The 57,671-nt window shown below is 71.3% G+C and carries 48 protein-coding genes and 2 tRNA genes (1 of these 50 running past the window's edge); 27 read left to right on the forward strand and 23 right to left on the reverse strand.

Translation table 11 applies throughout. From position 1 onward, the window contains the following. Positions 1–37: 37 nt before the first annotated feature. Positions 38–328: a 30S ribosomal protein S6 gene (gene rpsF / locus NMK34_RS30580; RefSeq protein ID WP_013289357.1), complete on the reverse strand. Its 291-nt coding sequence runs from the start codon at positions 326–328 to the stop codon at positions 38–40. A gap of 632 nt (positions 329–960) precedes the next feature. Here rpsF and NMK34_RS30585 point away from each other — a divergent pair. Both NMK34_RS30585 and NMK34_RS30590 read left to right on the forward strand, forming a co-directional pair. After that, the gene (locus NMK34_RS30585; protein WP_262012929.1) at positions 961–1,743 is read left to right on the forward strand and encodes a deoxyribonuclease IV; all 783 of its coding nucleotides are present in this window, start codon (positions 961–963) and stop codon (positions 1,741–1,743) included. Then, positions 1,740–3,764, forward strand: a complete 2,025-nt coding sequence (locus tag NMK34_RS30590) for a hypothetical protein (protein ID WP_318336203.1) — start codon at positions 1,740–1,742, stop codon at positions 3,762–3,764. Before NMK34_RS30585 ends, NMK34_RS30590 begins: the two co-directional genes overlap by 4 nt. Before the next feature lie 21 nt (positions 3,765–3,785). On the opposite strand, the gene NMK34_RS30595 is transcribed toward NMK34_RS30590, so the two are convergent. From NMK34_RS30595 to NMK34_RS30605, 3 genes are all read right to left on the reverse strand, one after another. Next, positions 3,786–5,342 carry a glycosyltransferase family 87 protein gene (locus tag NMK34_RS30595; RefSeq protein WP_318336204.1) on the reverse strand — a complete coding sequence of 519 codons (1,557 nt, stop codon included), beginning with the start codon at positions 5,340–5,342 and terminating at the stop codon, positions 3,786–3,788. Positions 5,343–5,462: 120 nt separating this feature from the next. Then, the gene (locus NMK34_RS30600) at positions 5,463–8,288 is read right to left on the reverse strand and encodes a transglycosylase domain-containing protein (RefSeq protein WP_318336205.1); all 2,826 of its coding nucleotides are present in this window, start codon (positions 8,286–8,288) and stop codon (positions 5,463–5,465) included. A 194-nt stretch (positions 8,289–8,482) separates the two neighbouring features. After that, positions 8,483–8,929 carry a DUF5318 domain-containing protein gene (locus NMK34_RS30605; RefSeq protein WP_013289362.1) on the reverse strand — a complete coding sequence of 149 codons (447 nt, stop codon included), beginning with the start codon at positions 8,927–8,929 and terminating at the stop codon, positions 8,483–8,485. Positions 8,930–9,104: 175 nt separating this feature from the next. Between NMK34_RS30605 and NMK34_RS30610 the strand changes: the two genes are divergently transcribed. Further along, positions 9,105–9,743 carry a PadR family transcriptional regulator gene (locus NMK34_RS30610; RefSeq protein ID WP_120572535.1) on the forward strand — a complete coding sequence of 213 codons (639 nt, stop codon included), beginning with the start codon at positions 9,105–9,107 and terminating at the stop codon, positions 9,741–9,743. Between the two features lie 23 nt (positions 9,744–9,766). Continuing rightward, positions 9,767–10,846 carry an inositol-3-phosphate synthase gene (locus NMK34_RS30615; protein WP_013289364.1) on the forward strand — a complete coding sequence of 360 codons (1,080 nt, stop codon included), beginning with the start codon at positions 9,767–9,769 and terminating at the stop codon, positions 10,844–10,846. A gap of 65 nt (positions 10,847–10,911) precedes the next feature. On the opposite strand, the gene NMK34_RS30620 is transcribed toward NMK34_RS30615, so the two are convergent. Further along, positions 10,912–11,391, reverse strand: coding sequence for a methylated-DNA--[protein]-cysteine S-methyltransferase (locus NMK34_RS30620; RefSeq protein WP_047892731.1), 480 nt, complete (start codon positions 11,389–11,391; stop codon positions 10,912–10,914). Positions 11,392–11,470: 79 nt separating this feature from the next. On the opposite strand from NMK34_RS30620, the gene NMK34_RS30625 reads away from it, so the two are divergent. Together NMK34_RS30625 and NMK34_RS30630 are read left to right on the forward strand one after the other, a co-directional pair. Further along, positions 11,471–12,013 (forward strand): hypothetical protein, encoded by a 543-nt coding sequence (locus tag NMK34_RS30625; protein WP_120572533.1) that lies wholly within the window; start codon positions 11,471–11,473, stop codon positions 12,011–12,013. 25 nt (positions 12,014–12,038) lie between these two features. Next, on the forward strand, positions 12,039–13,547 hold the full coding sequence (locus NMK34_RS30630) for a flotillin family protein (protein WP_318336206.1): 1,509 nt from the start codon (positions 12,039–12,041) through the stop codon (positions 13,545–13,547). A 57-nt stretch (positions 13,548–13,604) separates the two neighbouring features. Here NMK34_RS30630 and NMK34_RS30635 read toward each other — a convergent pair whose 3' ends face one another. After that, a complete protein-coding gene (locus NMK34_RS30635) occupies positions 13,605–15,641 on the reverse strand; it encodes a S8 family serine peptidase (RefSeq protein ID WP_318336207.1) in 2,037 nt (678 codons plus the stop codon). A 178-nt stretch (positions 15,642–15,819) separates the two neighbouring features. Then, positions 15,820–17,280, reverse strand: a complete 1,461-nt coding sequence (locus tag NMK34_RS30640; RefSeq protein WP_318336208.1) for a CCA tRNA nucleotidyltransferase — start codon at positions 17,278–17,280, stop codon at positions 15,820–15,822. Between the two features lie 132 nt (positions 17,281–17,412). Here NMK34_RS30640 and murJ point away from each other — a divergent pair, with 132 nt between their 5' ends. From murJ to NMK34_RS30675, 7 genes are all read left to right on the forward strand, one after another. Next, entirely contained in the window at positions 17,413–19,161 is a 1,749-nt protein-coding gene (gene murJ / locus NMK34_RS30645) for a murein biosynthesis integral membrane protein MurJ (protein WP_318336209.1), read from the forward strand. A gap of 409 nt (positions 19,162–19,570) precedes the next feature. Further along, positions 19,571–21,181 (forward strand): protein kinase family protein, encoded by a 1,611-nt coding sequence (locus NMK34_RS30650; protein WP_318336210.1) that lies wholly within the window; start codon positions 19,571–19,573, stop codon positions 21,179–21,181. 43 nt (positions 21,182–21,224) lie between these two features. After that, positions 21,225–21,929 carry an RNA polymerase sigma factor SigM gene (gene sigM / locus NMK34_RS30655; protein WP_318336211.1) on the forward strand — a complete coding sequence of 235 codons (705 nt, stop codon included), beginning with the start codon at positions 21,225–21,227 and terminating at the stop codon, positions 21,927–21,929. Next, entirely contained in the window at positions 21,926–22,873 is a 948-nt protein-coding gene (locus NMK34_RS30660; protein WP_318336212.1) for a hypothetical protein, read from the forward strand. Before sigM ends, NMK34_RS30660 begins: the two co-directional genes overlap by 4 nt. A 177-nt stretch (positions 22,874–23,050) precedes the next feature. Beyond that, positions 23,051–24,004, forward strand: a complete 954-nt coding sequence (gene trxB / locus NMK34_RS30665; RefSeq protein ID WP_318336213.1) for a thioredoxin-disulfide reductase — start codon at positions 23,051–23,053, stop codon at positions 24,002–24,004. 38 nt (positions 24,005–24,042) lie between these two features. Continuing rightward, complete coding sequence (gene trxA / locus NMK34_RS30670; protein WP_318336214.1) at positions 24,043–24,366, forward strand: thioredoxin; 324 nt, start codon at positions 24,043–24,045, stop codon at positions 24,364–24,366. Positions 24,367–24,528: 162 nt separating this feature from the next. Further along, on the forward strand, positions 24,529–25,689 hold the full coding sequence (locus NMK34_RS30675) for an N-acetylmuramoyl-L-alanine amidase (RefSeq protein WP_318336215.1): 1,161 nt from the start codon (positions 24,529–24,531) through the stop codon (positions 25,687–25,689). Between the two features lie 8 nt (positions 25,690–25,697). Here the strand turns inward: NMK34_RS30675 and NMK34_RS30680 are convergent, their stop codons facing one another. After that, positions 25,698–26,363: a hypothetical protein gene (locus tag NMK34_RS30680; protein WP_013289377.1), complete on the reverse strand. Its 666-nt coding sequence runs from the start codon at positions 26,361–26,363 to the stop codon at positions 25,698–25,700. Positions 26,364–26,645: 282 nt separating this feature from the next. Here NMK34_RS30680 and NMK34_RS30685 point away from each other — a divergent pair, with 282 nt between their 5' ends. Together NMK34_RS30685 and NMK34_RS30690 are read left to right on the forward strand one after the other, a co-directional pair. Then, entirely contained in the window at positions 26,646–27,959 is a 1,314-nt protein-coding gene (locus NMK34_RS30685) for a PLP-dependent aminotransferase family protein (protein ID WP_318336216.1), read from the forward strand. A 7-nt stretch (positions 27,960–27,966) separates the two neighbouring features. Then, entirely contained in the window at positions 27,967–28,959 is a 993-nt protein-coding gene (locus NMK34_RS30690; RefSeq protein WP_318336217.1) for a D-alanine--D-alanine ligase, read from the forward strand. A gap of 2 nt (positions 28,960–28,961) precedes the next feature. Here the strand turns inward: NMK34_RS30690 and NMK34_RS30695 are convergent, their stop codons facing one another. The 9 genes from NMK34_RS30695 to rpmH form a co-directional block, all read right to left on the reverse strand. After that, positions 28,962–29,828 carry a hypothetical protein gene (locus tag NMK34_RS30695; protein WP_318336218.1) on the reverse strand — a complete coding sequence of 289 codons (867 nt, stop codon included), beginning with the start codon at positions 29,826–29,828 and terminating at the stop codon, positions 28,962–28,964. 1,527 nt (positions 29,829–31,355) lie between these two features. Then, the gene (locus NMK34_RS30700; RefSeq protein WP_318336219.1) at positions 31,356–32,396 is read right to left on the reverse strand and encodes a ParB/RepB/Spo0J family partition protein; all 1,041 of its coding nucleotides are present in this window, start codon (positions 32,394–32,396) and stop codon (positions 31,356–31,358) included. 27 nt (positions 32,397–32,423) lie between these two features. Then, on the reverse strand, positions 32,424–33,761 hold the full coding sequence (locus tag NMK34_RS30705) for a ParA family protein (protein ID WP_318336220.1): 1,338 nt from the start codon (positions 33,759–33,761) through the stop codon (positions 32,424–32,426). A gap of 245 nt (positions 33,762–34,006) precedes the next feature. Beyond that, complete coding sequence (rsmG, locus tag NMK34_RS30710; RefSeq protein ID WP_318336468.1) at positions 34,007–34,759, reverse strand: 16S rRNA (guanine(527)-N(7))-methyltransferase RsmG; 753 nt, start codon at positions 34,757–34,759, stop codon at positions 34,007–34,009. Positions 34,760–35,100: 341 nt separating this feature from the next. Continuing rightward, complete coding sequence (locus NMK34_RS30715) at positions 35,101–35,688, reverse strand: protein jag (protein WP_318336221.1); 588 nt, start codon at positions 35,686–35,688, stop codon at positions 35,101–35,103. A gap of 211 nt (positions 35,689–35,899) precedes the next feature. Next, complete coding sequence (yidC, locus tag NMK34_RS30720; protein WP_318336222.1) at positions 35,900–36,901, reverse strand: membrane protein insertase YidC; 1,002 nt, start codon at positions 36,899–36,901, stop codon at positions 35,900–35,902. Next, a complete protein-coding gene (yidD, locus tag NMK34_RS30725) occupies positions 36,902–37,141 on the reverse strand; it encodes a membrane protein insertion efficiency factor YidD (protein ID WP_013477538.1) in 240 nt (79 codons plus the stop codon). Between the two features lie 44 nt (positions 37,142–37,185). Next, entirely contained in the window at positions 37,186–37,599 is a 414-nt protein-coding gene (rnpA, locus tag NMK34_RS30730; protein ID WP_194800283.1) for a ribonuclease P protein component, read from the reverse strand. Positions 37,600–37,633: 34 nt separating this feature from the next. Then, on the reverse strand, positions 37,634–37,771 hold the full coding sequence (gene rpmH / locus NMK34_RS30735; RefSeq protein WP_018788530.1) for a 50S ribosomal protein L34: 138 nt from the start codon (positions 37,769–37,771) through the stop codon (positions 37,634–37,636). A gap of 576 nt (positions 37,772–38,347) precedes the next feature. On the opposite strand from rpmH, the gene dnaA reads away from it, so the two are divergent. Continuing rightward, positions 38,348–40,183 (forward strand): chromosomal replication initiator protein DnaA, encoded by a 1,836-nt coding sequence (dnaA, locus tag NMK34_RS30740; protein WP_318336223.1) that lies wholly within the window; start codon positions 38,348–38,350, stop codon positions 40,181–40,183. A 226-nt stretch (positions 40,184–40,409) separates the two neighbouring features. Here the strand turns inward: dnaA and NMK34_RS30745 are convergent, their stop codons facing one another. Continuing rightward, positions 40,410–41,654, reverse strand: a complete 1,245-nt coding sequence (locus NMK34_RS30745) for an IS256 family transposase (protein ID WP_318336224.1) — start codon at positions 41,652–41,654, stop codon at positions 40,410–40,412. 936 nt (positions 41,655–42,590) lie between these two features. Here NMK34_RS30745 and dnaN point away from each other — a divergent pair. Genes dnaN through NMK34_RS30765 form a run of 4 tightly spaced genes read left to right on the forward strand, consistent with a single transcriptional unit; the run spans position 42,591 to position 46,381 of the window. Next, positions 42,591–43,724: a DNA polymerase III subunit beta gene (dnaN, locus tag NMK34_RS30750; RefSeq protein WP_013283212.1), complete on the forward strand. Its 1,134-nt coding sequence runs from the start codon at positions 42,591–42,593 to the stop codon at positions 43,722–43,724. Between the two features lie 39 nt (positions 43,725–43,763). Continuing rightward, positions 43,764–44,636, forward strand: coding sequence for a phosphogluconate dehydrogenase (NAD(+)-dependent, decarboxylating) (gnd, locus tag NMK34_RS30755; protein ID WP_318336225.1), 873 nt, complete (start codon positions 43,764–43,766; stop codon positions 44,634–44,636). 16 nt (positions 44,637–44,652) lie between these two features. Further along, complete coding sequence (gene recF, locus NMK34_RS30760; protein ID WP_013473313.1) at positions 44,653–45,783, forward strand: DNA replication/repair protein RecF; 1,131 nt, start codon at positions 44,653–44,655, stop codon at positions 45,781–45,783. After that, the gene (locus tag NMK34_RS30765) at positions 45,776–46,381 is read left to right on the forward strand and encodes a DUF721 domain-containing protein (RefSeq protein ID WP_412098937.1); all 606 of its coding nucleotides are present in this window, start codon (positions 45,776–45,778) and stop codon (positions 46,379–46,381) included. The genes recF and NMK34_RS30765 overlap by 8 nt, the downstream gene beginning before the upstream one ends. Here NMK34_RS30765 and NMK34_RS30770 read toward each other — a convergent pair. Then, positions 46,372–46,611 (reverse strand): hypothetical protein, encoded by a 240-nt coding sequence (locus NMK34_RS30770; RefSeq protein ID WP_013283216.1) that lies wholly within the window; start codon positions 46,609–46,611, stop codon positions 46,372–46,374. The genes NMK34_RS30765 and NMK34_RS30770 overlap by 10 nt on opposite strands. 84 nt (positions 46,612–46,695) lie before the next feature. On the opposite strand from NMK34_RS30770, the gene NMK34_RS30775 reads away from it, so the two are divergent. Then, the gene (locus tag NMK34_RS30775) at positions 46,696–47,184 is read left to right on the forward strand and encodes a MarR family winged helix-turn-helix transcriptional regulator (protein WP_262012903.1); all 489 of its coding nucleotides are present in this window, start codon (positions 46,696–46,698) and stop codon (positions 47,182–47,184) included. Here NMK34_RS30775 and NMK34_RS30780 read toward each other — a convergent pair. Then, positions 47,169–47,723 carry a hypothetical protein gene (locus tag NMK34_RS30780; protein WP_120572509.1) on the reverse strand — a complete coding sequence of 185 codons (555 nt, stop codon included), beginning with the start codon at positions 47,721–47,723 and terminating at the stop codon, positions 47,169–47,171. The two genes, NMK34_RS30775 and NMK34_RS30780, sit on opposite strands and share 16 nt — an antisense overlap. A 548-nt stretch (positions 47,724–48,271) precedes the next feature. On the opposite strand from NMK34_RS30780, the gene gyrB reads away from it, so the two are divergent. From gyrB to NMK34_RS30810, 6 genes are all read left to right on the forward strand, one after another. Then, positions 48,272–50,218: a DNA topoisomerase (ATP-hydrolyzing) subunit B gene (gyrB, locus tag NMK34_RS30785; protein WP_135242602.1), complete on the forward strand. Its 1,947-nt coding sequence runs from the start codon at positions 48,272–48,274 to the stop codon at positions 50,216–50,218. A 131-nt stretch (positions 50,219–50,349) separates the two neighbouring features. Then, a complete protein-coding gene (gene gyrA, locus NMK34_RS30790; RefSeq protein WP_318336226.1) occupies positions 50,350–54,129 on the forward strand; it encodes an intein-containing DNA gyrase subunit A in 3,780 nt (1,259 codons plus the stop codon). Positions 54,130–54,132: 3 nt separating this feature from the next. Further along, a complete protein-coding gene (locus NMK34_RS30795; protein WP_318336227.1) occupies positions 54,133–55,059 on the forward strand; it encodes a DUF3566 domain-containing protein in 927 nt (308 codons plus the stop codon). 143 nt (positions 55,060–55,202) lie between these two features. Next, a tRNA-Ile gene (locus tag NMK34_RS30800) sits at positions 55,203–55,276 on the forward strand. A gap of 43 nt (positions 55,277–55,319) precedes the next feature. Beyond that, on the forward strand, positions 55,320–55,448 hold the full coding sequence (locus NMK34_RS30805) for a DLW-39 family protein (RefSeq protein ID WP_013283222.1): 129 nt from the start codon (positions 55,320–55,322) through the stop codon (positions 55,446–55,448). A gap of 10 nt (positions 55,449–55,458) precedes the next feature. Further along, a tRNA-Ala gene (locus tag NMK34_RS30810) sits at positions 55,459–55,534 on the forward strand. A 55-nt stretch (positions 55,535–55,589) separates the two neighbouring features. Here NMK34_RS30810 and NMK34_RS30815 read toward each other — a convergent pair. The 3 genes in view from NMK34_RS30815 to NMK34_RS30825 are tightly spaced (at most 35 nt apart) and all read right to left on the reverse strand, a layout consistent with a single transcriptional unit that may run on beyond the window. Next, a complete protein-coding gene (locus NMK34_RS30815; protein WP_318336228.1) occupies positions 55,590–56,702 on the reverse strand; it encodes a tyrosine-type recombinase/integrase in 1,113 nt (370 codons plus the stop codon). 35 nt (positions 56,703–56,737) lie between these two features. After that, on the reverse strand, positions 56,738–56,935 hold the full coding sequence (locus NMK34_RS30820) for a helix-turn-helix domain-containing protein (RefSeq protein ID WP_216931321.1): 198 nt from the start codon (positions 56,933–56,935) through the stop codon (positions 56,738–56,740). Then, positions 56,935–57,671, reverse strand: partial view of a replication initiator gene (locus NMK34_RS30825; RefSeq protein WP_318336229.1) — the 3' end only. The gene runs 1,021 nt beyond the window's last position; 737 of the gene's 1,758 nt are visible here — the last part of the coding sequence; its start codon lies beyond the right edge, outside the window; it ends in the stop codon at positions 56,935–56,937. The genes NMK34_RS30820 and NMK34_RS30825 overlap by 1 nt, the downstream gene beginning before the upstream one ends.

Consider the following 57,671-nt stretch of genomic DNA (forward strand, 5'->3'; position numbering starts at 1 on the left):
ATGAGGCTTGTGATCCGGACGTGCCGGGTCTGGATGCTCAGCGCATCTCCGGGCGGATGACCTTGGTGCGCAGCACCGACTCGTTGAGTCGGAGCTGACGGTCCAGCTCGCCAACGGCCTCCGGCGTCGCCTGGAGGTCGATGACGGCGTAGATGCCCTCGGCCTTCTTGTTGATCTCGTACGCGAGGCGCCGACGGCCCCACACGTCGGTCTTCTCCACCGAGCCACCCGCGGTCCGGATCACGTTCAGGTACGTGTCGAGCGACGGGGCGACGGTGCGCTCCTCGAGGCTGGGGTCGAGGATCACCATGACTTCGTAATGACGCAAGACGTTCTCACCTCCTGTGGGCTAAGCGGCCACGGTCCTTCCGTGGCAGGAGGTCGTGCGTCGTTGCCCGCGCCGATGCCGGGGGAACCCGGCCGGACACACGGACAACCGGACCAGGATAGCCGGTCCGGACGATCATGGCCGGGCCGGTGGTCCCGGTGCCGGGTGCGGCGACAGGGGCCCACCCCCGGCGAACCGGCGGGTGGACCCCTGTCCACGGGACCGCGGGGCGTCCCGTCCGCATTCCTTGGGTGGGACCTGGGGAGGAACGACCACACCGATGAGGTTGGATCGAAGACGCCCCGCGGAGCTTTATCGTGTTGTCACCTGCTATGACCATACAATGGCTCTCGTCACCGCTTGGGGTAAATGGAGGAATTGCTCCTACTGCCGACCACCCGTACCGGGATGACGAGCGGATCCCGCCCCGTCGTGCCGGGCCGCACGGCGGGGCGTCCCGTTGCCGGGGGTCCACCCTCGCCCGTCCGTGCTGTGGACCACGTGCGGGCGGAGCGTCGACCATCGATCCCACCTCGGACAACGACCGCCGGGCCGGGTGGTGACGCGTCCGACCCGCCGGGCGCCTCCCGCGAGCGCGCCGACCGTCGCAGGCGCGACGTAGGCTGCCCTGCATGCGAATCGGAGCCCACGTCGACCCGACCGACCCGCTGGCCGAGGCGGCCGCCCGGCAGGCCGAGGCGGTCCAGTTCTTCCTGGCCGACCCGCAGGGCTGGAAGGCCCCGAAGCCGCGCGAGGACGCCGAACGCCTGCGCTCCGCCGACGTCGACCTCTACGTGCACGCGCCGTACGTGATCAACGTGGCCACGCTCAACAACCGGATCCGCATCCCCAGCCGCAAACTGCTGCTCGCCCACGCGACCGCCGCGGCGGACGTCGGGGCCAAGGGCCTGATCGTGCACGGCGGCCACGTCAACGCGGGCCACGACGTCGCCGTCGGCTTCGACAACTGGCGCAAGACCTTCGCGTACGCGGCGGACTCCGGCGGCTTCCCGCTGCCGGTGCTGATCGAGAACACCGCCGGCGGTGACAACGCCTGTGCCCGGCACCTCGACTCGCTGGCCCGGCTCTGGGACGCGCTCGGCGACCACGAGGTCGGTTTCTGCCTGGACACCTGCCACGCGTACGCGGGCGGCGAGGAACTGCTGGGCCTGGTCGACCGGGTGAAGGCGATCACGGGCCGGATCGACCTGATCCACGCGAACAACTCCAAGGGCGCGTTCAACTCCGGCCAGGACCGGCACGACAACCTCACCGGCGGCACCATCGACCCGGAACTGCTGGTGGCGCTGATCCGCGCGGCCGGCGCGCCGGTGATCGTGGAGACCCCCGGCGGCGTCGAGGGCCAGGCCGCCGACATCGCGTTCCTGCGCGGGCAGCTGGGCGCGGCGGCGTGACGACCGAGCAGTCCGGCAAGGCAGGCGGCGGCGCCGAGGCGGCGGACGCCGGACCCGGCGACGGCACCGCGGACGAGGCCACCGGCGGGGAGGCCACCGGCGGGGAGAAGACCGAGGCCCGGGACCAGGGCGACGCCGACACGGGCGACGCCGAGGACGGCAAGGACGGCGACGCCGCCGCCGGAGATGCCGCCGCCGCCGAGAAGGCCGAGAGCGGGGACAAGGGCACCACGGGTACGGCCGGCGACAAGCCCGCCGATCCCTGGTCCGCGTTCGGACCCGCGCCGGAGCCGGTGCTCGGCCGGCCCCGCCGGGCGATCCGCGCGGTCGGCCGGTTCCTGGTGCACGAGTGGACGCTCGCCGCCGTCGCCGCGCTGGCGCTGGCCGCGGCGATGACCTGGCCCACGTTGCGCTATCCGCGGCACACGCTGCCGCAGGACTACTGGGATCCGAGCCTGCAGGCGTGGCAGATGGCGTGGTCCGGGCACATCCTGCGCACCGACCCGGCGATGCTGTGGCACGCGAACACGTTCTATCCGGAGAACTGGAGCTTCGCGTTCTCCGACACGCTCCTCGGGTACGCCCCGGCCGGCCTGATCGGGGTCGGCCCGGAGCACGCCGTGCTGCGCTACAACATCATGTTCGTGCTGGCGCACGCGCTCGCCGCGTTCGGCGCGTACGTGCTGGCCCGGCAGCTCGGCGCGGGCCGCATCGGCGGCGCGGTGGCCGGGGCGAGCTTCGCCTACGCGCCGTGGCTGCTGGCCCAGGCGGGGCACCTGCACATCCTCTCCAACGGCGGCATCCCGCTGGCGCTGGCCATGCTGGCCCGGGGGCACGGCTGGTCGCTGCGGTACGGCTACCGGCCGCGTCGCCGGCACGCGGGCTGGGCGTTCGCCGGGTGGCTGGTGGCCGCGTGGCAGCTCAGCCTGGGGTTCGGCATCGGGCTGCCGTTCGCGTACATGCTGGCCGGGACCGTTCTGGTGGCGGTGGTGCTGTGGTTCGTGCGGCGGCGCCGGGTGCGGCGTCCGTTCGGCCGGCGGCTGTTCCTGGCCGACGTGTTCGGCGGGCTGGTCTTCGCCGCGGTGGGCGCGGCGCTGGCGGTGCCGTACTTCAAGGTCGCCGAGCTGCACCCGAACGCGGAGCGGACGCTCGGTGACATCGCGCTCTACTCGCCGCCGGCGAGCGGGTTCTTCACCGCGCCGGCCGAGTCGCGGGTCTGGGGCGGGCTGCACGAGGGCGCCCGGGCCGTGCTGCCCTGGCATCCGGAGATGACGCTGCTGCCGGGTTTCGTGCTCTACGCGCTCGCCGCCGGTGGCCTGTTCTTCTCGGTCTGGCGGGTCCGGCACCGGATCTTCCTGCTGGCCGGCGTGCTCGTGACGATGGCGCTGGCGATGGGCACCCGGTTCTTCGGCGGCCGGTTCACCTACGTGCCGTTGTTCGACTACCTGCCGGGCTGGAGCGGGCTGCGCACGCCGGGCCGGATGATGCTCTGGGCCACGCTGCTGCTGGGTCTGCTCGCGGCAGGCGCGGTCACCGCGTTCTGCATGCGGGTACGCGAACTGGCCGCCGAGCGGGTGCCGCCGTGGCCGGGTCCGTGGCTGCGCCTGGCCACGCTGCTGCCGTTGGCGCTGGTGATCGTGGAGGGGCTGAACGCGACGCCGCAGCCGGTGGTGCCGCGGCAGCCGGCGGCGATGCGGACCGTCGACGGCCCGATGCTGGTGCTGCCGAGCAGCCAGAACCTGGACCAGCCGGTGATGCTCTGGTCCACCGACCGGTTCCAGCCGATGGTCAACGGCGGCAGCGGTTTCACGCCGCGCTCGCAGGCTCAGATCCGCGAGGCGACTGTCAGCTTCCCGGACTACGCGAGCGTCGACTATCTGCGGCAGATCGGCGTGAAGAACGTGGTGGTGTTGCGCGACGAGCTGGCGGGCACCCCGTGGGAGGGGATGCTCGACCGGCCGGTCGACACGCCGGGCGTGACCCGGGAGCAGGTCGGCGAGGCGGTCGTGTTCCGGCTGTAGACCGGAACACGACCGTCTCGGTCACACCGGAACGGGTTCGGCGGGCCGTTCGACTGCGCGCGCCCGCCAGCGCTGATGCCAGGGCGCATCAAGCGCGCCGTCGAGCACCCCGCCGTCCGGGTCGTCGGCGTAGGTGTGCCGGACCACGTCCAGTTCGGGCCGCATGATGTCCCGGATCACGAACCCGCAGAGCACCGCGACGGTGATCAGGCGCAGGCTCGACGCGAGCACGAAGACGCCCTCGGGGAAGACCGGCCGGGACATGGCAGTCCCGAGCAGTTCGCCGTAGAACGCGGCGAAGTAACCGACCTCGGCGACCTGCCAGGCCAGGAACGCGCCCCAGCGCGGCCGGGCGAGCACCGCGAGCGGCAGCAGCCAGAGCACGAACTGCTGGGACCAGACCTTGCTGAAGATGAGGAACGCGGCGACCACCAGGAAGGCGAGCTGGGCCAGCCGGGGGCGGCGCGGCGCGAGCAGCGCCAGCCCGGCGACGCCGAGGCAGGCCAGGCCGAACAGCAGGTACGACAGCCAGTTGAGGGTGGGGATGTTCGCGTTGAGCCACTCGAAGGGCCCGAGCTGTCCGGGTGAGGACGGGCTGATCCGGCCGTCCAGGTAGCGGCCGATGTACCAGAGCGTGCCCCAGTCGATGGGGCGTGTGGTGTTCAGGTCGAAGAAGCGTTCCCAGTTCTCCCGGTACGGGATCGCCACCGGCAGGTTCACCGCCACGAGCGTCACCAGCGCGGTCGCCGTGGCGACGAGCCCGGCCGGCATCTTTCCGGCGCGCAGCGCGAGGACCAGGATCGGCCCGAGCAGGAACAGCGGCCACATCTTGGCCGCACCGCCCAGGCCGATGAGGACGCCGGCCACTCCGGGCAGCAGCAGCGCGTACCGGCCGGGCCGGGCGCGAGCCCAGGCCAGCAGACCGAACGCGGCCAGGCCGATGGCGAGCAGATCCCAGTTGACGGTGGCGGTGAGCACCAGCGCCGGGGACAGCGCGAACAACGCGGCGTCCCAGGGTCGTCGTCGGCGCAGGCTGAGGATCACGGCGACGGTGGCGACCGCGAGCGCGCCGAGCACCAGCGCGTTCAGGTTGTAGAACCACTGGCCCTGGTTGATGGCGGGGTTGTCGGCGCCGAGGGCGTGCACCGGCAGGCCGAGCGCGCCCATGAAGTAGCCGGTCAGCACCGGGTACTCCACCGGGTGGTCGGCGTAGGGGACCTTGCCCTCGTTGAGCCCTTCGGCGTAGTAGAGCGCCAGCACGTCGGTGTAGCACATCCGGGTGTACTGGACGTTGTTCTGCCAGGCGCCGTCCTGGCAGGGCGACTTCTGCACCCAGTGCAGGGCCAGCGTCAGGCACACCAGGGCCAGCACGATCCGGCCGGCGGTCCAGAACCGGCTCTCCCGGCCGGCGGGCCGGTCGAGGGCGGCGGCGTGGTCGCCTAGCGGCCCGCCGATCAGACCGGAGGCGCCGCGGACGAACCAGTCCGAGCGGGAGGGATGGTCCACCGTCTCGGCGGGTCGTGGCGCCGCCTCGGACGCGCCGGGCTCATCGATGCCTGCGGGCGACTGGGTGCTCATGGAGAGGCATCCTGCCGTACACCGGGGGTCGCCGTCCCGTCGCGCGCGGAGAAATTCCGGTACGCGAAACGCGGCGGCGGCCGGACCTCGGGTCCGGCCGCCGCCGTCGGGTGGTACGCGTCAGTTCTGTCGTGTCGGTGGTGTGCTCGGTAGCAGCCCACCGCCGCCACCGCCCCCACCGGGACGTCCGCCGCCGCCGGGGAGTCCGCCCCCGCCGGGGTTGTTGCCGCCCTGGTCACCACCGCCGGGGTTGCCGCCGCCGGGGGTGCCTCCGGGGCAGAACAGGCCGAGCGGGTCGCAGTTCGGGCCGCCCGGCTGGCCGGGCTCGTTCGCCGGCGGCGGCGCCTCGCCGTTGCCGGTGTCGTCCTTGCCGATGTTCGCCGCGGGCGGGAACTCTTCCTTGTCCTTGCCCTTGAGCGCGTCGTTCATGAAGCGCTGGAAGATGTCACCCGGCATCCGGGCGCCACTGATGTCCCGGCCGTCCTTGTACTTGATCGCCTTGCGGTCCTTGACGTTTCCGACCCAGACGGCGGTGGCGAGCTGTGGCGTGTAGCCGATCATCCAGGCGTCACCGTTGGCGGTCGTCTTGTCGTTGAGTTCCCAGGTGCCGGTCTTCTCGGCGACCTGACGGCCGTCCTCGAGCTTCTTGTTGATCTGGCCCGGGTACTGCTTCAGCACGGAGGTGACGTCGGCGACGATGTCCTTGTCGATCCGCGGCTTGGGGGCGAGTTTCTCGCCCCCGAGCATGTCCCACGTGCCGGTGTCCGGGTTCTGCTTCTCCACCTTGCGGATGAAGTGCGCCTTGTTGTAGACGCCCTGGTTGGCGAAGGTGGCCACGCCGTTGGCGTGGTCGAGCACCGTGATCGGGTACTGGCCGTAGCCGAGGACGTGGAAGAACGGCGACGGCGCCAGGTCCTTCGGATCGGCCTTGGTCAGGTCGTGCGCCTTGGCGGGGTTGGTGTCGGTCTGCCACATGGTGGTGACGCCAGCCTGCTTGGCCATGTCGAGCACCTTGTCCGGCCCGATCTGTTCGGTGATGTAGTAGAACGGCACGTTCAGCGACTTCAGCGTCGACTGTTCGAGCGTGCAGGAGTCACCGCACTTGACCGTGTCCGCGCCGGCGTTGCTGACCTTGAACTTGGTGCCCTTCGGCGTGAACGCCGTGCCCTTCCACCGGGACTTGAGCGAGATGCCTTCCTTGAGCGCCGCGGCGAGCGTGTAGATCTTGAAGCTCGAACCCGGCGAGTGACCGCCGCTCACCACGCCGTTGTCGACGTTCTTCCCGGCGTAGTCGGTGCCGGTGCCGTTGTCGCCGCCGTAGTAGGCGAGCACCCGGCCGGTCTTCGGGTCGATGGCCACCACGGCGGCCATCAGGTTCGACGGCTGGCCGGCGAGCTCGGAGCCCTTCTTGGCTCGCTGGGCCGCGGCGAGCGCCGCCTCCTGCATCTTCCGGTTGATCGTGGTGGTGATCTTGTAACCACCCCGGCTCAGCGCCTTGGAGCACAGCGGCGTCTTCTCGGTCGCCTCGGCCTCGTTGTCGGTGCAGAGCTTCATCTCGCGCAGTTCCTGCGAGACGTAGTTGACGATGTTGCCGTACGGGGTGTCGATGCCGAAGCCGCCGCCGCTGTTCTTCGACGGCTTCGCGATGTTCTTCGGGTACTCGGTGGGGTGCACCGGCATGTTGGGCGCATCGAGCCACTTCTCCGTGATCATGCCGTTGATCACGTAGTTCCACCGGTCCAGCGCGGCCTGCGGGTTGATCGCCGGGTCGTAGCCCTGGTGGGTGGCGCTCGGCTCCGGCTGCTTGATCAGCGCGGCGAGCACAGCGGCCTCGGCTACGGTCAGGCTCTTGACGTCCTTGCCGAAGTAGGTCCGCGCCGCCGCCTGGATGCCGTACGCGCCCCGGCCGAAGTAGATGACGTTCAGGTAGTGCTGCATGATCACGCGCTTGTCGTACTTGTCGTTCAGCTTGGAGGCGAGGATCGCCTCCTTCACCTTGCGGCCGTACGTGTCCTGGTTCAGGTTCTCGAACGCGTTGCGCGCGTACTGCTGGGTGATGGTCGAGGCGCCCTGCTTGTCGCCGCCGGTGAGGTTGTTCCACGCGGCCCGGGCGATGCCCTTGTAGTCCACGCCGGAGTGCTTGTAGAAGTTCCGGTCCTCCGCCGCGGCGACCGCGTGCTGGACGTGCTCCGGGATCTGGTCGATGGTGACGAGCTGCCGGTTCTGGTCGCCGATCCGGGCGATCGCGGTGCCAGTCGAGTCGTAGATGGTGGTGGACAGCGGCGGGATGGTGTCCTCCGGGAGCACCACCTTGGTGGAGTACCAGGTGAAGCTCACCACGCCGATGCCGGCGAGCATGATGAACACGGCGAAGCCGGCGATCAGGATGTTGATCCGGCGGCGCTTCTTCGCGCGCGCCGGGTCCTCACCGCGGCCACGCCGGCCGGGACCGAGCGGACCGCCGGGGCCACCGGGGCCGCCGCCCGCGGCGCCTGGTACCCGGGCGCGGCCACCGACTGCTGCCGCGCCGACGCTCGCGCGTCCGCCCACGCTCGCACGCCCGCCGACGCTCGCCGCGCCCACGCTCGCCGCGCCCACCGAGGCCCGCCCGGCCGGAGCGGCCGGGGAGACCGGCACCGACGCCCGGCCGGCGCCAGCGCGCCCGGAGGCGCCGGGTGCCGGCGAGACGGGCACCGAGGCGCGTCCGCCCGTACCGGCCCGGCCGACCGAGGCCGAGCCGGACGCTCCGCGCGGCACCGGAGCGGCGCCACCGACCGAGGCCCGGCCACCCGCGCCGTACGGTGTCGCGGATGCGCGCGCCGAGGCGCCGCCGTCCGGCGCGCCGGACCAACCGTTCCCGCCCCGGCTCCCTCCGGAACCGGGGTCGCCGTTCGGGCCCGGGATCTGGGCCCGCCCACGCGAAGAACTGGGATCGCCGTAGTTCATTCCTCACACCCTGCCGGTCGCGGTGGGGCGCGGGGGCGCCGCCACCGGGTTGCCGTGAGCTGGAACACGGGACGTTACCCGCCGGCGGTACCGGCGCGCGCCCGTCAAATCCGACCTATTCGGACCAATTACGCTTAAAGGCTGTCGACCCTGCCACCCGGGGAATGGGCCGGCAGCGATCGGGACAGCCGCGTTCACCGTTGCGCCTCTCGCCTTCGCCGAGGGGTGGAGCCGTTGGCCGCGACCGACTCGTCCGCGTCCTCCGCCTCGCCCGCGAGACCGTCCCGGCCGAGCAGGAACTGCTCGACGAGATGGTTCCAGTCGCAGCCGGGGCAGACCTCCACCACGAACACCTGGAACTCACGCAGCGTCATGGCCAGGACGGGCAACTCGGCCCGGGTACGCGCCTGGCCGGCCGACTGCTTGAGTTCGTCCCCGTAAATGTAGTGGACGTGGATCAGGTTCTCGCTGCGGCAGATCGGGCAGCGGTGGTCCGTCGGCTCGCCGTGGAAACGAGCAGCGTTCTTCAGGTACGGCGAGGCGTCGCAGACGTCGTACGTGCCGATCCGCCCGGCGAGCAGTTCACGCAGCACAGCCCGCTTCTGAAGCGAGTAGTCGACGACCTGGCGCTGCGTACGCATGCGGGAAAGGGTACGCGCTCCGGCGAACCCAGGCGACCACGGTCACGATCCGTGATGATCGCGTCGCGTAAGCAGGGGTTTGCCCCACCCTCCCCTCTCCGCTAACGTGCGATGTATCGGTCCGATACATCGCGGTGGTTAGCACTCCGCGCAGGGGGAAAAGAAGGGATGGCCCGTGCTCGAGCTCGCCATCCTCGGCCTCCTGCAGGAGGCGCCGATGCACGGCTACGAGCTGCGCAAGGAGCTGACCGCCAAGCTCGGCGCCATCCGGGCGGCGATCAGCTACGGCTCTCTCTACCCGACCCTGCGCCGGCTGCAGGCGGCGGGATGGATCGCCGAAGCCGCCGAGACACCCGCGACCGCCGAGGAGGTTCCCGCGCTGACCAGCCGACGCGGTCGGGTGGTCTACACCATTACCGCGGAGGGCAAGGAACGCTTCGCCCAGCTCATAGCGCAGGCTGGACCCGAGACGTACGACGACACGGGCTTCGGCGTGCACTTCGCGTTCTTCGCCCGGACCGACCAGGCCACCCGGCTCCGGATCCTGGAAGGTCGTCGCCGCAAGATCGAGGAACGTCGCGAAGGTCTTCGTGACGTGCTCGGCCGGGCAGCCGAGCGACTCGACGCGTACACCCTGGAACTGCAACGCCACGGGCTCGACGCCTGTGAGCGCGAGGTCCGCTGGCTGGAGGAGCTCATCGCCAACGAGCGCTCCGGCCGGGCCCCGGCCGACCCGCGACCCGGGACGGCCGGTGGCCGAGGAGACAACGACAGCCCGCCCACGCCTGGAACGTCCAGGACAGAGCGGCCGTGATGAAGAAGAAGGAGGCAGACGCTATGGGCTCCGTCCGCGTCGCCATCGTCGGTGTGGGTAACTGCGCCTCGTCCCTCGTACAGGGCGTGGAGTACTACCGGAACGCCGACCCGAACGACCGCGTCCCGGGTCTCATGCACGTCACCTTCGGCGACTACCACGTCTCCGACGTGAAGTTCGTCGCGGCGTTCGACGTGGACGCCAAGAAGGTGGGCATGGACCTCGCGGAGGCGATCGTCGCCAGCGAGAACAACACGATCAAGCTGTGCGACGTGCCGCCGACCGGCGTCACCGTGCAGCGCGGCCCGACCTTCGACGGTCTGGGCCAGTACTACCGCGAGATCGTCGAGGAGTCGGACGCCAAGCCGGTCGACGTGGCGCAGGCGCTGCGCGACGCCCAGGTCGACGTGGTCGTCTCCTACCTCCCGGTGGGCTCCGAGGAGGCCGACAAGTTCTACGCCCAGGCCGCGATCGACGCCGGCTGCGCGTTCGTGAACGCCCTGCCGGTCTTCATCGCCTCCGACCCGGAGTGGGCGAAGAAGTTCACCGACGCCGGCCTGCCGATCGTCGGCGACGACATCAAGAGCCAGGTCGGTGCCACCATCGTGCACCGCGCCCTGGCGAAGCTCTTCGAGGACCGCGGGGTCGAGCTGCTGCGCACGTACCAGCTCAACTTCGGCGGCAACATGGACTTCATGAACATGCTGGAGCGCAACCGCCTGGTCTCGAAGAAGATCTCGAAGACCCAGTCGGTGACCTCGCAGATCCCGCACGAGATGAGCAAGAGCGACGTGCACATCGGCCCGTCCGACCACGTGCCGTGGCTGGACGACCGCAAGTGGGCGTACATCCGCCTGGAGGGCCGCTCCTTCGGTGACACCCCGCTCAACGCGGAGCTGAAGCTCGAGGTGTGGGACTCGCCGAACTCGGCCGGTGTCATCATCGACGCCGTCCGGGCCGCGAAGATCGCGCTGGACCGGAAGATCGGTGGCCCGATCCTCTCCGCCTCCTCGTACTTCATGAAGTCCCCGCCGGAGCAGTACGCCGACCACGACGCGCACGCCGCCGTCGAGGCGTTCATCGCCGGTGAGATCGAGCGCTGACACGCTGACACGCACAGGAAGGAAGGCCGGGTCCGCGCGGACCCGGCCTTCCTTCTTCGCGTACGTCAGGACCAGGCGCGTCGCAGCGCCACCGACGCCTCCAGCTCCAGCAGCGTCACCTTGCGAGGCAGCCCGCCGCCGAAGCCGACCAGCTTGCCGCCCGCGCCGACGATCCGGTGACAGGGCACGATCACCGGCACCGGATTGCGGTTGCAGGCCACCCCGACCGCCCGGGCGCCGCCGGGGTCACCGACCGCCTTCGCCACCTCGCCGTACGTCTTCGTCTCGCCGTAGGGGATGCGGGTCATCTCCCGCCAGACCGCGCGCTCGAACTCCGAGCCGCGGGGCGCCGACACCGGCACGGTGAACTCGGTCAGCTCGCCGGCGAAGTACGCCCGCAGCTCCGCCACCGCCAGCCGGGCCACCGCGTCGCCGGGCTCGTCGGCCGCCCCGTCCACCCGGCCGAAGTGCGCGCCGCGCACCGCGTCGTCGTCGGTGCCGACGGAGAACTCCCCGATCGGGGAGTCGAGCACGGTCCAGCGCATGTCACCCATTGTCGCGCGACCGCCGACATTCTCCCCGGCCGGCCCTGACCCGCCGCTGAACGTCCGCTGAACGAAGTCGATGTTGCACGGCGTCGATACCGTGCAGGTCATGGCCACCGGGACGCTCATTTTCCTGATCATCGGCGGGGTCGGTGTGGGCGTGCTGACGCTCGCCCTGCTCGGCTCGGGAGTGCTCCACCTCGGCCAGCCGGACGTCGACGGGCCGGTGTCGCTGGAGGCGGCCGCCGGGTTCACCGGGGCGTTCGGGTTCGGCGGCGCGATCGTCAACGAGCTGCTCGGGGGTCGTACCCCCGGAATGATCGCGGCGGCGGTGGCCGGCGGTGCGCTCGCCGCCGTGCCCACCGGGTGGCTGGCGGCCCGGCTGAGCCGCGCGGCCCGCAACATGCGCACCGACGCCACACCCACCCGCGACCACCTGGCCGGCGCGATCGGGCTGGTGGTGACGCCGATCCCCAGCGGCGGCTACGGCGAGGTGCGGGTACGCCTCGCCGGCCAGCCGGTGAAGCTCAACGCCCGCGCCGACGGGCCGATGCCGGTCGGCACCCGGATCTTCGTGGTCGAAGCCCTGAGCGAGACCAGCGTGCACGTCGAGACCTACTGACACCACCACACAGACGGGAACCCCCATGCCCCTGCTCGTCGCCATCGGCGGCGCGGTCCTCCTCGCCGTCGTCCTCGTCCTCTTCGTGTTGTCCCGGATCAAGGTGGCCGGGCCGAACCAGGCGTTCATCGTCACCGGCCGCAAGGGCCGCACCACCCAGACCGCCGACGGGGGCCGGGCCACCGACATGTCCGGGCAGAAGGTCGTGCTCGGCGCCTCGGTGTTCGTGCTGCCGGTGGTGCAGAAGCTCCAGTCGCTCGACCTGTCCAGCCGCCGGATCGACGTCAGCATCCGCGGCGCGGTGAGCAAGCAGGGCATCCGCACCGAGCTGCACGGCGTCGCGATCGTCAAGGTGGGCGGCACCGAGGACGCGATCCGCGCCGCCGCCCAGCGCTTCCTGAACCAGCAGGAGGAGATCGACAACTTCACCCGCGAGGTGCTGGCCGGCGCGCTCCGCTCGATCGTCGGGCGGCTCACCGTCGAGGAGATCATCCGGGACCGGGCGGCGTTCGCCAGCGCGGTCGCCGAGGAGGCCGAGCACTCGATGACCAACCAGGGCCTGGTGCTGGACACCTTCCAGCTCCAGGACATCCTGGCCGAGGGCTCCTACCTCCAGGACCTGGGGCGGCCGGAGGCGGCCCGGGTGCTCAAGGACGCGGCCATCGCCGAGGCGCGGGCCCGCCAGCAGGCCGAGCAGGAGCGGCTGCTCGCCGAGGAGGCGATCGCCGAGGCGAACCGGAACCTGGCGCTCAAGCAGGCCGGCATCCAGGCCGAGATCGACGCGGCCAAGGCGAAGTCGGCAGCGGCCGGGCCGCTCGCGCAGGCCGAGCGGGACCAGGCGATCCTCTCCGAGCAGCAGAAGGTGGCCGAGCGCAACGCCGAACTGAAGCAGCGCCAGCTCGACACCGAGGTGCGCAAGCCGGCCGACGCCGCCCGGTACAAGGTGGAGCAGGAGGCCGAGGCGAACCGCAACGCGGCGGTGCTCAACGCCGACGCGCAGCGGCAGGCCACCATCGCTGCCGCGCAGGCCTCCGCCGAGCAGGCCCGCCTCACCGGTGAGGGCGAGCGGGCCCGCCGGGCCGCGCTGGCCGAGGCGAACGCGATCGAGGGCGCCAAGGAGGGTGAGGCCGAGCAGCGTCGCCGTTCCGCGATCGCCGAGGCGGTCGAGCGGGAGGGCCAGGCCGAGGCCGCGGCCATCCTCGCCAAGGGGCAGGCCGAGGCCGACGCGATGGCCCGCAAGGCCGAGGCGTTCGCCGCGTACGGCGAGGCGGCCGTGCTGGACCTGCTGGTCAAGGTGCTGCCCGAGGTCGTCGGCGCGGCCAGCGCCCCGATCGGCGCGATCGACAAGATGACGGTGATCTCCACCGACGGCGCGTCGTCGCTGACCAAGTCGGTGGCCGGAAACGTCGCCCAGGGCCTCCAGCTCGGCAGCGACCTGACCGGCATCGACCTGGCCGGCCTGCTGGCGCGGCTGGGCAGCAGCGCCCAGCACAACGGCAAGACCACAGTGGACGGCAGCACCGTCGCCCCGTGACGACGACGCCCGCCGGTTCCCCTCGGGGAGCCGGCGGGCGTCGTGCGGTGGTACGGGTCAGAGCACGGCGACGACGAACTTCTCGCCGGCGCCCAGGCCGAGGGTCGGGCTGTTCCAGTCGATGGTCCGGCCGGCGATGAGCTGGCTGGTGCCGGCGCTGCCGGCGGTGACCGCCTTCTCGTTGATGTTCGCGTACAGGTAGACCGAGCCGTCGGCGTTGTAGTCGAGGAACGACATCCCCTCCCACGCGCCGATCGAGGCGCCCCGGGCGATCAGCGGCTTCGCCCCGGCGCTCTCCGCCGTGACGAACTTGCCGTTGATCTGGGCCTTCAGGCCGAAGGTGCCGTAGCCGTCACCGACGTTCACCAGCTCGTACTTCTCCCAGGCGCCGACGGTCGCCGAGCGGGCGATCAGCGGCTTCGCCCCGGCGCTCTCCGCCGTGACGAACTTGCCACTGGCCACCGACTTGATGCTCACGAGGGGCGCCGGGGCGTCGAAGTCGAACTTCTCGGCGGTGCCGATCGCGGTCTTGCTGGCGATCAGCGGGGAGGTGGCGCTCGGCGCGGTGACGTACTTGCCGTTGATCGCCGCCTTCAGGCTGATCGTGCCGTCGGTGTTGTCGACGATCTGGAACTTCTCCCACGCGCCGATGGTGGCCGAGCGGGCGATCAGCGGCTTCGCCCCGGCGCTCTCCGCCGTGACGAACTTGTTCGTGACCCGCGCCCGCAGGCCGAACAGGCCTCCGCCGGCGTCGACCACGTCGTACTTCTCCCAGGCGCCGATGGCCGTGCCCCGGGCGATCAGCGGCTTCGTCCCGGCGCTCTCCGCGGTGACGTAGCGGCCGTTGACCCGGGCCTTGAGCCCGTACGAGCCGCGGGCCGTCGCGGCCGAGCCGATGTGCAGCAGCCGGTCGGTGGAGCCCATGATGTCGTGCACCGCGCCGCCGATGCCGGTGGTCACGACCGAGTCGCGCACCTGCTGCGGCGACCAGCCCGGGTGCTCCTCCAGCAGCAGCGCGGCGGCGCCCGCCACGTGCGGGGACGCCATCGAGGTGCCGCTCATCGACTCCGTGCCGGCGCTGCTGCCGGCCTTGGCCGAGACGATGCCGGTGCCGGGGGCGAACAGGTCCAGGCAGCGGCCGTAGTTGGAGAACCAGGCGCGCATGTCGACCCGGTCGGTGGCGCCGACGGTGATGGCGGCGGGCACGCTCGCCGGCGAGGAACCGCAGGCGTCCTGCATGCTGTTGCCGGCGGCGACCGCGTAGGTGATGCCGGACGCGATCGAACGGGTGACCGCGTCGTTGACGGCCTGGTCGACGCGGTCGACGCCGAGGCTCATGTTCGCCACGGACGGCCCGGTGGCGTTGGCGGTGACCCACTCGATGCCGGCGATCACCTGCTCGGTGTCGCCGCTGCCGGAGCAGTCGAGGACCCGGACGGCGACCAGGTCGACGGCCTTGGCGACGCCGTACGTCGTACCGCCGATCGTGCCCGCCACGTGCGTGCCGTGCCCGTCGCAGTCCTGCGCGACGTCGTCCTGCTCGACCGCGTCGTAGCCGTTGCGGGCGCGCCCGCCGAAATCCTGGTGGTCGATGTCGATGCCGGTGTCGATCACGTACGCGGTCACCCCGGCGCCGGTCGACGGATAGGTGTACTTGCCGTCGGTCCGGGTCTTGAGCTGGTCGATCCGGTCCAGGCCCCACGGCGGAGTGGTCTGGGTGCCGGCGGTACTCCAGCGCTGGACCTGCTGGACGTACTCGACGTCCGGGTCGGCGGCGAGCCGCGCGGCCTGCCGGGCGTCCATCGTGGCCGAATAGCCGTTCAGGGCCTTGCCGAAGACCCGGCGGACGGTGCCGCCGTGCTCGCCGGCCAGCGCGGACGCGGCAGACTTCACCTTGGCCGGGGTGGTCTTGCCCTTCTTGAGGACCACGATGTAGCGGCCGGGCACCGCCTCGGCCGTGCCGGCGCCACTGATCGGCGGTCGCTTCGGGTCGGCGAGGGCCGGCCCGGCGACTGTGGCGCAGAGGATGGAGGTGGCGCTTGTGAGGGCCAGCCCCACGAGCGCGGAGCGGCGCAGGCCGCCGTGACGTGTCACGAATTGACTCCCCGTGTCCAGCGACCGTCCGGAGCAGACGGGCGGATGAGATCAGCACAGCCGCATCTGTCGATCCGGCGGCTGCCGATGCTCATCATGCGGGAGACATCGACCGGAACGGGTCAACCGTTCGGTCGACACGCCGCCGTATCGTCGTCAGATCCCGGACGCCGAGGGCTCAGCCGGTGATGCCCTCGTCGCGCGCCCAGCGCAGCAGCTCCGCCTCGGCCTCGTCGCGGTCCAGCGGCCCGCGCTCCAGGCGCAGCTCCTTGAGGTGCTGCCAGGCCCGGCCGACCACCGGCCCCGGCGGTACGCCGAGCAGCTCCATGATCGCGTTGCCGTCCAGGTCGGGACGGACCCGGGCCAGGTCCTCCTCGGCGGCGATCCGGGCGATCCGCTCCTCCAGCGCGTCGTAGTCGGCCGCGAGCTGGGCCGCCTTGCGCCGGTTGCGGGTGGTGCAGTCGGAACGGGTCAGCTTGTGCAGCCGGGACAACAGGTCGCCGGCGTCGGTGACGTACCGGCGCACCGCCGAGTCGGTCCACTCGCCCCGGCCGTACCCGTAGAAGCGCAGGTGCAGCCCGACCAGCTTGACCACCTGGGAGGTGATCTCCTTGGAGTAGCGCATCGCCTTCATCCGGTTCTTGGTCAGCCGGGCGCCGACCACCTCGTGGTGGTGGAAGCTGACCCGGCCGTCCGCGCCGACCGCCTTGGTGGCCGGCTTGCCGACGTCGTGCATGAGCGCGGCCATCCGCAGCACGAAGTCGCAGCCGTCGGACTCCAGCGACATGGCGTTGCTGACCACTGTGAGCGTGTGCTCGTAGACGTCCTTGTGCTGGGCGTGCTCGTCGATGGTGAGCTTCAGGCCGGTCAGCTCGGGCAGGAAGCGCTCGGCCAGCCCGGTGTCGACGAGCAGGCGCAGCCCGGTGATCGGGTCGGCGCCGCAGAGCAACTTGGTGAACTCGTCCCGGATCCGCTCGGCGGTGATCCGGTCCAGGTCGCCGGCCATCTCGGTCATCGCGGCCCGGACGTCCGGGTGGACGGCGAAGCGGAGCTGGGCGGCGAACCGGGCCGCGCGCAGCATCCGCAGCGGGTCGTCGCGGAACGACTCCTGCGGCGTCCCGGGGGTACGGATGATCTTTGCGGCCAGGTCGGCCAGCCCGCCGTACGGGTCGGTGAACCGGTGGTCGGGCAGGCTGACCGCCATCGCGTTGACGGTGAAGTCGCGGCGCTTGAGGTCCTCGGTCAGGCTGGTGCCGTACTGCACCACCGGGTTGCGGCTGACCTGGTCGTAGACCTCCGCCCGGAAGGTGGTGATCTCCAGGTTGAGGCCGTCTCGCTGGCAGGCGATGGTGCCGAACTCGCGTCCGGTCTCCCAGATCGACTCGGCCCAGCCGCGGATGACCTTGATGGTCTCGTCCGGGTGGGCGTCGGTGCAGAAGTCGAGGTCGTTGCCGAGCCGTCCGAGCAGCGCGTCGCGGACGGATCCGCCCACCAGGTGCAGTTCGTGACCGGCCCGGGCGAAGCGCCGGCCCAGCTCGTCGGCGACCGGTGAGACTCGGAGCAGTTCGGCGACGGCGTTGCGCTGCGCGGCGGTCAGTTCGCGGCGGTCGGCGGCGTGGGAGGCGGAGGCTTCGGACATGGGATCGCCAGCCTATCGGGCCGGAGGTGGATCGACCGCGCCGGGCGCGGGTAACGGGTCCGGGTTGACTAAGGTTCCGGTTGGGCGGGGCCGGCCGGGCCCGATCGCCACGTACCCCCTGGAGGCTGGCAGATGAGCGGCGGGCTCTACCGCAGCGCGAACGCGCACGGCGGCGGCCTGCCGCCGGACGACGGCGCCACCTTCATCTCGGCCGAGCCGCTGAACCAGCCCGGCGTCGAGGCCGTCGCACCGCCGCAGGAGGTGGTCGCCGAGACCAGCGCCGCGGCGAACAGCGCGGTGATGGCGATCGGCAGCCTGGTGAGCCGGGGTACGGGGTTCATCCGCAACCTGATGATCGGCGCCGCGCTCGGCACGATGGTCGGCGACGCGTTCACCACCGCCCAGTTCCTGCCCAACCAGGTGTACGAGTTCCTGCTCGGCGGCGTGCTGACGAGCGTCCTGGTGCCGGTGCTGGTGCGCCGCCGCAAGATCGACGCGGACCGGGGCGAGGCGTACGCGCAGCGCCTGCTGACCCTCGCGGTGCTGGCGCTGGCAGCGACCGCGCTGATCGCGGTGCTGCTGGCCCCGGTGCTGACCGCCGTGTACGCGGCCGGCGGCGACGATCCGGCGTACACCACGCTCGTCACCCGGCTGTCGTACCTGATGCTGCCGATGCTGTTCTTCACCGGCATCAGCGCGCTGATCGCCGCGGTGCTGAACACCAGGGGGCACTTCGCCGCCCCGATGTGGGCGCCGATCCTCAACAACCTCGTCTCGATCGGCACGTTCGGCCTGTACATCGTCGTCTTCGGCGCGACCGGCCTCCGGCCCGAGGAGGTGGGCTGGGACCGGATCCTGCTGGTCGGCGGCGGCACGCTGCTGGGCGTGGCGGTGCAGGCGGTCGGCCTGCTGCCCGCGCTGCGCAAGGTCGGCTTCCGGTGGAAGGCGCGGTTCGACTTCCGCGAGCTGGGGCTGCGCGAGCTGGCCCGGCTCGGCGCCTGGATGTTCTGCTACGTCGCGGTCAACCAGCTCGGCCTCTTCGTGGTGGTCAACCTGCTCAACCGGGCCGCCGGCGGGGACGGCGAGAACGCCGGCCTGCTGATCTACAACAACGTGTTCCTGCTGCTGATGATGGCGCACGGCATCATCGCGGTCTCGATCATCACCGCGCTGATGCCCCGGATGAGCGCGGCGGCGGCCGAGAACCGGTTCCGCGACGTCACCGCCGACCTGTCCCGGGGCACCCGGATGGTCACCGCGGTGCTCGCACCCATCGCGGTCTGCTACGCGGTGCTGGCCGCGCCGATCTCGGTGGTGGTGTTCCGGTACGGCGCGTTCACCGGCGACAACGCGGTGGCCACGTCGACGGTGCTGCTGGTGGCGGCGCTCGGCCTGGTGCCGTTCGCGGTGAGCCAGCTCTTCACCTTCGCGTTCTACGCGCTGCCGGACACCCGTACCCCCGCTCTGATCAACATCCCGGTGGTGGCGCTGCGCGTGCTGCTCCAGGTGGGCCTGTTCCTGCTCTTCTCGAACACGTTCGCGGCGGCCGGGATGATGCTCGGCAACGCCGTGTCGTACCTGGCGGCGGCGATCATCTCGGCGATGCTGCTGCGGCCCCGGGTGGGCCGGATCGGACTGGGCGGGATCATGCGGACGCTCGGCCGGGTGGTCGTGGCGGCGCTCGGCGCGGCGGTCGTCGGCCTGCTCGTGGTCGCGGTGCTCCCCGGCGACCCGGAGAGCCTGAGCTGGCTCGCCGCGGCGGTCCAGTTGGTGATCGGCGGCGCGGCGATCGGCGCGACCTACCTCGGGCTCGCCATGGTGCTGCGGATCGGCGAGATCACCGAGGTGGTCGGGATGGTCCGGCGGCGCCTCGGGCGTTGACCCGCTCGGTGACCGACGGTGAACGAGGATCACCAGGCTGGGGATACGGCTGTGGATAACTTGGAATTCCGCCGTCCACTGGGCCTCTCGGCCTGTGGACAACCAACCGTACGGACGAGGGAGCGCAGGCCGGGGCGGGGAAAACCTCCCCGCCGCCGCACCGGTACGCCCCTGTGCCGCCTCCTTGCCGTCAACCTCTAGATTGGCGGTGCGTGTCCGGCTCGCCCGCCGGGTGGGCGGGCGAGCCGGTCGGGGCCCGCGGCGACTGGCCTTCCGGCCGGTCACAGCGGGAAGATGACATGTCGGAGAACCGGGCATCCCGGGTAAGGTCGCTCTCGACGGGTACGACCGGGATCGACGCGGGTGTCGACACCGCGGCCGTTCCACCGAAGGCAGAGCGGGAAGCCACATGCCCAGCAGCACGGGTCCATCGATCGACGCGATCACCGAGGGAGGACGGGTGACCCAGGTCGGCGAGGGTCAGGAAGCGGAGGAGACCTCTCCTGCGGTCGTGACCTTCGGTGCTCCCACGGTCGGTGAGCTGCTCGCGGAGCGGTACGAACTGGTCGAGCACATCAACAACGACAGCGCGGGCCGGTTGGTCTGGCGCGGTGTCGACGTGGTGCTCCGCCGTCCCGTCGCCGTGGTCCTCCGCTACCCGGGTGGCGACTCCGCCACCGAGATGCTTCAGGCCGCGGTCGCCGCGAGCCGCGTCATCCACCCCAACCTGGTCGGCGTCTACGACGCGATCGACGAGGACGACCGGGCCTACGTGGTCCGCGAGTGGGTCGACGGGCAGTCGCTGCGCGAAATGGTCGCCGCCGACGGGCCGCTGGACCCGGCCCGGGCCACCGCGATCGGCAACGCCGTCGCCAGCGCCCTCGCCGCCGTGCACGCCACCGGCATGGTGCACGGCAACCTCCACCCCGGCACCGTCATGATCAGCGACGACGGCCGGGTGGTGCTCGCCGACGCGCGTACCGACGGCGCGGACAGCCAGGAGAACGACCTGCGCGCGGTCGGCGGGGTGCTCTACTTCGCCCTGACCGGGCACTGGCCGCACGGCGAGGCCCCGCTGCACGGCGCCACCGCCGGGCACGGCCGCGCCGCCCTGCCGGACGCCGTCCGGGACGCCGGCGGCGCCATCGCCGCGCCCCGGCAGATGCGCGCCGGGGTGCCGGCCTACCTCGACGACCTGACCATGGACCTACTCGACCCGGAGATCCCCCCGCCGTCGTCGGACGTGCTGGCCGCCGAGCTGAGCCGGCTCGACATCCCCGCCGACGAGCAGTTCCTGGAGCAGGCCGGCCCGCTGCGCTTCACCGCCGACCCCGGCGAGGAGCCCTCCCCGCTGGCCGCGGCCGGTGGCCGCAAGGTCGCCATCGGCATCGCCGGCCTGCTGGCGGTCGCCCTGGTCGGGCTGCTCATCGGCATCAACGCACTCGGTGGCGGCGACGACGGCGACAAGGAGCCGGTCGCCCAGCCGTCTAACAGCGCGCCGGCCACCGGGGGTGGCGCCGAGCCCGCCGCACAGGTCCGCAAGCTCACCATCCAGGACGTACGGATCATCGACCCGGACGGCGACCGCGCTGAGGTGCGCAACGCCGAGAAGGTGATCGACGGCAACGACGACGAGGGCTGGGAGACCAACAGCTACCGCAACAACGCCAAGTTCGGCGGCCTCAAGAAGGGCATGGGCGTCTGGATCGACCTGGGCGCCCCGCACACGGTCAAGCAGCTGGAGGCCACGCTGTCGGCCACCGGCGCCACCGTCGAGCTGCGCACCGGCGCCCGTGGCGACTTCCCGTCCAGCTCCTCCGGCGACAAGCAGCTCGTGAACGCGTACTCCACGGTGGTCGGGCCGCCGAACGAGGACGGCGGCACCAAGATGATCTTCAACGCCTTCGAGCCGGACCAGAAGTACCAGTACCTGCTGTTCTGGATCACCAAGCTGCCGGCGAAGGACAGCGGCAACAGCTGGAAGCTCGGCGTCCAGGAGATCGTGGTCCAGGGCTCGTGACCCGGCCGCCGTACCCGCCGCGCCACCTCCACCGGATGTGGTGATGGCGGAACGCGACGGCGTGCCACCCGGCCGCTCCGACCTGGAGCTGCTGCGTGCGCACGCGGCCGGCGACCGGGACGCCTTCACCGAGCTGTTCCAACGGCACCGGGACCGCCTCTGGGCGGTCGCGCTGCGGACGATCGGCGACCGCGAGGAGGCCGCCGACGCCCTCCAGGACGCCATGCTGTCGGCGCACCGCGCGGCGGCCCGGTTCCGGGGCGACTCGGCGGTCACCACCTGGCTGCACCGCATCGTGGTGAACGCCTGCCTGGACCGGATCCGGCGGCGGCAGACCCACGCCACGGTCCCGTTGCCGGACGGCGTGCACACCGACGGCGAACCCGGCCGGCACACCGGCGGCACGGAACCGGCCGCGCCGGCCCGCGACCACGACACCGCGCTGGTGGTCCGGCAGGCGCTCGCCGCACTGCCCGCCGAGCAGCGGGCCGCGCTGGTCCTGGTCGACGTGCAGGGCTACCCGGTGGCCGAGGTCGCCGCCATGCTCGGCGTCGCCGAGGGAACTGTGAAGAGCCGGTGCGCCAGGGGCCGGGCCCGCCTCGCCGTCCTGCTCGGGCACCTGCGGACCGGCACCGACGCACCGGCCGAGGACGTGCCGCGGCTCACCTCCGGGAACCGCAGGCGCCCCGAGGGCGTCGGATCCTCGTCGGGAGCTTCCCGGCAGGCCGTCAGCCAGGAGGAGCCGTGACTTCCCGGGAGTTCAGCGAGGTCGACCACGACCTGCTCGCCGACTACCTCGGCGGGGCGCTGGACGGCACCCCCGAGCAGGCGACAGTGGCCCGGCTGGTCCAGCAGGACCCGGCGTGGCGTGCCGCGTACGCGAATCTCGCCGAGGCGGTCGACCTGGCCGGCGCCGATCTGGCCGGCTGGGCCGCGGGCCCCGCGCCGGAGATGCCGCAGGCGGTGGCCGACCGGATCACCGCGGCGCTCGCCGGGGCCGGTCCCGCGCTGCGCGACGGTACGCCGCTCGTGCCGGCGCAGCCCGGCGGCGCGAGCCGGCCACCCGGCACGGCACCCCGTCCCGACCGGCACAGCGGCCCCGGCCGTCGCCCCCGGCGCTGGGCCCGGATCGCCGGGCCGGTGGCGCTGGCCGCGGCCTCGGTCGCCGCGGTGGGGCTCGGTGTGGGCCGGATGGCCGACTCGGGCGGCGGCGGTGTCGGCACGGCTGACCGAGCGGGCGGGGAGGCGGCGCCGATGGCGGCCGCGCCGTACCGGACCACCGGACCGGCAGTGCGCAGCGGCACCGACTGGACACCGGAACGCCTCGCCGCCGACCGGGCGCCCACCGGAGCGAAGCCGATCCCGGGGGACATGGCCGGGCCGTCGGGCGCGGCGAAGGACGGCGCGGAGACGCCCCTGTTCCGCGAGGATCAGCGCCTCAGCGCCCTCGGCGGGCTGGACCGGCTGACCCGGCCGGAGACGCTCGCCGCGTGCCTCACCGCGATCGGGGCCGAGCACGGCGCCGGGCCGCTCACCGTGAACATGGTCGACTACGCCCGCTTCCAGGGCGCTCCGGCGCTCGTGGTGACGTTCGCGGACGCGGCCGGCGCCCGGTGGGGCTGGGTGAGCGGGCCGGAGTGCGGGGTACCCGGGTCCGGCGCGGACACGCGGTTCCGGACGCGGGTAGGGTGAAAACGCGGTCCCGACGCTTGTCCCGCCACGTGACCTGACCCACCGGATGACCGGCTCGGGAATCCCCGCTTCGTACGATGACGTTCTGCAAGTCAGGCGCCGGCGCCCCCTGAGCCGTCGGCACTCGGGATCGACATCGGTGCGGCCGGTGACGAACACACACATCGGGAGACGGCAGTGGACGAGGTCCGCAACCTGATCATCATCGGCTCCGGTCCGGCCGGCTACACGGCGGCGGTCTACGCCGCCCGCGCCAACCTGAAGCCCCTGGTGATCGAGGGCGTGCAGTCGGGTGGCGCGCTGATGACCACCACCGAGGTGGAGAACTTCCCCGGCTTCGCGGACGGCATCCTCGGCCCCGAGCTGATGGACAACATGCGCAAGCAGGCCGAGCGCTTCGGCGCCGAGTTCCTCACCGACGACGTGACGCGGGTCGAGCTGAAGGACACCGGCGAGATCGGCTCCGACGCGGTGAGCACCGTGTGGGTGGGCGAGACCACCTACCGCGCCCGCGCCGTCATCCTCTCCACCGGTTCGGCCTGGCGTCCGCTGGGTGTGCCGGGCGAGCAGGAATACCTCGGCCACGGCGTGTCGTCCTGTGCCACGTGTGACGGCTTCTTCTTCCGCAACCAGCACATCGTGGTGGTCGGCGGCGGCGACTCGGCGATGGAGGAGGCGAGCTTCCTCACCCGGTTCGCCGAGTCGGTGACGATCATCCATCGCCGCGACTCGTTCCGCGCCAGCAAGATCATGGCGGACCGGGCGCTGGGCAACGAGAAGATCAAGGTCGAGTGGAACTCCGTGGTCGAGGAGATCCTCGGCGACGACGGCAAGGTCAACGGCGTACGGGTGCGCAACGTGCACACCGGCGAGAGCAAGGTGCTCGACGTCACGGGCGTGTTCGTGGCGATCGGGCACGACCCGCGCAGCGAGCTGTTCCGCGGTCAGGTGGAGCTGGACGACGAGGGGTACGTGAAGGTGGAGGCCCCCAGTACCCGTACCAGCGTGCCCGGTGTGTTCGCGGCGGGCGACGTCGTCGACCACACCTACCGGCAGGCCATCACGGCGGCCGGCACCGGCTGCGCCGCCGCGCTGGACGCCGAGCGGTTCATCGCCACCATCCAGGGCTGAGAGTTCCACGAGCAAGGTTCGGAGGAGGAGAGTTCATAGTGGGAGCAACCAAGGCGGTCACGGACGCCAGCTTCGTCAGTGACGTGCTGCAGTCCGACAAGCCGGTTCTGGTCGACTTCTGGGCGGAGTGGTGCGGCCCCTGCCGCAAGGTCTCGCCGCTGCTGGAGGAGATCGCGGGCGAGATGAAGGACCAGGTCACCATCGTCAAGCTCAACATCGACGAGAACCCGGAGACGGCCCGCGCCTACCGGATCATGTCGGTGCCGACGCTGACCATCTTCAAGAACGGCCAGCCGGTGCAGTCGATCGCCGGCGCCAAGCCGAAGGGCGAACTGGTCAAGCTCATCGAGTCGGCGCTCTGAGCCGTACCGACACCGCCGCAACCCCCGTCACCACCCCCGGTGGCGGGGGTTCCGGCTTTCCTGACCTGCATGAACGCGAACCCGTCGGGTATCGGCCACGGTACGCTCCGTAAGCATCCGTCGGAGTTCCGGTCCGCCAACGTCCGTGCAGAGGGGGTCGTCGTGCGTCCGATCCGACCCGGTGACCAGGGACCGGCGGTGGCCGAGATCCGTACCGTCCTCGCCGGCTTGGAGCTTCTCCCCGCCGAGGCCGCGGGTGACGACTACGACGCCCAGACCGAACGCGCGGTACGGGCCTTCCAGCAGTCCCGCGGCCTCAGCGTCGACGGGCGGGTCGGCGCCGAGACGTGGCGGGCGCTCGACGCGGCCCGCTGGCGGTTCGGCGCCCGCGCGCTGTACCACGCCGTGCCCGAGCCGCTGACCGGCGAGGACGTCCGCTCGCTCCAGGAACGGCTGCTGGAGATGGGGTACGACGTGGGCCGCGCCGACGCCATCTACGGCATCCGTACCTCCCGCGCGGTGGCGCAGTTCCAGCGGGAGATGGGCCTGAAACCGGACGGCTCGTGCGGGCCGCACACAGTCAACGCGCTGCGCCGCCTCGGCCGCAAGGTGGTCGGCGGGCGCCCGCAGTGGCTGCGCGAGTCCGACGCCATCCGGCAGGCCGGTCCGACGCTCGTCGGGCGGACCGTGGTGATCGACCCGGGGCACGGCGGCACCGACCCGGGCGTGGTGGTGCCCGACGGCACGCTGCGCTGGACCGAGGCGGACCTCGTGCACGACCTCGCCAGCCGGCTGGAGGGGCGGCTCGCCGCCGCGGGCGTACGGGTGCAGCTCACCCGGGGCCCGTCGCCCGGCGCGTGCCTGCCGGACGCGGACCGGGCCCAGCTCGCCAACTCCCTCGGCGCCGACGTGTTCATCTCCCTGCACACCGACGGGCACGCCAACCCGGAGGCCGAGGGGGTGGCGACCTACCACTACGGCACCGACAACGGCGTCACGTCGGCGACCGGCGAGCGCCTGGCCGGGCTCGTGCAGCGGGAGATCGTGGCCCGCACCGGGCTGCGCGACTGCCGTACCCACGCCAAGGCGTGGGAGCTGCTCCGCCTCACCCGGATGCCCGCGGTACGCGTCGAGGTCGGCTACCTCACCTCACCGGACGACAGGGGACGGCTCGTCGACCCGCGTTTCCGGGACCGGGTGGTCGAGGCCATCGTGGCCGGGGTGCAGCGGATGTACCTGCCGATCGAGCGGGACGTGCCGACCGGCTCGATCGACGTGAGCGAACTGCGGGCGATCGTGGCCGCCGGCACCGTCGTCGACTGACCCGCGGCTCAGCTCGTCGAGCGGGTGGCGGGCGCCGGGCGGACCGGTCGCAGCAGCGTCTCCGGGCTCATCGAGCCGAGCAGCTTCTCCAGCGCGTACTCCACGTCCGACTTCCAGCTCAGCGCCGTCCGCAGCTCCAGCCGCAGGCGCGGGTAGCGCGGGTGCGGCCGGACCGTCTTGAAGCCCACCGAGAGGAAGAAGTCGGCGGGCGCGACGCACGCGCGCGCCGGGTCGTCCGCGTCGTCGCCGAACTTGGCGTCGCCGAACGCCTCGATCGCCTTGATGCCGCGCTTGGTCAGGTCGCGGGCCACGCCCTGCACCAGCATCCGGCCCAGGCCGCCGTCGGCGAAGGCGGGCACCACGTGCGCCGTCATCAGCAGCGCCGCGTCCGCCGAGACCGGCGAGGTGGGAAACGCCATCGAGCGCGGGACGTACGCCGGCGGGGCGTACATGACGAAACCGGCCGGCATGCCGTCGACGTAGACGAGCTTGCCGCAGGAACCCCACTCCAGCAACGTCTGGGAGACCCACGCCTCCTTCTCCAGGCCCGGGTCACCGGCTGCGCAGGCCCGTTCCGCGGAGACCGGATCCAGCTCCCAGTAGACGCAGCTCCGGCAGGATCGAGGCAGGTCCTCCAGCGTGTCCAGGGTCAGGCTGACCAGACGTCGCGACATGAGCGCACCCCACCACTAGGCTCGGAGCGCCGGTGAGTCCCGCGCCCTCCTGCTCCCGACGAGCGATCGTACGCCCCTGTCCGGCGGTACGGGAGGGAACGCGCGAACCCCCGCCCGGACGGCCGACGGCGGGTCCGGGATGTGGACGTGTCCACACGGCCGGTGCCGCGACCGTCACCGGGGACTACGATCGACCAACCGGCCCCCGCCGCCAATGGATGTCGGCATCGCGGGTACCACACCGGGCGGCAGCCCCGCCGACACCCGATCGAGGTGATGTCCATGACCGGCACGACGCTCGACGACTACACCGACCGGTACGCCCGGCGCGTCCGCGGGATGACCGCCTCGGAGATCCGGGCACTCTTCGCGGTGGCCAACCGGCCGGAGGTCGTCTCGCTCGCCGGCGGGGCCCCCTACATCGCGGCGCTGCCGCTCGACGCGGTAGGCGAGATGCTCGGCCGGCTCGGCTCCGAGCACGGCGCCACCACCCTCCAGTACGGCGTCGGCCAGGGTGCCCCCGAGCTGCGCGAGCGGATCTGCGAGGTGATGTCCCTGTCCGGGATCGACGCCTCCTGCGGCGCCTCACCGGAGGACGTGGTGGTCACGGTCGGCGGCCAGCAGGCCCTCGACCTGGTGGCCCGTCTCTTCCTGGACCCGGGTGACGTGGTGCTCGCCGAGGGCCCGACGTACGTCGGCGCACTCGGGGTGTTCCAGGCCGCCCAGGCCCAGGTGGCCCACGTGCCGATGGACGACGAGGGGCTCATCCCGGAGGCGCTGGAGACGGCCATCGCCGACCTGGCCCGGGCGGGCCGCCGGGTGAAGTTCCTCTACACCATCCCCACCTACCAGAACCCCGCCGGCGTGACGCTGAGCGAGGAGCGGCGCGAGCGGGTGCTCGACATCTGCGAGCGCGCCGGGCTGCTCGTGGTGGAGGACGACCCGTACGGTCAGCTCGGTTTCTCCGGCGAGGCGCCCCGGCCGCTGCGGGCCCGGCGGCGCCACGGCGTCTTCTATCTGAGCACGTTCTCCAAGACGTTCGCGCCGGGCCTGCGGGTGGGCTGGATCCTGGCCCCGCACGCGGTCCGCGACAAGCTGGTCATCGCCAGCGAGGCGCAGATCCTCTGCCCGAGCGCCTACGCGCAGTCGGCCGTCTCGACGTACCTCGGCACCATGCCCTGGCGGCAGCAGCTCAAGGTCTACCGCGAGATCTACCGTGAGCGCCGGGACGCGCTGCTCGACGCGATGGCCGACCTGATGCCCGAGGGCACCACCTGGACCAGGCCGCAAGGCGGCCTGTTCGTCTGGGCGACGCTGCCCGACGGGCTCGACTCCAAGGCGATGATGCCGCGGGCAGTGGCCGCCCGCGTCGCGTACGTGCCGGGGACCGGCTTCTACGCCGACGGTACCGGCGCCGGGAACATGCGACTCAACTTCTCCTTCCCGACGCCGGAGCGGATCCGCGAGGGCGTCCGCCGGCTGGCCGGGGTGATGGAGCAGGAGATCGCCATGCGCAAGGTCTTCGGCGCGGTCGGCGGTGCCGGACCGCGCCGCCGCCAGGGCGGCTCGGACGCGCCCGGCCCCGACTTGGCATGATGCCCGCATGTCCGACAGCCCCGCCGCACCGCCTCCCGTGACCGGATCCGCCGCCGACGAGCTGCACGTGCTCGTACTCGCGGGCGGCCTCTCCTACGAGCGGGACGTCTCACTGCGGTCGGGCCGCCGGGTGCTCGACGCGCTGCGCGCGGTGGGCGTCGAGGCGGAACTGCGCGACGCGGACGTGGCGCTGCTGCCCGCCCTGACCGCCGACCCGCCGGACGCGGTGGTGATCGCCCTGCACGGCGCCACCGGCGAGGACGGCTCGCTGCGCGGCGTCCTCGACCTCTGGGACGTGCCCTACGTCGGCTGCGACGCCCGGTCGTCCCGCCTCGCCTGGGACAAGCCGTCCGCCAAGGCGGTGCTGCGCGAGGCGGGCATCCCCACGCCCGACTGGGTGGCGCTGCCGCACGACCGCTTCTCCGAACTGGGCGCGGTGGCCGTCCTGGACCGCATCGTCGACCGCCTCGGGCTGCCGCTGATGGTCAAGCCGGCGCAGGGCGGTTCCGGACTGGGCGCCGCCGTGGTCCGGGAGGCGGCGTCGCTGCCGGCCGCCATGGTGGGTTGTTTCGCGTACGACCAGACCGCGCTCGTGGAACGCTACGTACCCGGGATGGACGTGGCGGTCTCCGTGCTCGACCTCGGCAAGGGACCGCAGGCCCTGCCCCCGGTCGAGATCGTGCCGCGCAACGGCGTCTACGACTACGCGGCCCGCTACACCGCCGGGCGTACCACCTGGCACGCGCCCGCCCGGCTCGACGCCGCGACGACCGCCCGGGTGACCGAGGTGGCGCTCGCGGCGCACACCGCGCTCGGGCTGCGCGACGTGTCCCGGGTCGACCTGATCGTCGACGCCGGCGGCGACCCGCACGTGCTGGAGGTGAACGTCTCCCCGGGCATGACCGAGACGTCGCTCCTGCCGCTGGCGATCCAGGCGGCCGGGCTGGACTTCGGCCGGGTTCTCGGCACGCTCGTGACCCGGGCCGCCGCCCGCCGCTGACCTCAGCTCTCCCGGGTACGCACCGCGTCGGGCCGGCCGCTCTCGTCTCCGCTCTCGTCCCCCGACTCGTCGTCGCCTTCGCTCGTCGGTGCGCTACCCGGCGCGGATACCGGCACCGAGCCGGTCTGCGGTGCCGGGTCGGCCTCCGACAGGCCCGCCGAGGGGTCTGAGACGTCCACTGCCGCGTCGGACTCGGGGATCTCGTCCGCTGCCTCGATCACCGAGACGGGCTCCTCCTCGGGCTCCTCAGCGGCGTTCGCAGGGGAGGTCGCGGAGAGACTCGACGGCGCCTGCCATTGGATGCGCGGCGGCTCGGCCAACGGACGACCACCGAACTCGGCGAGCCACGCGGCCACCATGGCGAGGTTCTCCCGCCACTGGTCCTCGGAGATCGGCGGCAGGATCGAGTCCCACAGCGACAGGAACGTGCCCCGCAGTTGCAGCCGCCCGTACGGCCGCGCCAGGAACCACAGGTGCAGGTGCGCCGACCCGTCGCCCCACCGGTTCACGTGGACCCGGGCCACCCCGTCGAGCGAACGCACGGCCCGCTCCAGGCGGACGGTCATCACGCCCAGCTCGGCGGCGAGCAGGTTCGGCAGGTCGCCCAGATCCAGGTGGGAACGGGACTCCAGGATCAGGACCATCGGCAGGCCGGTGGGCCGGTCCATGGCGCGGACGCGCCACCGCTCACCGACCCAGATGTACGCCTCGTCGGGCGCGTTGCAGGCGGTGCACTCCCGGTCCGCCTCGCCACGGCGGGGAGGTTCGAACGGTACGGGTTCGTCGAGCTGCTTGACGCGGAGATCGCCCTCGAAGGGGAAGGACGGCCACTGGGTGAAGTCGGGAACTGAGGGAGGGGTGTCCGGCACGACGCTGACCCTAACCGAGTTGGCGACGCCTGTCCCTACCTGTTCCACTGGCCGCCCACCGGTTGTCCACCACGTTGTCCACAGGCTGCCGAGATCACCAGCACAGCGCGTTATGCACTGCTCAGCAAGGGTTTCCTCGCTTCGTTTCACGTGAAACGGGGAGTGCCTGTGGACAACTGCTGTGGATAACCTCGGGTGTCTGCGGGCCCGTTCTTCAAACGATCCGGCGGCCGATCCGCACCGGGTGCCGACGGCTTCTCTCGTAGCCGTTTCACGTGAAACCGCGGGGTCCGCATCGCCGCGCTTCTCGGCTCGGCCGCTCGTCTCGCTGGCGTCGACCGGCCTTGTTCCTTGCCTGAGTCCTCAGCGGGTGCGGCGGATCGAACGGGGTGCCTCGGCGCGATGGCGTGAGGTGAGTCAGTCGCGGGGCGAGCCACTCGGTGGTTGTTCCTCGAAGGACGGGGTGAACCGCGCGGCAGTCGAGCCGCGGCGACCACCGCTCGGCTTGTGGCCGGCGCCGCCTCATCACTTGCACTCGGCACGGCTGGGACCTCGGTCGTCGGGTGAAGGGCAGGTCGGTCGCCGCGTTTCACGTGAAACATCAGGCACGTCCGAGCCGGCAGGCCGAACCGAGCTGCCACACGACCTCGGGCTTGCGCTCGATCAATGATCGGGCTCGCCGCCGCACTGGAGTCTGCGACCGTCCAGCCGCCCGGAGAGAGGTGGTAGGTCATTCGACGGCGGCGCCAGACTCAGTAGAAAGCCGTCCCGGAATGCTGAGCCGGGCCGCACACCTCGGCCCGCTGCCCGGGGCTCCTCGCGAGAGTCCCCGGCTCGGCGGTCCCCGCTTCGACGGTTCCCCGTTCAGCGACTCGGCGGCCCGGCGGCCCGGCGACTCGACGACCCGACGGCGCAGAACCATTTCCCGTGCGTTCGGCGGACGGGCCCAGCCGACAGCTAGCCGGGTGCAGCGCGCGGAACGAGCGAGTCGACAAGCGGCGGCTTCCGCCTGAGCCGTCGCCGTCAGCCCCTCCAGCCAGACCAACGAATGGACGCGCTCCGAGTCGTCAGCGCCGAACGGCGGCACTCGGTACCTTTGCGCACTCGGCCCTCGCGCACTCAGCCGCTCAGCCCTCTGGAAAGCGGCGTGCCACCAACCAGTGGCGCGGAGAGCGGCTTCACCCGCGCCCCGCCTCCCAGCCACCGGTCCCCGTTTCACGTGAAACGCCGGACGAGGCGCGACAGCCCACTGATGAGCGCAACCCGACGCTCCCACCCGCTCCGGCCGCGTCAGCGTGGGAGAGCACCGGCATTCAGTGAGCACCATCGGCACCAGACCAGACAGCCCCGGCCCGCGGGCGGAGACGGCATCAAGACTTCCGAGGCGTCGGTCTCTCCCGTCGGCCGGAATCGCCACGACCCAACGCCGCCGCCAGAACGGACGAGCGGCACCGACCCAACGCGGAAACAGATCCGGCCGCATCCCCCGTCGGGATGCGGCCGGATCGACAACAGGGGAAGCGACGACTACGCCTCGGGAGTCCCGTCCTCGCCCATGCCGATGATCCCGACGATCCGCTCCAGGTCGTCGACGGTGGCGAACTCGATCGTGATCTTGCCCTTGCTGCGGCCGATGTCGACCTTCACCCGGGTGTCGAACCGGTCGGAGAGCCGGTCCGCGAGATCGGTGAGCGCCGGGGCATGCGGCTTCGGTCGGCGCTTGGCGGCGGCCGACTTCGCCGGCTCCTCGGCGAGCGCCAGGTGCACGAGTTCTTCGGCGCCGCGTACGGTGATGCCCTCGCGGACGATCCGCTCGGCGAGCGCCTCCTGCGCCTCGGCGTTGTCGAGGCTGAGCAGGGCCCGGGCGTGGCCGGCGGAGAGAACGCCGGCGGCGACCCGGCGCTGCACGGCGGGCGGCAGGTTCATCAGCCGGATCGTGTTGGAGATCTGCGGGCGGCTGCGGCCGATCCGCCGGGCCAGTTCCTCGTGCGTGGCGCCGAACTCCTCCAGCAGTTGCTGGTACGCCGCCGCCTCTTCGAGCGGGTTGAGGTTGGCGCGGTGGATGTTCTCCAGGAGCGCGTCCCGGAGCATCGCGTCGTCCTTGGTGTCGCGGACGATGGCGGGGATGGTCTCCCGGCCGACCGCCTGGGCGGCACGCCAGCGCCGCTCGCCCATCACGAGTTCGAACTTGTCGGGGTCGAGCTGGCGGACCACGATCGGCTGGAGGAAGCCGACCTCCTGGATCGAGGTCTTCAGTTCCTCAAGCGCCTCTTCGTCGAAGACGTGCCGGGGCTGCTTCGGGTTCGGCACGATCGCGTCGACCGGGATCTCCGCGAAGCGCGCGCCGGGCACCGGGCTCAGCTGCGGCTCGGGCTCGGCGGCCGGCGACGGGGTGCTTGCGACGCCACCGGTGATGGCAGCGGTCGCACCAGCGGTCGGAGCCGACGGCGACGCGTCGACTGCCGACGACTCCGGTTCGGTGGCCGCCGGTTCGGCGCCCGGTACCGGGCCGGTGGGGATGAGGGCGCCGAGCCCTCGGCCCAGTCCGCCGCGGGGACGGTTCTTCATGCGACGCCTCCCAGCGACATCTCCGCACTACGCATTCCGGCTCACCGGCTCCTTGACGCCTCGCTCCGCGATCTCCTGGGCGGCCTCGAAGTAACTCGTGGCTCCCCGCGAACCGGGATCGTAGGTCATCACCGACTGGCCGTAGCTCGGCGCCTCGGAGACACGCACGTTGCGGGGGATGACGGCCTGGAGCACCTTGTCGCCGAAGTGGTTCCGGACGTCCTGCTCCACCGCGTCCGCCAGCCGGGTACGCCTGTCGTACATGGTGAGCAGGATGGTGGAGACCTCGAGCTTCGGGTTGAGGTGCTGCCGGACCAGGTTGATGTTGTTTATGAGCTGGTTGAGGCCCTCCAGCGCGTAGTACTCGCACTGGATCGGGATCAGCACCTCCTGCGCGGCCACGAGCGCGTTGACGGTCAGCAGGCCGAGCGACGGCGGACAGTCTATGAAGACGTAGTCGAAGTGCCCGGGGTACGCGGCGATGGCCCGCGCCAGGCGCGACTCCCGCGCCACCACCGAGACGAGCTCGATCTCGGCGCCGGCCAGGTCGATGGTGGCCGGTACGCACCAGAGGTTCGGGATGCCCTCGACGGCCTGCGCCACCTCTTCGAGCGGCACGCTGTCGATCAGGCAGTCGTAGACGTCGGGCACGCCCGTGTGGTGCGGCACGTTCAGTCCGGTGGAGGCGTTGCCCTGGGGGTCAAGGTCGACCACGAGCACCCGGTTGCCGTGGAGCGCGAGCGCCACGGCGAGGTTCACGGTGGTGGTCGTCTTACCCACGCCGCCCTTCTGGTTGGCGACGCACATCACCCGGGTCCGGTCGGGGCGCGGCATGGTGACCTCGCCACTGGGATTCAGGATCTGCACGGCGCGCATCGCCTCCATAGCCAACGGTGGATCATCCTCTTCGCGCGTCGGGGTTTCACGTGAAACGTACGTGCTGGCGTCTACCTCGTCCCCGTACCCGTCTGCCTGTGGCGTGTCGGACGGTGCCACGGTGACCTCGGGGGCGGCCTGGTACGGCACGGCCGAGACGGGCGGCTGGGGTTCGTAGCGGGTGGGTACCGCGGCGTTCGCCCGCACCGCGGGCGGGCGCGGGGCCGGTGCGTTCACCGGGCCGTCGGCCGGATCGAGCGGATCGCGGGCCGGCGGCACGTTCGCAGGCGCGGACGAGACGGGACGCACGGGCCCGCCGGCCGACGGCTCCCGTCGCTTGGACGGCTGCGCCGGATACGGGGAGGACGGTTCGCCGGACTCGTTCACCGTCCACTCCTGGTCGTTGGTTTCACGTGAAACGGGGTCGACGGAGGGCTGGCCTCCTGGTCCGGTCAACCGTGGATCGTCGTACCTGCCGTCGTCATGCACCTGTCATCCCTACCCGCTCCGGATGGTCGGTCCGCACCCGTCGAATCGCGTCCGCGCCTCGCACGGCGCCGTCGGCTCGGCGGGAACCATCGGGTTCGGGTGCCGCCCGGCACCGCCGTTCCACACTATCGACGCGCGGTCAGCCTACGGCCGACGGGCGCGGTGGGTCCATGTCGGGTTGCGATCGATCGCGTCACGCCCACCGGTCCAACGACCGGACCGGGCGTGCGGAATGGCGTACCCGCTCAGCGGTCGCCGCGACGGCGACCGCCACGCGACCGCTTCGGCTTCTTGGGACGGCGCGGGTTGACCACGCGCTCCCGGACCACCTCGACCACGGTCGCCGGGGGGTCGATCACCCCTTCGCCACAGCGGTGCAGTTCCGGGGTCCCGCCGCCGAGGCGGATCACGGCCTCGGTGTGCTCGGTGATCTCGTCGGCCGCCGAGGCGCCCTTGAGCGCGACCAGCCGACCGCCGGGAGCCACGAGCGGCAGGCACCAGGAGGCGAGCCGGTCCAGCGGGGCCACCGCGCGGGCGGTCACGATGTCGGCGCTCAGCGGTTCCCGGTCGCGCGAGCCGGCCGCCGCCTCCTCGGCCCGCCCACGGAACACACGCACGTCCCGGGTCACGCCGAGACGCTGCACCGCCTCGATCAGGAAGGCGGTCCGCCGGGCCAGCGGCTCCACGAGCGTCACGGTGAGGTCGGGGCGCGCGATCGCCAGCACCAGACCGGGGAGCCCGGCGCCGGAGCCGACGTCGATCACGCTGGCTCCCTCCGGGATCCGTTCCGCCACCACCGCGCAGTTGAGCAGGTGCCGCTCCCAGAGCCGCGGCGTCTCGCGGGGCCCGATCAGGCCGCGGACCACACCATCGGTGGCGAGCAGTTCGGCGTACGCGGCGGCCAGGTCGAGCCGGTCGCCGAACAACGCGCGGGCGGCCTCCGCCAGCTCGGGCGGCAGCGTCGCCGTCGCCGGGTCGGGGGCACCGGCACCGTCCATGAGGGACGGTGCGTCCGCCGACGGCTCCGCGAAGACCGGGTCGGCCGCCGCGGCCGGGGCCGCCGGTGCCACGTCCGCCGCCGGTTCACCGGAGAAGGCGGGCATCACGTCCACCGCCGGGTCTGCGGGCTCGGCCCCGGTCACCACCGCCGGCTCGCCGGAGAAGGCGGGCTCGCCGGGGTCGGTCACGGCCTTACCCGGGTACGCGGGGTCGGCCGGCCCGTCGTCGTCGGAGAAGACCGGGTCGACAGTGGGGTCGGGGCGCACAGCCGACGGCCCGGGCGGCGTACCGCCCGGGCCGGTCACGGCTCCTGCCGTCGTCTCGTCGGAGATCACGGACCTCAGTCCACCGGCCGGACGACGATGCGGCGGTTGGGCTCGACGCCCTCGGACTCGCTCTCCACCCCGCTCATCGCGTTCACCACGTCGTGCACGCACTTGCGCTCGAACGCGGACATCGGCTCCAGGCGCACCGGCTCACCGTGCTCCTTGACCTTCTCGACCGCGTTCTTCGCCACGGCGGCCAGCTCCTTGCGGCGGGCGGCCCGGTAGCCGCCGACGTCGAGCAGCAGGCGGCTCGGCGTGCCGGTCTGGCGGAACACGGCCAGCCGGGCCAGTTCCTGGAGCGCCTCCAGGGTCGCCCCACGCTGGCCGACCAGGTTCTGCAGCCGGCCACCGACCACCTCGACGACCGGGCGGCCACCCGACACCAGCTCGTCGATGTCACCGTCGTAGTCGAGGATGTCCAGCAGACCCTCGACGTAGTCGGCGGCGATCTCGCTCTGCCGGAACAGGTCGCTCTCGGCCGGGGCCTTCTTCTCCCGGGCCCCGCCCGCGGCGTCCTCGGTCTCGGTGGCGGCGGTAACGGGGGTCTCCTCGTCCAGGGACTGGTCGGCGCTGGGGATGCTGGTCTCGGTCACGGGTCTCATCTCCGTACTCGCTCGGCCGGACCGTCGGGGGTCCGCTGGTCTCCCGGGGCCGGCGGGAGGTTCGCCGGGTGCCCTCGGGCACGTCTGTACGGGCCAGTTTCGCCCGTGTCCGCGCTCCGCGCGGTGATTCCGGCCCGGCGCCGACTCCTCGGATGGCAGCACGCGGCCGGAACGGGCCACCGTCGACGTCGCCGACGGTGGCCCTGTGGGCTCAGCCCTGTCGCTTGGCGGGCTTGCTGCCGCCCTTCTTCGGGTTGACCGGCTTGGCACCAGGCTTCGGGCCGGCCACCTTCGGCGCGGCGGCCGGAGCCTTCGCCGGCGGCTGGGCCGCCTTGCGGCCGAACAGGCCACCGGCCTTGGCCGGCTGCACCGGGTTCTTGCCGGAGGTGCTCTTGGCGGTGCTGGTGCTCTTCGCGGTCGGCGGCGGCGGGAACTTCCGCAGCACCCACTGCTGCTGGCCGAGCGTGAAGAGGTTGTTTGTGACCCAGTAGATGATCACACCGATCGGGAAGATCGCACCCGAGATCAGCAGCGACAGCGGGATGCCGTAGAGCATCAGCCGCTGCACCATGCGCTGCTGCGGGTCCTCGGCCCACCCGGTCTTGAGGATCATCTGACGGCTGGTCAGGTAGGTGGTGGCGATCATGATCAGCACCAGGATGCCGGCAACCACCTTGACCGTGCCGGTGTTCGCGCCCAGCCGGCTCAGTTCCTCGGCGGTGGAGCCGAACTTGCCGGAGATCGGCGCGGTGAACAGCGTCGCGTTGGAGGCGCTGTTGAACTGGTCGACGGTCCAGCCGTACAGGGTCTTGCCCTGGTTGTCGGGGCTGAGGCGGCGCAGCGTGTGGAACAGGCCCAGGAAGACCGGGATCTGGAGGAACATCGGAAGGCAGCCCATGAGCGGGTTGGCCTTTTCCTTCCGATAGAGCTCCATCATCTCCTTCTGGAGCGTCTCCCGGTCACCCTTGTGCTTCTCCTGGAGCTCCTTGACCTTCGGCTGGAGCGCCTGCATGGCACGCTGCGACTTGATCTGCTTGACGAAGACCGGGAACAGGATCACCCGGACCGTCACCACCAGGAAGACGATGGCGAGGATCCAGGCCCAGTTCGTACCGATCACGGCCCCGACCGGAACTCCGATGGCGTCCCAGGCCGAGTGCCAGGTCAGCAGGATCCACGAGATCGCGTAGTAGATCCAGTCGAGACTAAACACTCAGGCTCCAGTCACGTCGGAACGGCGGCGGTCGCCCGGCTCCGGAACCGGGTCGTGTCCACCAGGGTGGAAGGGGTGGCAGCGCGACAGCCGACGGACCGTCAGCCACGCTCCCCGCAACGCACCGTGCCGGGACACCGCCTCCACGGCGTAGGCACTGCACGACGGGTAGAACCGGCAGCGGGCCGGCAGTGCCGGACTTATCCACCGACGGTACGCGATGATGGGCGCCAGCAGCATGCGGGCACCGGTTGTGGGCGACGGAGTCGCCGTCGTCGGGCCGCTCACCGCGACCGCCGTCCCCGTGGAGCCCGCGCGGCGGCGATGGCCGCGTCCAGGTCGGCCCCGAGCCGGGTGTACGTCGCGTCGGCCGATGCGGGCAGCGCGCGTACCACGAGGGTCGTGCCGGCGGGCAGCTCGGCCAGCCGCTCGCGGACCAGGTGCCGGAGCCGGCGGCGGACCTTGTTGCGGACCACGGCACCGCCGACGGCCTTGGACACGACGAAGCCGGCGCGGCTCGGTGCGGAGGTCTCCGCATCGAGGGTCCGCGCCGGCTCCGGCGAGGGTGTCGCGGTGGTGCCGATCGGCTCGGGGAGGGTCAGGTGGACCACGACGGCGCCGCGGCCGACGCGTCGGCCACCGCGAACCGCTGCGGCGAAGTCGCTACTGCGCCGCAGTCGTTGCGCGGCGGCCAGCACGACTGCCCACGTCCCCGGACCGGACCTGTCGGCGTCAGGCCGACAGGCGCGCGCGGCCCTTGGAGCGACGGGTAGCGATGATGGCGCGGCCGGCACGGGTGCGCATGCGCAGCCGGAAGCCGTGGGTCTTCGCGCGCCGGCGGTTGTTCGGCTGGTAGGTGCGCTTGCTCACGTCAGGCTCTCCGTTGTCGTACGCCCCGCGCGGCGGATCGCCCGGGGTCGTGTGCTGGTCCAGATCACCTGTCGGTGACCTCCGATCGGCGCTGCCGTGACACGCTCCCCGGCGATGCGGGGTGACAGCCACGGACAGCAAGCATCAATCACCCTAGCAGAGGGCGAGAGAGCAGCCGCTCCAGCCTACGCAGGGGCGCAATGACCGTCAAACGTCACACTCGGGCGTCCGACCTGCGCGCAAGCGCGACCGAAGGGGCGGTTTTCACTGATGTTGCCAAGGTCGTCAGGGTGTCGCCGGTTGATGCTGTGGGGTCCGCGCTGTTAGCGTGCGCGATTGCGGTCGGCGTCGGGGGTCCGGGGTTTGTCGCCGATCGGCAAGACCGGACACGCTGTTGAATCGTTCGGCACGGTGAACCCGCTTCAACGCCTCCGTGGATCGAGGGGGGCAGGTCCGACCCGCGTCCGGTGGGCGGCCACAATCGGTCGGTACACAGGCTGTGGATAACTTGTGGATGACGACCGGTCAGCCGTCCGGGCGGGCGTGAGAAGGAGCAGGCGAGGGGGTGGCACGACGGTGACCGGAGCGACCGACCTTGCCGCGGTGTGGACGGCGACCACCGACGAACTCGCCGACGAGATCATCTCCGCGCAGCAACGGGCGTACCTCCGGCTCACCCGCCTGCGGGCGATCGTCGAGGACACGGCGCTGCTCTCGGTGCCGGACGCCTTCACCCGGGACGTGATCGAGTCCCGGCTCCGCCCGGCCATCACCGAGGCGTTGAGCCGCCGGCTCGGCCGGCCGATCCAGGTGGCGGTCACCGTGCGGGTCGCCGACGACCCGAATGCCCGTCCGGCCGGCACCGTCTACCGCAGCAGCCCGGAGCCGCTGCCCGGGCACGACGGCGCCGCCCCGCTGCCCGGCTTCGACCAGCCCGGCCCGCCCGCCACCGCCCCGGCCTTCCCGTCGCCACGCCCGGAACCCGGGTACGCCGAGGCCGGGTACGCCGAACCGCGCCCGGAGCAGCCGCTCGACGAGCCGGCCCCGCGCCAGCGGACCGCCGACGGTGGCCGCCCGCACCTCATCCCGGCCGGCCGGGACGCACAGGACACGCTCTTCAGCGCCGCGTTCGCCGAGCCGGTACGCACCGCGCCCGAGCGCCGCGCCTTCGACGAACGCACCCGCATCGAGCCGCCCGTGCCCGACGCCGGCGGATACGAGCCCCGCTACCGGGAGAGCCCGCCCGCCGACCCCGGGCCGATGCGCGGCCTGCCCCGCGACGGCGCCACCGACAACGGCCCCGGCCGGGGCGGCGCCGACCACCACCGTCCGGGTGGCGGCGGCCAGGCCGACCGCAGGCTCCCCGGCGGTACGGAGAGCGGCGGCAACCGGCTCAACCCGAAGTACATGTTCGAGACGTTCGTCATCGGCTCGTCCAACCGGTTCGCGCACGCCGCGAGCGTGGCGGTGGCCGAGTCGCCGGCGAAGGCGTACAACCCGCTGTTCATCTACGGCAGCTCCGGGCTGGGCAAGACCCACCTGCTGCACGCCATCGGGCACTACGCCACGACGCTCGGCAACGCGCGCTCGGTCCGGTACGTCTCGACCGAGGAGTTCACGAACGACTTCATCAACTCGTTGCGCGACGACAAGACGAGCGCGTTCCAGCGCCGCTACCGGGACGTCGACATCCTCCTGATCGACGACATCCAGTTCCTGGAGAACCGGGAGCGGACGCAGGAGGAGTTCTTCCACACCTTCAACACCCTGCACAACGCCAACAAGCAGATCGTGATCACGTCCGACCGCTCGCCGAAGCAGCTGGCGACGCTGGAGGACCGGCTGCGTACGCGCTTCGAGTGGGGTCTGCTCGCCGACATCCAGCCGCCGGACCTGGAGACGCGGATCGCGATCCTGCAGAAGAAGGCGGCACAGGAGCGGCTGTTCGCCCCGCCGGACGTGCTGGAGTTCATCGCGTCCCGGGTGTCGAACTCGATCCGCGAACTGGAGGGGGCGCTGATCCGCGTCACCGCCTTCGCCAGCCTCACCCGTTCCTCGGTCGAGCTGTCGCTGGCCGAGGAGGTGCTGCGGGACTTCATCCCGGACGGCGCCGGCCCGGAGATCACCGCGGACCAGATCATGGTGTCGACGGCCGACTACTTCGGCGTGAGCCTGGAGGACCTGCGCGGCCATTCCCGCTCCCGGGTGCTGGTGAACGCGCGCCAGGTGGCCATGTACCTGTGCCGTGAGCTGACCGATCTGTCGCTGCCCCGGATCGGGCAGGCGTTCGGCGGCCGGGACCACACCACGGTGATGCACGCGGACCGCAAGATCCGTCAGCAGATGGCGGAGCGGCGCTCGCTCTACAACCAGATCGCCGAGCTGACGAACCGCATCAAGCAGAACACCTGACCGTCCCGCCCTCGCGTCCCGCCCTCGCGTCCCGCCCTCGCGTCCCTCCCCGCTCCCGCCACTCCAGCGGTGATCAAGGAGGGCGGACGCGCGAAGGTACCCGCCTCGGGACGAGAACGGCATCCCGAGGGACCACCGACTCCATGATCGACCATGGCACCCCGTGCGCGAACGAACATCCCCGCTGGTGGTGTAAGAGACGGCCATCGCGTGATCCGGTCTGATGTTATGCGGCGATCGAGGTCGGGTCGGTCTGGTCGGTGGCGTGTTGGTCTGTGTCGATGGTGATCAGGCGGGCTTTAGCGAGTAGTTCGAGGCCCATGTAGCGGCGTCCTTCGGTCCACTCGTCGGTCTGCTCGGCCAGGACGGCGCCGACGAGGCGGATGATCGCCGCCCGGTTCGGGAAGATCCCGACGACGTCGGTGCGACGGCGGATTTCCTTGTTGAGCCGCTCCTGTGGGTTGTTCGACCAGATCTGGCGCCAGATCTCGCGGGGGAAGCCGGTGAACGCCAGGAGGTCGTCGCGGGCGGCGTCGAGGTGCTCGGCCGCGGCCGGGAACTTCGCTTCGATCGTGGTCACGACCCGGTCGAACTGGGCGCGGACAGCGTCGGCGTCGGGCTGGTCGAAGATCGTGCGGACCAGGGTGGCGATCCACGGCTGCGCCGACTTGGGCACCTTCGTCAGCAGGTTGCGCAGATAGTGGGTCCTGCACCGCTGCCACGAAGCTCCCGGCAAAGCCGCCCCGATCGCGGCCACGAGGCCGGCGTGGGCGTCGGAGATGACCAGGCGGACACCGGACAGGCCTCGGGCGGTCAGGCTGCGCAGGAACGCCAACCAGCCGGCGCCGTCCTCGTCGGAGGCCACGTCCAGGCCCAGCACTTCACGGCCGCCGTCGGCGTTGACCCCAACCGCGATCAGGGCGTGGACGTTGACGGTCCGGCCGTGCTCGCGGACCTTCATCGTCAGGGCGTCCATCCACACAAACGTGTAGTGGGCGGCGTCCAAGGGTCGGTTGCGGAACGCCTCCACCTGCGCGTCCAGATGCGCGGCCATCTCCGAGACCTGCGACTTGGACAGCTGCCGGATCCCGAGCTGCTCGACCAGCTTCTCCACCCGCCGAGTCGACACCCCCAGCAGATAGCTCGTGGCCACGACCGAGACCAGGGCCTGCTCGGCCCGACGCCGGTGGGTCAGCAACCACTCCGGGAAGTAGCTGCCGTGTCGCAGCTTCGGGATCGCCAGGTCGATCGTGCCGGCGCGGGTGTCCCATTCCCAAGGCCGGTAACCGTTGCGCGAGTTGACCCGCTCATCGCTGCGCTGCCCGTACCCGGCGCCGCAGATCGCGTCGGCCTCGGCGGACATCACCGCCTGCACGAACGTCTTGATCATCGCCTGCAACACGTCCGACGACGCGCCCTCGATCTGCTCGCGCAGCAGGTCAACAGGGTTCACACCCTCTGAAGCGGCCATCGCGTCCTCTTCTCCTTCTCTGACTTGGTCGTCTTGAAGGATCGACGCGATGGCCGTCTCTCATCTACGCAACACGCCCATCACGGGCAAGTCGTACACCACTCCCGTGGACGCAACCAACTTCTTCATGATCAGCCGAAGCAGGGCGGGCGGAGCTGCGGGAAGGGCGGCGTGAGCTAGGCGACCTTTTCGGCGCCGGCGCGGCGGGTTCGGGCGGGTGGCAGGTAGCCGACAGGGGAGAACTGTTGACCCTCGACCCGGTGGAGGGCCCAGGATCTGTCGTGTGTTCGTCCACAGCTCGTACCCGTTGTCCACAGCCCCTGTGTCACAGGCGGTGGACAACCACGCTTCGCACCCGGCCGGTTACCCACAGACTGTGGACAACTCCTGGGGACGACGCTGTGGACGCCTGGGGACAACCGGACAGTCATCCCCAGACAGCGGGTCGCCTGTGGGCGAGCTGTTGAAGGTTCTGGGGACGACGGCTGTGGACGTCTCCGGCGCTGTCCACAGCGCTGGGGAGAAAACCGGTGGATTACCGGTGGACAACCGGTGGACAGCCGTGGAAAACCCGGCGGCCGGCGAGGGCTGTGGACCGGGACACGAGTTTTACCCCTGGTTCTCCACAGCCAAACCACCGGTGGATAACGTGTCTGACCTGCGCGGACGGCAGTTCTCCACAGTTTGCACAGGTGCGATGAAGACGATGAGTTATCTCTTCTAAACAACAAAAACCAATCATCACCGTTGGACTTCCTGTGGATCGGGCCGGAGCACTGCCGTCGGCAGTCGCCCGGGGCACCTGAATCCACGGGGTCGGGCGCACAGCCGATGCCCCAGCGCCTTAAGGTGCGATGGGTACCCGCACGGTCGGGCGGGACGGGTGGCAGCGGTCGGCATGAGAGAGTTGTCGCTGACGTCGACGCGGAGGCATTGATGAAGTTCCGAGTGGAGCGCGACGCGCTCGCCGAGGCGGTCGCGTGGACCGCCAAGAGCCTGCCCAACCGGCCCTCCGTACCGGTGCTGGCCGGGGTGATGCTCCGCGTCACCGACGGCAACCTGCAGGTCTCCGGCTTCGACTACGAGGTCTCCAGCCAGGTGACGGTCGAGGTGCAGGGTGACGCGGACGGCGCCGCCCTGGTCTCCGGCCGCCTGCTCGCCGAGATCACCAAGGCCCTGCCGGCCAAGCCGGTGGACATCGCCGCCGTCGGCGCCCACCTCGAACTGGTCTGCGGCAGCGCCCGGTTCACGCTGCCCACCATGCCGGTGGAGGACTACCCGACGCTGCCGGAGATGCCGGAGAGCGCCGGCACCGTCGACGCCGCCGCCTTCGCCTCCGCCGTGGCCCAGGTGGCTGTCGCCGCCGGCCGCGACGAGACGCTGCCGATGATGACCGGTGTACGGATCGAGCTGAGCGGCAGCACGATGGCCATGCTGGCGACCGACCGTTACCGCCTCGCGCTGCGCGAGATGGAGTGGAACCCGGACGACCCGGAGATCAGCCTCAACGCGCTGGTGCCGGCCCGTACCCTGCACGACACCGCGAAGGCGCTCGGCCCGCTCGGCGGCCACGTCACCATGGCGCTGTCCTCCGGCGGTGCCGGTGAGGGCATGATCGGTTTCTCCGGTGGCACCCGCCGCACCACCAGCCGGCTGCTCGACGGCGCCAACTACCCGCCGGTGCGCTCGCTGTTCCCGGCCGACCACAACGCCGAGGCCCGCGTCGCCGTCGCCGCGCTCATCGAGGTGGTCAAGCGCGTCGCGCTGGTCGCCGAGCGCACCACGCCGGTGCTGCTCAGCTTCAGCGCCGACGGTCTCGTGGTCGAGGCGGGCGGCACCGAGGAGGCCCGGGCCAGCGAGGCCATGGAGGCCACCTTCAGCGGCGAGCCGCTGACCATCGGGTTCAACCCGCAGTACCTCATCGACGGCCTGGCCAACCTGGGCGCGCAGCACGCCCTGCTCCGGTTCGTCGACGCGTTCAAGCCCGCGGTCATCTCCCCGGCAGGCGAGGATGGCGAGGTCATCCCGGGGTACCGGTACCTCATCATGCCGATCCGCGTGTCCCGCTGATCGCCGCAGCACGACCCTGACGTACGGAGGTAGGACCAGATGCAGCTCGGCCTGGTAGGACTCGGCCGCATGGGCGGCAACATGCGGGAGCGGTTGCGCGCGGCCGGGCACGAGGTGGTCGGCTACGACCACAACCCGGAGATCAGCGACGCCGCGAGCCTCGCCGAGCTCGCCGGGAAGCTCCAGTCGCCCCGCGCGGTGTGGGTCATGGTCCCGGCCGGCGTCACCGACGCCACCATCGACGAGCTCGCCGGTGTGCTCGGCGAGGGCGACATCATCATCGACGGCGGCAACTCCCGGTTCAGCGACGACGCCCCGCGTGCCGAGCGGCTGAACGAGCAGGGCATCGGCTACATCGACGTGGGCGTCTCCGGCGGCGTCTGGGGCCGGCAGAACGGGTACGCGCTGATGGTCGGCGGCGCGCAGGAGCACGTCGAGCGGCTGATGCCGATCTTCGAGTCGCTCAAGCCCGAGGGCGAGTTCGGCTTCGTGCACGCCGGCCCGGTCGGCGCCGGCCACTACGCCAAGATGGTGCACAACGGCATCGAGTACGGCCTGATGCACGCGTACGCCGAGGGCTACGAGCTGCTTGCGGCCTCGGAGCTGGTGACCAACGTCCCCGGCGTGTTCAAGTCGTGGCGCGAGGGCACCGTGGTGCGCTCCTGGCTGCTCGACCTGCTGGACCGGGCACTCGACGAGGACCCGGAGCTGGCCGAGCTGAGCGGCTACACGGAGGACACCGGCGAGGGCCGCTGGACCGTGGACGAGGCGGTCCGGCTCGCCGTACCGCTCAACGTCATCACCGCGTCGCTGTTCGCCCGGTTCGCCTCCCGGCAGGACGACTCGCCCGCGATGAAGGCCGTCGCCGCGCTGCGCCAGCAGTTCGGCGGCCACGCCGTCCACAAGCGCTGACCGGTATCCACAGGCTGTGTACGTCCGCCGGCTCGAACTGGTCGACTTCCGCTCGTACGAGCGCGTCGGCGTCGACCTGGAGCCGGGGCCGAACGTGCTCGTCGGCGCGAACGGCGTCGGCAAGACCAACCTGGTCGAGGCGCTGGGTTACGTGGCGACCCTGGATTCGCACCGGGTCGCCACCGACGCCCCGCTGGTGCGGATGGGCGCCGCCTCGGCGGTGATCCGCTGCGCCGTGGTGCACGAGGGCCGGGAGCTGCTGGTCGAGCTGGAGATCGTGCCGGGCAAGGCCAACCGGGCCCGGCTCGGCCGGTCTCCGGCCCGGCGCGCCCGGGACGTGCTCGGCGCGCTGCGGCTGGTGCTGTTCGCGCCGGAGGATCTGGAACTGGTCCGTGGCGACCCGGCCGAACGCCGCCGCTACCTGGACGACCTGCTGGTCACCCGCCAGCCCCGCTACGCCGGTGTCCGCGCCGACTACGAGCGGGTGGTCAAGCAACGCAACGCGCTGCTGCGTACGTCGTACCTCGCTCGCAAGACCGGTGGGACACGCGGCGGTGACCTGTCGACGCTGGCCGTGTGGGACGCGCATCTGGCGCAGCACGGCGCGGACCTGCTCGCCGGCCGCCTGGAGCTGGTGGCCGCGCTGACCCCGCACGTGGCGAAGGCGTACGACGCGGTGGCCGCCGGCCGCGGCGCGGCGGGCATCGCGTACCGGCCCTCGGTGGAACTGCCCGAACCCGGCGCCGACCGCGCGGCGCTGGCGGAGGCGCTCGCCGCCGCGCTCACCGCGAACCGGGCCGCCGAGATCGAGCGCGGCACCACGCTCGTCGGCCCGCACCGCGACGACCTGGCGCTGACGCTCGGCCCGCTCCCCGCCAAGGGGTACGCGAGTCACGGCGAGTCCTGGTCGTACGCGCTGGCGTTGCGGCTGGCCGGGTACGACCTGCTGCGCGCCGACGGGATCGAGCCGGTGCTGGTGCTCGACGACGTCTTTGCGGAGCTGGACACCGGCCGGCGGGAGCGGCTGGCCGAGCTGGTCGGCGGCGCGAGTCAGCTCCTGGTCACCTGCGCGGTGGACGACGACGTGCCGGCGACGCTTCGCGGCACCCGGTACGCGGTGGGCGAGGGGACGGTGCGGCGTGCCTGATGACGAGGTGCAGCTCCCGCCGGCACGGCTGGGGCCGGGACGCGACGCGCGTACCCCGGGGAAGCCCGCGGACGGTGAGCCGGCCGCGAACCTGCCGGAGGGCTCGACCGGGCCGGAACTGGCGCGGGCGGTGCTCGACGCGGCGAAGGCCCGGCGGCAGGCGGCGGCGCCGCGACGGCGCGGCGCGGTCCGCGGCGACGGCGAGAAGCGGCTGCGCGGCTACTCCGGCCCGGGTCCGGACCCGCGCGACCCGCAGCCGCTCGGCGTGGTGCTGGACAAGCTGATGAAGGCGCGCGGCTGGCAGCAGCCGGCGGCCGAGGCGACGGTGTTCGGCGCGTGGGAGAAGGTGGTCGGCGCGGAGGTCGCGCAGCACAGCCGCCCGGTCAAGCTGGAGAACGGCGAGCTGACCGTGGAGGCGCGTTCGACGGCGTGGGCGACCCAGTTGCGCCTGCTGGCGGGCTCGCTGTTGCAGCAGATCGCCCGCGAGGTGGGCCACAACGTGGTGCGGAAGCTGCACATCCACGGGCCGGCGGCGCCGTCGTGGTCGCGCGGTCCTCGACGGGTACGCGGGCGAGGCCCTCGCGACACCTACGGCTGACCGACACCGCCCGAACGCCGTGCCTCCCGCCGGGCGCGCTTGAGTTCGCGCTGCTCGCGGCTCCACTGCTTGCGGCGCTCCAGGTCTTCCTTCCACGCGTCGCGGGCCAGCTTCGAGCCGCCCTGCACGGCGCCCTGCACCTGGGACGGGCCGGCGAGGTTGCGGAACACCCAGCCCAACAGGCGGCCACCCTTGCCGGAGGCGTCGCCCACCTGCTCGTCGTCGCTCATCCCGCCGCCTCTCTGTTTTGTGTGCAAACCATTGGTACACCAATCATTGCTACCATCGCAACGACGACGAGGAGGAGGACACCGGTGACCGACGGCATCGAGGAGGATCCCCTGGCGCTGGAGCAGCAGGTCTGCTTCGCGCTCTCCGTCGCCGCCCGGAGCGTCGTCGCGGTCTACCGGCCGCTGCTGGAGCCGATGGGGCTCACCCACCCGCAATACCTGGTCATGCTGGCGCTCTGGCAGCACGCGCCGCTGTCCGGACGGGATCTGAGCCGGCTGCTCCAACTCGATCCGGGCACGCTGTCACCGCTGCTCAAGCGGCTGGAGGCGGCCGGCTACATCAGGCGGGAACGCGACGCCGCCGACGAGCGCAGCCTGGCCGTCTCACTCACCGCCGAAGGGCAGGCGCTGCGGGCGCAGGCCGAGCGGATCCCGCCGGCCATCGTGCAGCGCCTCGGCCTGCCGCTGGCCGACCTGCGGCACCTGCACACGGCGCTGACCGAGGTGATCGCGGCCGCCAACCGGGCCACGTCTTCCCCCGGCGCTGCGGCGCCCGGTCAGGCGTCGGCGTAGACCGCGAAGCCCCGCTCCGCGCAGCGCCGGTAGAAGGCCGCCAGCACGCTCAGCTCGGCGCAGGTGAAGTTCCACTGCGGCGGGTCGCCGTTCTCGTCCCGCAGCCGGTCCAGCCGGCTGTCCAGCCAGCGGAGCTGCTGCTCGGCCAGCCGCCCGTCACCGAGCAGCGCGCGCAGCACCTCGCTCACCGACTCGAACGTGACCGGCTCGCCGTACGGTCGGTGCCGAGCGACGAACTTCTCCACGCCCTCGGCGATCCAGGAGCAGCCGTCCGGGTCGATCACCGGGTCCTCGTCCTCGACCGCGTTCTCCGTGGCGTAGAGCACATTCTCCAGCCCGAGGATCAGGTCGACCAGTTCGGTGTACGCGGTCGCGCGTACCGTGCCGGTCTTCGCGATCAGCTCGGCGAGCGCCGCGGTCGGCGCGGAGATCCGGGGCATGTCCACGATCTCACCGAAGTCCACGAACTCAGCCGGCGCGACCGGGTCGTAGAAGCGGCCGGTCCGCGGCCAGTGCACCGCGACGTTGTCCAGCCCCATCTGGCGTCACCTCTCACCAAGCGTTTTCGGACCATCTCCGACGATCGTCCCGGTTCCGGGCGCAAAAGATCAAGACCGCAACGGCGGCGCCGCAAAAGCTACGGCACGCCGGGCCCGGCCGCGACCCCCGGTCGGGGCAGCCGCCGATCACCGGTCGGATGACCGTCGCGGCTCATGGTGGCCGGTGGCGCGGTACCGCCCCGTTGGCGTGTAGGGGGAGTCGTGGACGACGCGGTTCGTCCGGCTACGGCATTCTCAGCCGCCCCGGAGAGGGTGCCGAGTGGCGGTTTGGTCGGCTCCGCACAGTAAGATTGAGGGCGAGACGAAAGACCCGAGACGGAGCGACGGACAGGGGCCCGCATGAGCCCTCGATCATAGTCCCGTATCAGGTCCGAGCCGATCGCGATCCGCGGGCAACCGCGGCGCCCGGCGCACATGATCCGAGCCTGGCGGCCCCAGGGGCGGACCATGCGCGCCGACGTCGCGTCCTGTCCGCCGAACCCGCGCCCCCGCGCCCACGCGCGGCCGGTGCGAGAAAGTGGCCGAGCGTGGCAGCGGAGGACAACAAGAAGTACGGTGCCGAGTCGATCACCGTGCTCGAGGGCCTGGAAGCGGTCCGGAAGCGGCCCGGTATGTACATCGGGTCCACCGGCGAGCGCGGTCTGCACCACCTGGTGTGGGAGGTCGTCGACAACGCGGTGGACGAGGCGCTGGCCGGGCACTGCGACACCATCGACGTGGTGCTGCTGGCCGACGGCGGTGTCCGGGTGACCGACAACGGCCGAGGCTTCCCGGTCGACCTGCACCCCAAGCTGAAGAAGCCGGGTGTCGAGGTCGCCCTGACCGTGCTGCACGCGGGCGGCAAGTTCGACGGCAAGGCGTACGCCGTCTCCGGCGGCCTGCACGGCGTCGGCGTCTCCGTGGTGAACGCGCTGTCCACCCGGATGGCCGTGGAGATCCACAAGGACGGCTTCGTCTGGCGTCAGCAGTACCACCACTCCAAGCCGACGCCGCTGGAGAAGGGCGAGGAGACCGACCGCACCGGTTCGGCCGTCTCCTTCTGGCCCGACCCGGACGTCTTCGAGACCGTCGACTTCGACTTCCACACCATCTACCGGCGCCTCCAGGAGATGGCCTTCCTCACCCGGGGTCTGACCATCCACCTGCTCGACGAGCGGGTGCCGGAGGACGAGGACGGCAAGACCCGCGAGGTCACCTTCCACTACGAGGGCGGCATCGCCGACTTCGTCCGGCACCTCAACGCCTCCAAGAGCCCGATCCACAAGACGGTGGTCGAGTTCGGGGCCGAGGAGACGGGCATGTCGGTCGAGATCGCCATGCAGTGGAACGAGTCGTACGGCGAGTCGGTCTACACCTTCGCCAACAACATCAACACCCACGAGGGCGGCACCCACGAGGAGGGCTTCCGGGCCGCGCTGACGAGCGTCGTCAACCGCTACGGCGCCGAGAAGAAGCTGCTCAAGGGCGACGAGCGCCTCTCGGGTGAGGACATCCGTGAGGGGCTGGCCGCGATCATCTCGGTCAAGCTAACCGACCCGCAGTTCGAGGGTCAGACCAAGACCAAGCTGGGCAACACCCCGGTCAAGGGTTTCGTGCAGCGGGTCTGCAACGAGTCGCTCGTCGACTGGTTCGACCGCAACCCGGCCGAGGCGAAGATCATCATTCAGAAGGCGTCCCAGGCGGCGCGGGCCCGGATCGCCGCCCAGCAGGCGCGCAAGCTCGCCCGGCGCAAGTCGCTGCTGGAGTCCGGCTCGATGCCCGGCAAGCTGGCCGACTGCCAGTCCACCGACCCGCGCGAGTCCGAGGTCTTCATCGTCGAGGGCGACTCGGCCGGCGGCTCGGCCAAGCAGGGCCGTGACCCCCGCGTCCAGGCGATCCTGCCGATCCGCGGCAAGATCCTCAACGTGGAGAAGGCCCGGATCGACCGGGTGCTGAAGAACAACGAGGTGCAGGCGCTGATCACCGCGCTCGGCACCGGCATCCACGACGACTTCGACATCGAGAAGCTGCGCTACCACAAGATCGTGCTGATGGCCGACGCCGACGTCGACGGCCAGCACATTCAGACGCTGCTGCTTACCCTGCTGTTCCGCTTCATGCGGCCGCTGGTCGAGCTGGGCCACGTCTACCTGGCCGCCCCGCCGCTCTACAAGATCAAGTGGAACAAGAAGGGCGACGACGCCCAGTACGCGTACTCGGACCGCGAGCGCGACGGGCTGATCGCCCTGCGCCAGCAGAAGAAGCCCAACGCCCGCCCGGACGACATCCAGCGGTTCAAGGGTCTCGGCGAGATGAACTACCCCGAGCTGTGGGAGACCACGATGAACCCGGCCACGCGTACGCTGCGCCAGGTCACGCTCGACGACGCCGCCACCGCGGACGAGCTGTTCAGCGTCCTGATGGGTGAGGACGTCGAGGCCCGCCGGTCGTTCATCCAGCGCAACGCCAAGGACGTGCGGTTCCTGGACATCTGACGGACCCTCCCGGGCCGGCCGGACATCCACCGGCCGGCCCGGGAGTCCACAGAGTTATCCACAGCCTGAACGCTTTCCACAGCCGTTATCCACAGCGAGACCACGACTGAAGAGTCTGATAAGGGTTAACAGTGACCGATACTCCCGAGTCCACCCCGAACGAGCCGGAGACCCCGGAGACACTGGCCGCGGTCGTCCAGCACGACCGGATCGAGCCGGTCGGCCTCGAGGTCGAGATGCAGCGCTCGTACCTCGACTACGCGATGAGCGTCATCGTCGGGCGGGCCCTGCCGGACGTCCGGGACGGGCTCAAGCCGGTCCACCGCAAGATCCTCTACGCCATGTTCGACTCCGGCTACCGGCCGGACCGCGGGTACGTGAAGTGCTCCCGCGTCGTCGGTGACGTGATGGGCCAGTTCCACCCGCACGGCGACTCGGCCATCTACGACGCGCTGGTCCGGATGGCGCAGCCGTGGTCGCTGCGCTACCCGCTTGTCGACGGCAACGGCAACTTCGGCTCGCCCGGTAACGACCCGGCTGCCGCCATGCGTTACTGCCTCGCCGGCGACGTCCGGATCCGTACCGCTGACGGGTCCGTCCGGATCGCCGACGTCGTGCCGGACGCCGCGCCGAGCAGCGAGACCGACGTCGACCTCAAGGTCCGCGACCGCAACGGCGACCTGGTCCGCGCCTCCAAGTTCTTCCACTCCGGCGAGCACCCCACGCTGCGGCTGCGCACCCGCGAGGGGTACGCGCTGACCGGCACCCACAACCACCCGGTGCTCTGCCTGGTGAACGTGGCCGGCGTGCCGACCCTGCTGTGGAAGCTGCTCGCCGAGATCGCCCCGGGCGACCGGGTGGTCCTCCAGCGCACCGTGCCGGACGAGATCGGCTACCCGATGCTGGAGCACGTCGAGGCCGCCGTGCTGGCGGGCGCGTTCGTGTCCGAGGGGTGGGTGTCGGAGCAGCGGGCCGGCTTCAACAACGTGGACCGGGAGTTCTTCGTCCGGGTCCTCACCGCCTACGACCTCGCGGTCGGCGGCCCCCGGTACGTCGCCGAGCGGGTCATCGCCTCCGGCAGCACGCTGCACGAACTCGACGTACAGAACCTCTCCGCACTGCGGGCGAGCGTGCTCGGCGAGATGGTGGGCGCGCGGAGCGCCGACAAGTTCGTGCCGGAGTTCGTCTGGCGCGGGCCGGCCGCGGTCAAGCGGGCCTTCCTCCAGGCGCTGTTCGAGGGCGACGGCTCGTCGTCGCTGCTGCCCCGCCACACGATCCAGGTCTCCTACTCGACCCGCAGCGAGCGGCTGGCCCTCGAGGTGCAGCAGCTGCTGCTGGAGTTCGGCGTGGTCAGCCGGCAGTGCCGGTACGACAACGGTGAGATCAAGGTGGTCGTCACCAACCGGCGGGACGCCCGGATCTTCGCCGCCCACGTCGGCTTCCTCGGCCGCAAGCAGGCAAAGCTGGAAGCCGAGCTGGCGCAGGTGCCGGCGAGCAGCACCGCGCTCTCCGGCGACCACGTGCCGTTCGTCGGCGACTTCGTCCGTGAGCACGGCGCGAGCCGCTGGACCGAGCGCGACTGGCTGCGCCGGCACAACGTGGACCGGGTCGAGCGCTGGGAGCGGGATCGCGACGAGATCGCGGCCCGGATCACCGAGCCGGGCATCCTCGACGTGGTCGAGCCGCTTGTCGACGGGCGCTTCTACTACGCCGAGGTGACCGAGATCACCGACGCCGGTGTGCGGCCGGTCTACAGCATCCGGGTGGACACCGAGGACCACTCGTTCGTCTCCGACGGCTTCGTCAGCCACAACACAGAGTGCAAGCTCGACCCGCTGGCGATGGAGATGCTGCGGGACATCGACGAGGACACCGTCGACCTGCAGGACAACTACGACGGCCGGGCCAAGGAGCCCACCATCCTGCCGTCGCGTATCCCGAACCTGTTGATCAACGGCTCCGAGGGCATCGCGGTCGGCATGGCCACCAAGATCCCGCCGCACAACCTGCGCGAGATCGGCGCGGCGGTGCAGTGGTGCCTGGAGCACCCGGAGGCCGACGAGGCCACCACGCTGGAAGCCCTGCTGGAGATCGTCAAGGGCCCGGACTTCCCGACCCACGGCCTGATCGTCGGCCAGGCCGGCATCCAGGACGCGTACCGGACCGGGCGCGGCTCGATCCGGATGCGCGCCGTGGTCGAGGTCGAGGAGGACAAGCGGGGCCGGCCGGCGCTCGTGGTCAGCGAGCTGCCGTACCAGGTCAACCCGGACAACCTCGCCGAGCGCATCGCCGAGCTGATCAAGGAGGGCAAGCTCGCCGGCATCGCCGACATCCGGGACGAGTCCTCCGGGCGTACCGGCATGCGGATCGTGCTCGTGCTCAAGCGCGACGCGGTCGCCAAGGTGGTGCTGAACAACCTCTACAAGCACACCCAGCTCCAGGAGACGTTCGGCGCCAACATGCTGGCGCTCGTCGACGGCGTGCCGCGCACGCTCAACCTGGCCCAGTTCATCCGCTATTACGTCGAGCACCAGATCGAGGTGATCCGGCGGCGGACCGCTTTCCGGCTGCGCAAGGCCGAGGAGCGGGCACACATCCTGCGCGGTCTGTCCAAGGCGCTGGACGCGCTGGACGAGGTGATCGCCCTGATCCGGCGCTCGCCCACCGTCGAGGACGCCCGGCAGGGCCTGATCCGGCTGCTGGACATCGACGAGGTCCAGGCGACCGCGATCCTGGACATGCAGCTGCGCCGACTGGCCGCCCTGGAGCGGCAGCGCATCCTGGACGACCTGGCGAAGCTCGAACTGGAGATCGCCGACCTCAAGGACATCCTGGCCAAGCCGGAGCGGCAGCGGCGGATCGTCTCGGAGGAGCTGGGCGAGATCGTCGCGAAGTGGGGCGACGACCGGCGTACGAAGATCGTCCCGTTCGACGGCGAGGTCTCCATGGAGGACCTCATCGCCCGCGAGGACGTGGTGGTGACGATCACGCGCACCGGGTACGCCAAGCGGACCAAGGTCGATCTCTACCGGTCGCAGCGGCGCGGCGGCAAGGGCGTCAGCGGGGCGACGCTCCGCCAGGACGACATCGTCAGCCACTTCTTCGTATGCTCTACCCACGACTGGATCCTGTTCTTCACGAACAAGGGTCGGGTCTACCGGGCGAAGGCGTACGAGCTTCCCGAGGCCAGTAGGGTGGCCAAGGGCCAGCACGTGGCCAACCTGCTCGCGTTCCAGCCCGACGAGCAGATCGCGCAGATCATTGAAATCCCGAACTACCAGGTGGCCCCCTACCTGGTACTGGCCACGAAGAACGGCCTGGTGAAGAAGACGCGGCTCGAGGAGTTCGACTCCAACCGTTCCGGCGGCATCATCGCGATCAACCTGCGCGATGAGGACGAACTGGTCGGTGCGGTTCTGGCCGCTCCGGAGGACGACCTGCTGCTCGTGTCGAAGAACGCCCAGGCGATCCGCTTCAACGCCACCGACGAGGCGCTGCGCCCGATGGGCCGGGCCACCTCCGGGGTGATCGGCATGCGCTTCAGCGGCGAGGACGAGTTGCTCGCGGTCGAGGTGGTGCGAGAGGGTCTGGATGTTCTGGTCGCGACGAACGGGGGTTACGCGAAACGTACCCCGATCGAGGAATACCCGGTCCAGGGCCGGGGAGGTAAGGGCGTGCTGACCGCGAAGATCACCGAGCGACGCGGTGGCCTGGTCGGCGCGGTCGTGATCGATCCGGAGGACGAGCTGTTCGCCATCACGAGCAACGGCGGCGTCATCCGGACTCCGGTGAAGCCTGTACGCCGTACGCGTGACCGGAACACAATGGGGGTCAAGCTGATGGACCTCCCGGACGGCGTGACTATCGTGGCGATTGCTCGCAATGCCGACGAGCCTGACGAACAGGACTAGTTGATGACGGAGACACAGGCGAAGTCGGGGAACAAGGGGACCTCGGCCACTCCGGTCGAGGAGGAGGCCGCGCAGGGCGGCACACCAGCGACCGGCCGCGCGGCTGTGGGCCGGGCCACGGTTCCCGCCGACGCGCCTGCCCCGAAGTTCACCCGGGCTCCCGGCATGGCCCCGCCTCCGGACAAGCCGGCCGAGGACTCCGGTTCCCGGGACTCGGCCGAGACCAAGGTCGACGCGCCGACGTCGGCCGACGGTCTGGCCGCCCCGGCCGCCAAGCCCACGAACGCCACGAGCACCCAGCCGATCAAAGCGCCGTCGGTCGCCGGCCGGGCCTCCACCGGTACGACCGGCACGCAGCCGCGGATCGGCGCCGGCCTGGGCACCGCCCCGAAGGCGTCGCCCGACGGCTCGCGCCCGGGCGGCGCCGCGAACGCCCAGTCCCGGCCCGCCAACGGCGGCGGCCTGCCGCCGGGCATCAGCGGCGCGGCGGCAGTCGGCGCCGCGCGCGTGGGTGAGGCGGTACGCGCCGCGCGTACCTCGGTCAGCTCGGCCGCGTCGCGCGGACCGCGACGGGCCCGGCTGAACCTGAAGCGGATCGACCCGTGGTCGGTGATGAAGTTCGCCTTCGCGGTGTCCGTGGTGCTCTTCATCGTGGTCGTCGTGGCGACGTCGGTGCTCTACCTGGCGCTCGACGCGATGGGTGTGTTCAAGAGCGTCAACGACAGCCTGACCGACCTGGTGAACGCCGGTGGTGGCCAGGGCGGCGGTGGCTTCCGGATCACCGCCAAGGGCGTGATCCTGACGTCGTCGCTGATCGGCCTGGTGAACGTCGTGCTGTTCACCGCGCTGGCGACGCTCAGCGCGTTCGTCTACAACGTCTGCGCCGACCTGGTCGGCGGGATCGAGCTGACGCTCGCCGAGCGGGACTGATCGACCGACGCCGGGGCACCGCGTAAAGCGGTCGCCCCGGCGTCGTACGTCCGGGTAGGTTCGAGATGGCGCGGGCGCTTCCACTACGTACCCCCGATTTGGGCGCGGTGGAGGCGATGGGTTAACCTAGCTCGTCGCTACGCGGGGCTATAGCTCAGTCGGTTAGAGCGCAGAGCTGATAACTCTGAGGTCGCTGGTTCGATTCCAGCTAGCCCCACCGCACATCGTCCGACGGCAGTCGAGCGCGAGGGGTCAAGCACATGTTCAAGAAGCTCCTGATCCTGGCCGGCATCGTCGGTGTGGCCGCCGTCGTGGCCAAGAAGGTCAAGGCCTCGAACGACGAGCGCGCCCTGTGGCACGAGGCGACCACGGCGCCCGACCTGCGCTGAACGCCGTCACGGGGCCCTAGCTCAACTGGCAGAGCACTGCCTTTGCAAGGCAGGGGTTAGGGGTTCGAGTCCCCTGGGCTCCACCAGCACTTTCCCCGGTTGATCTCGGGTCCGAGTACAGCCATTCGTACAGCCAAGCGGTCACGCTGTCCCTTCCTCACCGAGGACGCGATCGATGGCCGAGGCAGCCTGACGAGCCCGCGCCGGCAGGACGTGCCCGTAGGTGTCGGCCGTCATCCGGATCGTGGAGTGCCCGAGCAGCTCCATCACCGTGCGCAGCTCCTCGCCCTGGTCGAGCAGGAACGTGGCGAATGCGTGGCGCAGGTCGTGCAGGTGCAGCCAGTCCAGATCGGCCACGGCCCGGAGCTGCTCGAAGCGCCGATTGACGTTCCGCGGCTCCATCGGGGTGCCGATCGTGCTGGCGAAGACCAATCCGAAGTCCGACCACAGCTCCCCCGCCGCAAGCCGTTCCTTGGCTTGCCGGACCCGCTGAGCCTCCAGTGCCCGGACCGCCAGCGCGGACAGCGGCAGAGGTCGGCTTGACCGGTGCGTCTTCGGCGGTACGAACTCCAAGCCGCGGTCGGTGCGCTGGACCGTCTGGCGAACGAACAGCGCCTTACCGGGCAGGTCGACATCCGACCAGCGCAGGCCCAGCAGTTCCGCCCGGCGAAGCCCGGTGGCGAGCGCCAGCACGAACAGGGACTCCAACCGGTCCCCGGTGAGCACCGACAGCAGTTGCTTGGCCTCCTGGGGAGTCAGTGCCCGCCGTTCGATCCGGCCAAGGGCGGGTGGCTTGGCCGCCTTGGCAACGTTGCGCGCGACGAGGTCCATCCGCTCAGCGTCGGCCAGGGCCACGCGCAGAACCGCATGCACCTTGATGATGCTGGCCGGCGCGAGCTTGCCGCGAAGCCCGGTGAGGAACCGCTGTACCTCCCGAGGCGTCAGCCGGTCGAGCTTCACCCGACCCAGACCCGGCACCAGGTGCTTGGTCACCGCCAGGCGGTAGCGGACGAGCGTCGACGGCCGGGTGCCGTCGTGAGCCTTCACGTCCCGCAGCCACTCGGTGAGCCAGGCTTCCACGGTCCGAGGCTGCGCGGTGAGGTCGACCCCGAGTTGGAGTTGGCGCCGCAGCTCGTCGCGCTTCCGGACCGCTTCCGCCTCGGTCTTGGCGTAGACGTACTTCCGCTTTCGCTTCCCGTCGATCCAGCCGAGATCGATCACCGCAGCCCACACGCCCGGCCGCTGCTCGTACACCGAGCCTTCCCCATGAGCCCGACGACGACGGCCCGTCATGCCGCAAACTCCTCATCAGCCGACAGGAACTCATCGATCGCCGCCAGCGGGATCAAGCGAGCCCGGCCAGCCTTGATCGACCGCAGACGCCCGGAGCGCATCAGGACGTAGACGGTGTCCCGGCAGACGCCCAGCAGGACAGCAGCTTCGGCGGGCCGGACGCTCTTGGGAGCCACGGCGCGGGGCTGGATCATCACGCACGTCCTTCCGGGGAGTCGAGATCGGATCGGGTCGGAACCGGAACGCCCTGTGTCGCCTTGTCCCTCGCCGCAAGCAGCGCCGCCTTCCACTGCGCGCGTTGCGACAGCGCCTTGAGGAGCCGGTGCTGCAGCGGCGGTAGATCAGGGTCATCGGGCCGAGCGAGTTCCCAGGCGTACGCGGGTGGGTCGTCCTGGCCGACGGCATCCGCATCGGTGGCGCCGACGGTGACGCCGAGGAGGTTGCGAACCCAGGCCCGGGCGTCGGCCCGGTGGTCGGCGAGGGTCTTCCCGGACCAGTCGCGGGAGACGAGGATGCGTCGGCCCCCGATGCCGAGGGTGGCCCGCTGGTGGACCTTGCCCTTGCAGCGTCCGGCTTGCAGGCGCCCGTGGGCCTTCTTCGGTTGGATGCCGTAGAGCAGCCAGTTCGCGCACCGCTCATTGCAGGGGGTGACCCGGAGTTCTTGCCAGAGCCGGTCGAGGTGGTCTCGCTGCCGGTCGCTGTCGGGCTTGTGGCAGTCGGCCGCGGACTTGGTGATGTATTTGGTGATGTAGCCGATGGTGCGGTTGGCGTGGACGGTGCCGGGGGTGACGCCTTCGGCGTGGACCTGCGTGCCGAAGCGGACCACGTGCGCCGGTTGCGCGTCGGGGTCGGAGTCGATGCCGTCCAGGGCGTCAGCCCACGAACGCAGCGGCTCGCGGGTATCGGGGTCGATCCACTCGGCGCGGTCGG

Origin of the sequence: Micromonospora sp. BRA006-A (genome assembly GCF_033433935.1) — a bacterium.
Lineage (GTDB): Bacteria > Actinomycetota > Actinomycetes > Mycobacteriales > Micromonosporaceae > Micromonospora > Micromonospora aurantiaca.

Bases quoted from the DNA above. Each gene is read 5' to 3' on its own strand.
- NMK34_RS30770 (WP_013283216.1), bottom strand. From the start codon at position 46,611: ATGAGCGACGACGAGCAGGTGGGCGACGCCTCCGGCAAGGGTGGCCGC.
- NMK34_RS30600 (WP_318336205.1), bottom strand. From the start codon at position 8,288: ATGAACTACGGCGATCCCAGTTCTTCGCGTGGGCGGGCCCAGATCCCG.
- NMK34_RS30820 (WP_216931321.1), bottom strand. From the start codon at position 56,935: ATGATCCAGCCCCGCGCCGTGGCTCCCAAGAGCGTCCGGCCCGCCGAA.
- NMK34_RS30615 (WP_013289364.1), top strand. From the start codon at position 9,767: ATGGGCTCCGTCCGCGTCGCCATCGTCGGTGTGGGTAACTGCGCCTCG.
- NMK34_RS30595 (WP_318336204.1), bottom strand. From the start codon at position 5,342: ATGAGCACCCAGTCGCCCGCAGGCATCGATGAGCCCGGCGCGTCCGAG.
- gnd (WP_318336225.1), top strand. From the start codon at position 43,764: ATGCAGCTCGGCCTGGTAGGACTCGGCCGCATGGGCGGCAACATGCGG.
- NMK34_RS30650 (WP_318336210.1), top strand. From the start codon at position 19,571: ATGCCCAGCAGCACGGGTCCATCGATCGACGCGATCACCGAGGGAGGA.
- sigM (WP_318336211.1), top strand. From the start codon at position 21,225: ATGGCGGAACGCGACGGCGTGCCACCCGGCCGCTCCGACCTGGAGCTG.
- NMK34_RS30780 (WP_120572509.1), bottom strand. From the start codon at position 47,723: ATGGGGCTGGACAACGTCGCGGTGCACTGGCCGCGGACCGGCCGCTTC.
- NMK34_RS30715 (WP_318336221.1), bottom strand. From the start codon at position 35,688: ATGAGACCCGTGACCGAGACCAGCATCCCCAGCGCCGACCAGTCCCTG.
- NMK34_RS30625 (WP_120572533.1), top strand. From the start codon at position 11,471: ATGTTGCACGGCGTCGATACCGTGCAGGTCATGGCCACCGGGACGCTC.
- rsmG (WP_318336468.1), bottom strand. From the start codon at position 34,759: ATGGACGGTGCCGGTGCCCCCGACCCGGCGACGGCGACGCTGCCGCCC.
- NMK34_RS30795 (WP_318336227.1), top strand. From the start codon at position 54,133: ATGACGGAGACACAGGCGAAGTCGGGGAACAAGGGGACCTCGGCCACT.
- NMK34_RS30585 (WP_262012929.1), top strand. From the start codon at position 961: ATGCGAATCGGAGCCCACGTCGACCCGACCGACCCGCTGGCCGAGGCG.
- NMK34_RS30805 (WP_013283222.1), top strand. From the start codon at position 55,320: ATGTTCAAGAAGCTCCTGATCCTGGCCGGCATCGTCGGTGTGGCCGCC.
- NMK34_RS30640 (WP_318336208.1), bottom strand. From the start codon at position 17,280: ATGTCCGAAGCCTCCGCCTCCCACGCCGCCGACCGCCGCGAACTGACC.
- yidD (WP_013477538.1), bottom strand. From the start codon at position 37,141: ATGCTGCTGGCGCCCATCATCGCGTACCGTCGGTGGATAAGTCCGGCA.
- NMK34_RS30745 (WP_318336224.1), bottom strand. From the start codon at position 41,654: ATGGCCGCTTCAGAGGGTGTGAACCCTGTTGACCTGCTGCGCGAGCAG.
- dnaN (WP_013283212.1), top strand. From the start codon at position 42,591: ATGAAGTTCCGAGTGGAGCGCGACGCGCTCGCCGAGGCGGTCGCGTGG.
- NMK34_RS30605 (WP_013289362.1), bottom strand. From the start codon at position 8,929: ATGCGTACGCAGCGCCAGGTCGTCGACTACTCGCTTCAGAAGCGGGCT.
- NMK34_RS30685 (WP_318336216.1), top strand. From the start codon at position 26,646: ATGACCGGCACGACGCTCGACGACTACACCGACCGGTACGCCCGGCGC.
- NMK34_RS30690 (WP_318336217.1), top strand. From the start codon at position 27,967: ATGTCCGACAGCCCCGCCGCACCGCCTCCCGTGACCGGATCCGCCGCC.
- NMK34_RS30620 (WP_047892731.1), bottom strand. From the start codon at position 11,391: ATGCGCTGGACCGTGCTCGACTCCCCGATCGGGGAGTTCTCCGTCGGC.
- NMK34_RS30680 (WP_013289377.1), bottom strand. From the start codon at position 26,363: ATGTCGCGACGTCTGGTCAGCCTGACCCTGGACACGCTGGAGGACCTG.
- NMK34_RS30630 (WP_318336206.1), top strand. From the start codon at position 12,039: ATGCCCCTGCTCGTCGCCATCGGCGGCGCGGTCCTCCTCGCCGTCGTC.
- NMK34_RS30700 (WP_318336219.1), bottom strand. From the start codon at position 32,396: ATGAAGAACCGTCCCCGCGGCGGACTGGGCCGAGGGCTCGGCGCCCTC.
- murJ (WP_318336209.1), top strand. From the start codon at position 17,413: ATGAGCGGCGGGCTCTACCGCAGCGCGAACGCGCACGGCGGCGGCCTG.